Consider the following 56564-nt stretch of genomic DNA (forward strand, 5'->3'; position numbering starts at 1 on the left):
CTCCGAAGTGCGCACCGCCCACTTGCCGCCCGACCCGTAGAATACGCCGTTGGGCTGCATGTGGAAATTGCCCGGTCCTGGGTTGCGGTTGAGCTCCTTCAACCGATTGCCGCCCTCGACGTAATAGCCGACCGGCTTGCCTTCGCCGTCATACATCCCGCCATTTACCGCAAAGGCGACCGGCGCGGCATCGGCCGCGCGCCCGCCAGCAAGGCTGGCGAAACCGCGATAGGGCGATCCGCCGTCCGGGCCGAGGTCCATCACGATGCGGTGCTTCGCCGGATCGGCGATGCAATGGGTGAACTTCGCCTGCTCGAAAGTGACGCTGCGGCAGGCTGAGGCGCGCGTCGGGGCCTCCGGCTCTGGAGTCGCGGTTTCCTCCGCGACGCCGCTGCCGATTTCGGTGCGCATGACAGGCTTGCCCTCCGGCTCGGGCGAGCACGCGGCGAGCAGCGCAAACGTGATGAACGCCAGATATCTCATTGTCCGAACCCCGGCTCGCTGGCGACGCGCACTGCTTCACGCGCCGCGGCCAGTAGCGCGCCCGACTTGGCCTCGCATTCGCGCTGCTCATACGCAGGGTCGCTGTCGGCGACGATACCCGCGCCCGCCTGAACATGCATGATACCGTCCTTGACCACCGCGGTGCGCAGCACGATGCAGCTGTCGACCGATCCGTCGGGCGCGAAATAGCCGACGCCGCCGGCGTAGGCCCCGCGCGTTTCGGGTTCGAGCTCGGCGATGATCTCGCAAGCGCGGATTTTCGGTGCGCCGCTGACGGTTCCTGCGGGGAAGCCCGCGAACAGCGCGTCGAGCGCGTCATGCCCGGGCGCAAGCTGCCCGACGACGTTGCTGACGATATGCATCACATGGCTGTAGCGCTCGATGGTGTAGCTCGCGGTCACCTCGACCGTGCCCTGCCTTGCCACCCGCCCGACGTCGTTGCGGCCGAGGTCGAGCAGCATCAGATGCTCTGCCCGCTCCTTCGGATCGGCGAGCAGGCTCTCCTCCGCCGCGATATCCTCTGCCGGTGTCGCGCCGCGCGGCCGGGTTCCGGCGATCGGGCGGATAGTGACCTCGCCGTCGCGGACCCGCACGAGGATTTCGGGGCTCGATCCGACGACCGCAAAGCCGGGCAGGTCGAGGAAATAGAGGAAGGGCGAGGGGTTCACCCGGCGCAAGGCGCGGTAGAGCTGGAAAGGCGGCAAGGGGAAGGGGCAGGTGAAGCGCTGCGCCAGCACCACCTGGAAGATGTCGCCCGCCTCGATGTAGCCCTTGGCGCGTCCGACCATCGCCGCGTAATCGCCCGGCGCCAGCTGCGGCTCGAGCGCCACCGGCGGCTCCTCCGCCAGTCGCGGCTGCGCGGGAGAGGGCTGTGCCAGCTTGCGCAATGTCTCGTCGATCCGCTCGCCGGCCTGAGACAGGGCTTCTGCCGGATCGCTGTCACCCGGCCACAAGGGCGCGATGGCGAACAGGTTCTCCGTCAGCCCGTCGAACACCAGAATGATGGTCGGGCGGACGAACAGCATATCGGGCAGTTCGAGCGCGCTTTGCGGCGCGCGCGGCAGCTTCTCGACCAGGCCGATCGTCTCGTAGCCGAAGTATCCGACGAGGCAGGCGAGGGCGGGGGGCAGGCCCTCGGGCACGTCGATCCGGCATTCGCCGACCAGCGCGCGCAAGGCATCGAGCGCGCCCTCGGGACAGGAAACGAAAGCGCTGCGGTCCACCTGCCAATCTCTGTCGATCTCCGCTGCTTCGCCCGAGGCGCGAAACACCAGATCGGGGTCGAGCCCGAGTAGACTGTACCGTCCCCGTATCTCGCCGCCTTCGACCGATTCGAGCAGGAAATCGCCGCGACCGGCGACGATGAGCTTCGCCGCCGCGCCGACCGGCGTCTCGGCATCTGCCACGATCCTGCGCCAGACCAGCGACGCCCGGCCTTCGCCGAGATCGGCGAGGGCGGCTTCGGCGTTGACGAGACCGGGTGGGACGGATGATCCTTTGCTGGGCAGCATGGCGGGCGGCGTGCGCCCTTACTGCGCTTCGCCGACGAGTTGCTTGCGCACCGCTTCGATCCCGGCGTCGTTTTTCTCGACCCCCATCTCCTTGCGGATCGCGGCGCGCAACTGTTCGGAATATTCCTGCCCCGTCGCCTGGCTCAGTTCGGCGATCGTGCGCGCGAGGATCGGGTCGTTCGGTTCCACCTTGCCCGGCTCGATATTGTCCAGATCGATCACGAACCAGCCCGCGTTCTGCGGTGCTTCGAGCTTCTTGAAGGTCCCTTCGGCCATGCTGAACATCAGCGCCAGCGCAGGCGGAACGCGCTGGCCCGACTGTGCGAGCTGTTCGCGCGACAAGGTGATAGTGTCGACCCCGGGCAGCGGCTTCGACTCTTCGGCCATGGCCGCCGCAAGAGTCTTGCCCGCCTTGAGGCGGCCGAGAATCCGGTCGGCGGCCTGCTTCGCCAGCTTCCCGCCTTCGGCGATCTTCCAGTCGGCGATGACCCTTGCGCGGATATCGTTCAGCGGGGCCGCTGCCGAAGGGGTGATTTCCGCGACCTCGAAGATCAGGAACGCCTGCCCTGCGGCCAGTTCGACCAGTTGAGGCTCCTGCTCCTCCATATCGAACGCGGTTTGCAGCGCGGGAATGATGACCTGCGGGGCCTGCTCCTGCGGCTTGTCGTAGACGAGACCGCCTGCGGTAAGGGGCGCAGTCACCTCGAGCTTTCCACCAACTGCCTTGGTGATGTCGCTGATCGATGCGCCGTCGCTGATCTGGGCTTCGATATCGGCTGCGAGATCGGTCACCACGGTGCGGCGTTTGGAAACGCGCAGGGTCTCGCGGATTTCCTCGGTTGCCTGCGCGAGCGTCTTGCCGTCCTGCCGGTCGATCGAATCGACCCGCGCGACATGGAAGCCCAGCCCGCTGCGGGCAGGGGCTGCCGCACTTCCGCGCGGCGCTTCGAACACAGCCTTCGCGACGGCGGCTGAAGTCTGCGCGGCAAACTCCGCCTGCGTCAACGGGCCCAGCTTGGCGGTTTGCAGACCTGCCCCGCGCGCTTCCTGCTCGATCGTGCTTCCGCCGTTGACCTTGTTGCGGATCGATGTTGCCGCCTGCTGCGTCGGCACGATGAACTGCGTCACCGTACGGCGTTCGGTTGCCGCGAACTGCTTGCGATTGGCGTTGTAATAGTCGGCGATTTCCTTGTCGGTCGGTTCGCCCCGGGTGCCCAGATTGTCAATCCCGAAGGTGGCGTAGCGCATCGAGCGGCGCTCGGGTCGGACATAGTCGCCGCGATTCTTGTCGTAGAATGTCTTCAGCACTTGCGCAGACGGGTCCGAGCTTGGTGCGAAGGCGGTGCTGGGAATGACCGCTATCGATCCGCTGCGGGTTTCCTTGAGCAGTGCCGCATATTGGTTGGCGAAACTGGGAGGAGCCTTCGCGCCGAATGACGCAGGCAGAAGAAGTTGCCGGGCGAGCAGTCCTTCGCGCAGGTCTTCGCGGACGCTGGCGTCGGACAAGCCCTGGCTTGCCAGCGCCTGGCGATAGGCTTCCTGGTCGAAATTGCCGTCCGATCCGCGGAACGCAGGGATTTGCAGGATTTCGCTGTTGACGAGATTCTCGCCCGCCCGCAGGCCGAAATCTTCGGCGAACCCGGCAATCGAGGAGCGCTCGATGAGGGAGTCGAGTACCTCGTCCAGACCGCCTTGCTCGATATAGGCCGGCATCGACATCGTCGGGTTCTGCTGGCGGATATTGCGCAAGGCATTGTTGGCTGCTGCCACGAGATCCGACGAGCTGATCTTTTCGTCGCCGACTACGGCTACGCGCTCGCCCCCGGCGATGCCGCCAAACGTCCCGGTGCTCGCGACATCGCTAGTCGCGAAGGCGAAGCCGATCAGAATCACGAAACCGAGCGTGACCGGAATGCCAAGCTTGGATTTGAAGAAGTTACGGAAAATCTGCATGAAACCTGTCGATTCGCGATTGGTTGGGGGCGGTGGGATGGCCGCTTTCAAAGGCGCGCTTTATCTCCCCTGCGACTTGGCCGCAACACTTGCCGCTTTGTTTTGACCTCGCCGCCAACTCCGGCTAGCGGTCGCCTCGCCTGGCCCCATATAAGGCGGCTGCATACCTCTCTCAGAATTCGGGAATCCCCTATGGCCGAACGGCCCTATATCGTTGGCAACTGGAAAATGAACGGCACCCGCGCGATGCTCGCGCAGGCGCGTTCGATCGACCGCGCGGCGCAGAATCTCATGAAGGTGGAAGTCGCGCTGGCACCACCGTTTACCCTGATCCACCCCGTGCACCGCGAGGCCGAGCAGATCGGGGTGGGAGCGCAGGATTGTCACCCGCTGCCCGACGGCGCGCACACGGGCGACATCTCGGCGTCGATGGTTGCCGATGCCGGAGCGAAATTCGTTATCCTCGGCCACAGTGAGAGGCGACAGAACCACGGCGAGAGCAATGCCCTGGTGCGCGAGAAGGGCACCGCTGCGATCGATGCCGGTTTGCGCATTATCCTGTGCGTTGGCGAAACCGAGGAAACCCGCGATGACGGTAAGGCCGAGAGTTTCGTGACCCGCCAGTTCAAGGCCTCGCTGCCCGAGACGTTGGCTAGCCCCGAGGAAAGCCTGACCGTCGCCTATGAGCCCGTCTGGGCGATCGGCACCGGACGCACGCCGACAGTCGAGGAAATCGGGGCTATGCACCGCGCGATCCGCGCGACGCTGGTCGAGCTCTATGGCGAGGCGCAGGGAACCGCCGTCCGAATACTCTATGGCGGGTCGGTCAATGCTGAAAATGCCCGCGAATTGCTCGCCGCTGACGAAGTGGGCGGCGCGCTTGTCGGTGGCGCGAGCCTCACGGCCGAGAGCTTCCTCGGTATAGTGCTTGCGGCAGCCGAACGGCTTGATCAGCCCGCCTGATTTTGCCATCGCCCTATGCGCTTGCCGTTGTCGGTCGTGATGACTACATGCGGCGCGCACACAGACAGAGATATCCCATGTTCCTTTTCCTCACCGTCCTTCAGGTTATCGTGGCAGCCGCGCTTGTCGGGGTCATCCTCATGCAGCGCTCGGAGGGGGGCGGCTTGGGCGTCGGTGGCAATCCCAATGGAATGATGAGCGCGCGGGGGGCGGCAGATTTCCTCTCCCGTTCGACCAAATGGCTGGCGGTGGCTTTCGTGGCCCTTTCGATCGCGTTGGCTGCTTTGGCGGCGGGTAGCGATGAGACTCAGGAAATCACCACCACGATCGACCGGACGGTCGCCCCGGCGGCTCCGGCGCCCGCACCAGCTCCCGGTGGCGATCCGCTGGACGGCGCTGTCCGCTAAGCATATTTGTGTGACGCTTGTGGATTGACGCGCTTTGCCGCGCCAATCCGCTTGCGCCGAATCCGATTTGAAGCGTAAGGGCCGACTCCCATGGCGCGGTACATTTTTATCACCGGCGGCGTGGTCTCCTCGCTCGGCAAAGGACTCATGGCGGCATCGCTCGGTGCGTTGCTGCAGGCGCGTGGCTACAAGGTCCGCATTCGCAAGTTCGACCCCTATCTCAATGTCGATCCGGGGACGATGAGCCCCTATCAGCACGGCGAAGTCTATGTCACCGACGACGGGGCGGAGACCGACCTCGACCTCGGTCACTACGAGCGTTTCACCGGTGTCTCGGCGCGGCAGGCGGACAACGTCACCTCGGGGCGCATCTACCAGCAGATCATCGCCAAGGAGCGGCGCGGGGATTACCTTGGCGCGACCGTGCAGGTGATCCCGCATGTTACCGACGCGATCAAGGAATTCGCGCTGGCTGACCAGGGCGACCATGATTTCATCCTGTGCGAGATCGGCGGTACCGTCGGCGATATCGAGTCGCTGCCCTTCATGGAAGCGATCCGCCAGCTCAGGAACGAGCTGGAGCCGAACCAGACTTTGAGCGTCCATGTCACGCTGGTGCCCTATATCGCTGCGGCGGGGGAGCTGAAGACAAAGCCGACCCAGCATTCGGTGCGCGAACTCGCCAGCCTCGGTATCAAGCCCGATGTGCTCCTGTGCCGCGCCGAGCATCCGATCCCTGAGAGCGAGCGGCGGAAGATCGCCAATTTCTGCAACGTCCGCATGGAAGCGGTCATCCCCGCGCTCGACGCTCCGTCGATTTATTCGGTACCCCTGCAGTATCACAACGAAGGCCTCGACAGCGAAGTGCTGCGCGGCTTCGGCATCACCGACGCGCCCGAGCCCGATCTTTCGCGCTGGCTGGACGTGACCGACCGCTATTTCAATCCGGAAGGCGAAGTCACCATCGGCGTGGTCGGCAAATATGTCGGCCTGCAGGATGCGTACAAATCGCTCAATGAGGCGCTGATCCACGGCGGTCTGGCGAACCGGGTCAAGGTCAATATCCGCTGGATCGACGCCGAGGTGTTCGAAGGCGAGGAATCGGATATCGCGGCCAAGCTGGAGCCGCTGCACGGCATCCTGGTCCCCGGCGGATTCGGCGAACGCGGCAGCGAGGGCAAGATTGCCAGCGTCAAATTCGCTCGCGAGCGTGATGTGCCATTCCTCGGCATCTGCCTGGGGATGCAGATGGCCTGCATCGAGGGCGCACGCCTCGCCGGGCTGGAGAAGGCATCTTCGACCGAATTCGGCCCGACCCAGGAACCGGTGGTCGGGATCATCACCGAATGGATGAGTAAGGAAGGCCTCCAGACGCGTGAGGCGGGCGGCGACCTTGGCGGAACGATGCGGCTTGGCGCCTATCCGGCCATGCTCGCCGGAAACAGCCATGTCAGCACGATCTATGGCGGTGCGAGCGAAATTTCAGAACGCCATCGCCATCGCTACGAGGTCAACGCGGCCTACCGCGAGCCGCTCGAACGCACTGGCCTGGTTTTTTCGGGCATGTCACCCGATGGCCTGCTGCCGGAAATCGTCGAGCGGCCCGATCATCCGTGGTTCGTAGGGGTGCAATACCATCCCGAACTCAAGTCCAAGCCGTTCGATCCGCATCCGCTGTTCAGCGGCTTCATCGCTGCCGCGCTTCGGCAGTCCCGGCTGGTATAAAAGCGACAATTTCATAACATACTTTATCTTTCGGCAAAAATGGCGCAGAGCGTCGCCGAGGACGTGCCTGCCATCGACGTAGTTCGATGGCGGAATGCTTTCACGCAATAGGCTTGTTCCGGTCTTGACCGTCTTCTGCGACCCGGACGGTCATCTCCGGACAAGGCGGCGTACAAGCGTCGCGGGGGCGAGCCTTCGGGTTCGCCCCCTTTGCGTTTCAGCAGCTCTAGGAAGCGGCCCGCGCTCCGATTGGGGAGGCGGGCCGGTCCGATTTCAAATTTGGTTGTGTCAGGCAGCGTTGGCTTCGTCGCTCGCCTTGCTGCCTTCGATTACCGACAAACCGGACTGACCGTTGACCGCGATCTTCTTCGGTTTCATCGCTTCCGGCACTTCCCGCACGAGGTCGATCGCCAGGAGGCCGTCTTCCAGCCCGGCATTCTCGACCCGGACGTAGTCTGCCAGCTCGAACCGGCGCTCGAAGCCGCGATTGGCGATGCCGACGTGCAGCATTTCACCGGCGATCTCGCTTTCGTCGCGCTTTTTCCCCTGCACCACGAGCAGGTTCTGCTGAGCGGTGATATCGATATCGGCGGGCTTGAAGCCGGCTACGGCCAGCGTGATGCGGTACTCGTCATCGCCACGGCGCTCGATGTTGAAGGGTGGGTAATTATCACCGGAGTTGGCACGGGCCTGGTTTTCGAGGATATCGAACAGGCGGTCGAAACCAACGGTCGAACGGCGATAGGGGGTAAAATCAAAACGTGACATCGAAACAAATCCTCCATTGAGCAATCTGACTGTCAGGAGCGCCCGGAGACCGGCGCGCTCCACTGATCGGTCGCAAACCCGTTGCGGCGTTTGCTTCCAATAACCAGATAAGGCGCACAAGCGGTAATTCAAGATCTGTCAAGACACTGAAGCTGAAGGATAAAGTATGAGTGCCTCGGAAGTTGTCATCTACACCAAATTCGGCTGCGGGTTTTGTTATCGCGCAAAGCGGCTGCTCGAAAGCAAGGGCGTGGCCTTTGCCGAGCACGACATCACGATGGGCGGCCCGAAGCGAGATGAGATGCTGCAACGCGCGCCCGGTGCGCGCACGGTCCCGCAGATTTTTGTCGGGCAGACACACGTCGGCGGTTCGGACGATCTCCATGCGCTCGAGCGTGAAGGCAAGCTCGACGCGTTGCTCGCCGGGTAGTGCCCAGGGTCGCGATCTTTCAGGCGAATACCGGGATCGATCCGGCCCGCAATGCTGTGGCGCTTCGCAGCGCAATTACCACAGCGGCGGACGGCGGGGCGACGATGTTGTTCACTCCGGAAATGTCGGGCCTGCTCGATCGGGACCGGAAGCGCGCCACGGCGCATGTGGTTGCCGAAGGGGAGAACCCGGTGCTGGCTGCGGCATGCGACGGCGCCGCACAACACGGCCTCTGGATCGCGCTCGGTTCGCTGGCAGTAGCGGGTGACGGTGAGCGTTGGGCCAATCGCAGCTTCGTGATCGATGATGCGGGTGCGATTGTCGCCCGCTACGACAAGATGCATATGTTCGATGTCGACCTGGCCGATGGTGAAAGCTGGCGGGAGTCCAATGCCTACGCGCCCGGATCCGAGGTCGTGACGGTCGAGACCCCGGTGGGCCGATTGGGCCTGACCGTTTGCTACGACATTCGCTTTCCCGCGCTATTCGACGCGCTGGGCCGCGCCCGGTGCGATGTTATCGCCATCCCCGCCGCCTTCACCCGCCCGACCGGGCGCGATCACTGGCATCTGCTCCAGCGGGCGCGGGCGGTCGAAGCGAGCGCGTTCGTCGTCGCGGCAGCGCAGGTGGGGGAGCACGAGGACGGACGTCAGACCTATGGCCACAGCCTTGCGATCGATCCCTGGGGCAAGGTGCTGCTCGATATGGGAGGAGAGGCTCCGGGTGTCGGCTTCGTCGATCTCGACCTCGGGCGCATCGCCGAAGTGCGGCAGCAGGTCCCGAGCCTTGCCAACCGGCGCGAAATGCCCAAGTAGCGCAGCATGATCGTATTCGACCTCCATTGCGACCACGGCCACAGGTTCGAAGGCTGGTTCGGCTCATCTGACGACTTTGCCAGCCAGCAGGATCGCGGACTGGTCGCCTGTCCTGAATGTGGCTCCGCCGCAGTTGGGAAGGCACCAATGGCGCCAGCAGTTCCGCGCAAGGGTAACAGTGTGGAGCAAGCGGTTCGCACTGCGTCGATGACCAGTGGTGAAATCCCGGCGGAAGTCCGCAAGGCCATGAAGGCGCTCGCCGAGGCCCAGATGAAAGCGCTGGCAAAAAGCAAATGGGTCGGTGACGAATTCGCCGAGGAATCGCGCGCGATGCATTATGGTGAAAAGGATCTGGAAGCGATCCACGGCAAGGCGACGCTGAAGGAAGCGAAGGAACTGCTCGACGAGGGCATCGAGGTCGCGCCGTTGCCGTTCCCGATTGCCGAGCCGGACAAACTCAACTGATTGAACCTGCCCGAAGCGCTGCTATGGAGCGCGAGGCGCGCCCGTAGCTCAGCAGGATAGAGCACCAGATTCCTAATTTGGGGGCCACAGGTTCGAATCCTGTCGGGCGCACCATTGCGGTTCATCCCGCAAGGGGTGATCCGCAATGGTGGGGCCATGCAGGTTCGGACCCGGAATCGAGGCGCAGCCGAGATGAACGAGCCCGCAGGGCGAGGACAATCCTGTCGGGCGCTCCAACTCTTAACTCTGGCCGAAGCGCTTCCAGCCGATAAACGTCAGGAGCGTTGCCGCAGCCGAGGTCAATCCAAGCAGGACGCAAATCCCGGCCCAGTGATAATGGTCGTAGACCCAGGTCCCGGCGATGCTGCCAATCCCGCCACCGATGAACATCATGACGACGTAGATCGTGGTCAGCCGGGTTCGCAAGGCCGGCTCGAGGGTCAGGTAGGTCATGCGGCTCGTCACGTCGATCGCCGGTCCGACGAGATTGCCGATGAACATGGGTATCAACAGCAACCATAGCGAGCCGCCGAGGGGATAGAACAGCAGCAGGCCGCCCAGCTGGATGACTGCGAACACCAGACGCGCCTTGCGCGCGCCTATCCGATCCGCCCACCGGCCGAGCCGCGGGGTCGAGGCGATGCTGACCGCAGCAATCGCGGCGAGATAGCCTACCGTATCGACGCCATATCCCATTTCCGGGCTGGTCAGATGCAGCGCCAGGCCAAGCCACAGCGCGATGAATGCACCGAAATTGAGCGCTTGAATCGCTCCCGACAACAGGACCTCTGGGTGCTGCCGCATCAGGGGGAACAGCGACAGGACGAGCCGGTGGTAGGGGGTCGCGGCGGCAGGCTCGGTCCGCCGCTCCTGCATCAGGAACGGCAGGGCAAGCGTGATCGCTGCCATCAGCCCGGTCGCGATCCAGTAAACCACGCGCCAGCCATACATTTCGGTCACGATGCCCGCTCCGACCCGGGCTACGAGAATGCCGAGGATTACGCCAGCCGTCAGCAGCGCGGTAATCTGCCCGAGGCGCTCGGGCGCGACGCGCTTCGATGCGTAGGCAGGCAACAGGTACGGCGCAATGGTGAAGAAGCCGAGGACCGTCGATCCGGCGGTGAAGAGGGCAAAGTCCTGTGCCAGCGCCATGACCAGCAGTGAAAGCGTCTGTCCGGCGACGAAGATGATTGTCAGCCGCTTGTTCGAAAAGCGATCGCCCAGCGGCAGAAGCAGGAAGATACCGATCGCAAGCGCAAGCTGGTTGAGCGCGGGGACTAAACCGATCTCGGCCTGGCTGACGCGGAAATAGCTCGCGACATCGCTGACGATCGGATGGATGTAATAGGCGTTGGCCGTGACCACCGCTGCGACGACGGTAAGCGCGATTTCCTGCGACCGCGTCAGGCGGTGATCGTCATTCAACGAATTTGCCCAAGTCCGCCCATGCCGGCGAGGCTTAGGGGTGCCGGTTCGCAATGACCATCGGCAAGTTGGCAATCGCCTAAACGATTGCTGTGCGGGGACTCAATGAGGCTTCAGCACATAGACCGGGCCGATATCGACCGCCTGTTCCATTTCGCCGAGTTCGAGGACAACTTCACCTGTGCCGGCGGCAACCGCCGCAGGCGCGCGGGTCCTGACACGGATGAGCTGCCAATTCGGTCCGACTTCCATCCGGTTCTCGGCAAAACGGGATTTACCTCCTTCGCCATGCTCGACGCTGATGCCGATCAAGGCCTTTCCGGTCGGGGTTGTAGCGGAAACGGTGCACGCGGCGATGGCGATCTGGAATTCGTCCCCTTCGGCGAGCGCTTCGCCAATCGGAATCCTGACGGTGACGCCTGGGCCGTTGGCGGAACCGGCGGTCGAGACCAGCTTGGTTGCCTTGCCCAGCCAGATCCCCGGCTCGTCCCGCGGTTCGCTCAAGCCTGAAACCGCCGTAATTGTCCACTCCCGCGAACGCGGATCGTTCAGCAACTTGCCCTGGCCCGCTAGTGGCGGAGGGATCAGGTTTTCGACCGTCGGCGCAAGTACGGTGGGGGCGGGGGTGGAAACGGGGGTGCCCTCGATCGTCGAAGCGCCGCTGACGACGATGGCCTGCCCGATCTCGAGGATCTGTTTCGTCCGCCCGAATTGAATTGCGACAATTCCGTCTTTGCGGCGGAGTTTCTGCTCCACCGGCGCGGTCACCTCGTACCAGTCCCATTCGGTTCCGATCTCGAGGGTCTTCTCGCCGAAGCCGGGGTAGGGCGGCGCATCCTGCTGGAACCGGACGCGCACGACGCCTCTGCCATCGGGCGTACTCGCCTCTACGGTTCGGGCCCAGAAACCGATCGTGATCACATCGCCGCGATCGACATCGCGGATGAGCGGGATGTTGGTCCCCGAAGTGTAGATGAATTCGGTCGCCCGGTTGATATGGAACCGACGCGCGGCGCCCCCACCGGGAATGCTCTCATCGACGATCGACTCGGCGTAGAAGTCCGGCCCGTAGCTGTCCCAATCGATCCGTGAGGGATCGCTCACCAGCTCGCCCGGCAGCTGCTCGTCCAGCGCCTTGAGTTCGGGCGAGAGCGACTGGGCCCCAGCTGGTGACGGTACCAGCGCAATAACCGCCAATGCCGACAGCGAGGCGAGCAGCATGTGCCCGATATTCCGGGAAGATTTGTGTTGCACTCGAACTCTCCGCTCCCAACCGAGATTGAGAACGTTAACATTCCGTCCGATGGAAACGCAAGAGTGAAATAGGGTGGGTCTTACACCACGAATTGAGAAGCAGTGTCAGCTGACCCCGTGTTCCTTGCGGGCAATCTCGTGCAGCCAGTCGGCGTGGCGTGGCGCCTTCTTGGTCTGGCTCCATTCGTCGAGCATCATCGGCGCGACACGCTTGAGCTCGGCGTATTGTTCATCGGTGCCGATATCGGTCGCCAACTCGACCCGGTGGCCATTGGGATCGAAGAAGTAGATCGACTTGAAGATGCCGTGATGCGTCGGGCCGAGTACGTCGATACCGAGGCTTTCGACATGGTCCTTGGCCGCAAGCAGTTCTTCTTCCGAGCCGACCTTGAACGCCAGATGCTGCACCCAGGCAGGGGTATTCGCATCACGCCCCATCTCGGGCTGGTTAGGCAGTTCGAAGAAAGCGAGGATATTGCCGTTCCCGGCGTCGAGGAACACATGCATGTAGGGGTCATAGGCGCCGGTGGAGGGCACGTGGTCCTCCGCAAAGGCTGTGGTGTAGTCCATGCCCAGCACCTTGCCGTACCACTCGACGGTCTCTTTCGCGTCCTTGCAGCGATAGGCGGTGTGGTGGATACCGCCCAACTTTACCGGATGCGCAGTCATTCAGCCGGCTCCTCGATCTTGAGCGCGCCGCGCTTGATCTGGTCGCGTTCCATGCTTTCGAACAGCGCCTTGAAGTTGCCTTCGCCGAAGCCCTCGTCGCCCTTGCGCTGGATGAATTCGAAGAACACGGGCCCGACCTGCGCCTCGGCGAAGATCTGGAGCAGGAGGCGCGGCTGGCCGCCTTCTGTCGTGCCATCGAGCAGGATGCCGCGCGCCTTCAACTGGCTTTCAGGTTCGCCATGGCCGGGCAAACGCTCTGACAGCATCTCGTAATAGGTTTCCGGAGGGGCGGTCATGAACTGCACGCCTAGCTGCTTGAGATTGTCCCAGCAGGTGAGCAGGTCGTCGCAAATCAGCGCGATGTGCTGGATGCCTTCACCGTTGAACTGCTTGAGGAATTCCTCGATCTGGCCTTTGCCGCCTTCGCCTTCTTCGTTGAGCGGGATGCGGATCTTGCCGTCGGGCGCGGTGAGCGCCTTGGAGGTGAGCCCGGTGTACTCGCCCTTGATGTCGAAGAAGCGGATTTCGCGGAAGTTGAACAGCGTCTCGTAATAGTCCGCCCAGTACTTCATGCGTCCATTGTAGACGTTGTGGGTCAGGTGATCGATCAGCTTGAAGCCTGCGCCGACCGGGTGCTTCTCGGCACCGGGCAGATACTCGAAATCGATGTCGTAGATCGACAGACCCTGACCGTCGTCACCTTCGTAGCGATCGATCAGGTAGACGATCGCGCCACCGATGCCGCGGATCGCGGGGATGTGCAATTCCATTGGGCCGGTTTGCACCGCCACCGGCTCCGCCCCGCGTGCGAGCAGTTCGGCATAGGCCTTGCGTGCGTCGCGAACGCGGAAAGCCATACCGCAGGCAGACGGCCCATGTTCGCGGGCGAAAAACCACGCGGCGCTCTTGGGTTCATAGTTGAGGATCAGGTTGATCTGCCCCTGCCGCCATAGCTGCACATCTTTCGAGCGGTGATTGGCGACGTGGGTAAAGCCCATTGCCTGGAATACCGGTTCGATCGCGCCCTTCTCCGGGGCGCAGAACTCGACGAACTCGAATCCGTCGAGGCCGATGGGGTTCTCGAAAAGGTCGGGCATGGGCAGGTTTCCTCTCAAACTGGTTTCAGTTGTAACCAATTGCCGGGTCAATTGCAAGCTCGCTTCCCGTTTGACTCGTCGTCGCGCACCGCTAATCGCTCCAGCGGTAACGTCGAGAGGTAAGCATATGCAGGAGCGCGAGGATCTCGCCGAAATTCGCCGGGCGGTTCGCGCGCTATGCGAGGAGTTTCCCGGAGAGTACTGGCGCGAAAAGGATCGGGAGCGTGCCTATCCCGGCGAATTCGTCGATGCGCTGACCCGGGCCGGTTTCCTCGCTGCACTGATCCCCGAGGAATACGGCGGCAGCGGTCTCAAGCTCGATTCTGCAGCGGTGATCATGGAGGAAATCCAGGCGGCCGGCTGCAACGGCGCGGCTGCCCATGCGCAGATGTATGTCATGAACACGCTGCTGCGATACGGCAGCGAGGAGCAGAAGCGGACCTATCTGCCCGGAATCGCCGCAGGCGAATTGCGGTTGCAGGCCTTCGGTGTGTCCGAGCCGACGAGCGGGACCGATACGCTTTCGCTCAAAACCCGCGCCGTGCGCGACGGCGACGAGTACGTGATCAACGGGCAGAAGATCTGGACGAGTCGCGCCGAACATTCGGATTTGATGGCGTTGCTGGCGCGCACGACGCCGCGTGACCAGGTGGCGAGCAAGACCGAAGGCTTGTCGCTGTTTCTCGTCGACATGCGAAAAGCGGTCGGCAACGGCATGACGATCAAGCCAATCCGCACGATGATGAACCACTCCACGACCGAGGTGTTCTTCGACGAGTTGCGCATTCCCGCCAGCGCGCTGATCGGCGAGGAGGGGAAAGGGTTCCGTTACATCCTTTCAGGGATGAATGCCGAGCGTATCCTGATCGCCGCCGAGTGCATCGGCGATGCAAAGTGGTTCATCGAGCGAGCAACCGGTTATGCGAAAGAGCGCAGCGTGTTTGGCGCACCGATCGGGAAAAATCAGGGAATCCAGTTTCCTATCGCGCGTTGTTACGCCCAGATGCGGGCGGCGGAGCTGATGGTCCACCATGCTGCCGAGGTGTATGATCGGGGTGGAAACGCCGGGGCCGAAGCCAATATGGCCAAGATGCTGGCGTCCGAGGCGAGCTGGGCTGCGGCGGACATGTGCGTGCAGACACATGGCGGTTTCGGCTTCGCCGAGGAATACGATGTCGAGCGCAAGTTCCGCGAAGCCAGGCTCTACACTGTCGCGCCCATCTCGACCAACCTGATCCTCAGCTATCTCGCCGAACACGTACTCGGCCTGCCGCGTTCCTACTGAAATTCAGAAATACCGCTTGATCTGCTGATTCAATTATGATTCTAGTGTAATCGTGACGCGTGAGGGACATCGGATAAGACTGCGCAAGGAGCAGCTCGTTCAAGGTGCGGCGCTGTGTCTCCTGCTGTTCCTCGCTGGCCTGGCCATCGCAGGGCCTAGTGGTTTGCTGGCATGGAGCGAGAATTCGCGACTGCTCGATCAGCGTAACGCTCAGGTCGTCGCCCTCATCGTGGAACGCGACCGCCTGCAGAATCTCGTTGACCTGCTCAACCCAGCGAATGCCGATCCCGATCTGGTCGGCGAGCTGCTGCGGCAGAACCAGAATATGGTTCACCCAGACGAAGTTGTGCTGACCCTGCCGGAAAGCGAATAGGCGCTTCCATCCAATCCAATGGTTGTGCGATTTCGTATGCACGGGCCATCGGCCCGTTGCGTGACGCTACGTCTTGGGCCAATAGGCTGTGACGCGCCGCAATCGGCCCAACGACACGAACAGGGAAAATACGCCTTGGCAAAAGAACCACGGACCAGAAAAGCTCCAGCCAAGGCGAAGGCGTCGGTAACGGCCAAGCCGACGGCCGCGCCGGATGATTTCATTCTGCACTCGCTGCAGGAAACCCACGAAAAGTCGCGGAAATACGATGCCAGCACGGAAGAAATGCTGCATTTCTACGAGCAGATGCTGCTCATCCGCCGGTTCGAGGAAAAGGCCGGGCAACTCTACGGTCTCGGCCTGATCGGCGGGTTCTGCCATCTCTACATCGGCCAGGAAGCGGTCGCGGTCGGCCTCCAGTCGGCGCTGACCGAGAAGCTGGACAGCGTCATCACCGGTTATCGCGATCATGGGCATATGCTGGCCTATGGGATCGATCCCAAGGTCATCATGGCTGAGCTCACCGGGCGCCAGGCTGGCATCTCGAAGGGCAAGGGCGGCTCGATGCACATGTTCAGCACCGAGCATAAATTCTACGGCGGCCACGGCATCGTCGGTGCGCAGGTCGCGCTGGGCGGCGGGCTGGCGCTGGCACACCAGTACAACGAAGACGGCGGGATCTGCCTTGCCTATTTCGGTGACGGTGCATCGAACCAGGGCCAGGTGTACGAGACGTTCAACATGGCGGCGCTGTGGAAGCTGCCGATCGTTTTCGTGATCGAGAACAATGGCTACGCCATGGGCACTGCAGTCAAGCGCGGCTCGGCCGAAACCGAATTCCACCGCCGCGGTACGGCCTTCCGCATACCCGGAATGGATGTGAACGGGATGGATGTGCTCGAAGTGCGCAACGCAGCGGAGATCGCTTTCAAGCATGTGCGCGAAGGCAACGGTCCGGTGCTGATGGAACTCAACACCTATCGCTATCGCGGCCACTCGATGTCGGATCCGGCAAAGTATCGTACTCGCGAGGAAGTGCAGGAACAGCGCGACCAGCATGACCCGATCGATGGGCTTAAGAAGGTCCTGCTCGAACACGGCAAGACCGAGGAGGATATCAAGGCAATCGACAAGGATATTCGCAAGATCGTGGCAGAAGCGGCTGATTTCTCGGAAAGTTCGCCCGAGCCCGATCCGGCCGAACTCTACACCGATGTGCTGGTGGAGGAGTATTGAGCCATGGCGATCGAACTAAAGATGCCCGCGCTTTCGCCGACCATGGAAGAGGGCACACTCGCCAAATGGCTCAAGGCCGAGGGTGACGAAATCGCTCCGGGCGACATCATCGCCGAGATCGAGACCGACAAGGCGACGATGGAATTCGAAGCCATCGACGAAGGTGTGCTGACCAAGATTCTTGTCGCCGAGGGGACAGAGAACGTCGCCGTAGGAACGGTCATCGCGATGATCGCAGGCGAAGGCGAGGAAGACGCTGCACCGACACCGGCAGCAGCCCCGGCACCCACTCCCGCGCCGACCCCGGCGCCTGCCGCAGAGAAATCGAAGCCGGAACGCCCGAAGTCCGAACCGAAGGCCGATCCGGCCATCCCCGCCGGCACCAATATGGCCAGCGTGACCGTGCGCGAAGCCCTGCGTGATGCCATGGCCGAGGAGATGCGCCGCGACGAGCGCGTGTTCATCATGGGCGAGGAAGTTGCGCAATACCAGGGCGCCTACAAGGTAACCCAGGGCCTGCTAGACGAATTCGGGCCGAAACGCGTGATCGACACGCCGATCACCGAGTACGGTTTCGCGGGTATTGGCACCGGCGCGGCGATGGGCGGCCTCAGGCCGATCGTCGAGTTCATGACCTTCAACTTCGCCATGCAGGCGATCGATCACATCATCAACTCGGCGGCGAAGACCAACTACATGTCGGGCGGCCAGATGCGCTGCCCGGTGGTGTTTCGCGGCCCCAACGGCGCGGCCAGCCGGGTCGGCGCGCAGCACAGCCAGAACTACGGCCCGTGGTACGCCAGCGTGCCGGGGCTGATCGTGATAGCGCCCTACGATTCATCCGACGCCAAGGGCCTGATGAAGGCTGCGATCCGCTGCGAGGACCCGGTGGTGTTCCTCGAGAACGAGCTGGTTTACGGCAAGAGCTTCGAGCTGCCCGAACTCGACGATCATGTGTTGCCGATCGGCAAGGCGCGGATTGTTCGCGAGGGTTCCGACGTCACCATCGTCAGCTATTCGATCGGCGTCGGTTTTGCACTCGAAGCAGCCGAAACGCTGGCGGGCGAGGGGATCGAGGCGGAAATCATCGATCTGCGCACGCTGCGCCCGCTCGACAAGCAAGCGATCCTCGACAGCCTCGCCAAGACCAACCGCCTGGTCATCGCGGAAGAAGGCTGGCCGGTGTGTTCGATCGCTTCCGAGGTCATCGCGATCTGCATGGAAGACGGCTTCGACCATCTCGATGCCCCCGTCCTGCGGGTATGCAACGAGGACGTACCGTTGCCTTACGCAGCGAACCTGGAGAAGCTGGCGCTGATCGATGCATCGCGAATTGCCGAGGCCGTTCGAAAGGTCTGCTACAAAGGTTGATCGAATTGCGCGAGCGGCCCGGTCAGGGCTCCTCGCCGCTTGATTATCCGCCGCCGCCGAACCAGTTCCAGTTCCATCCACCGGATTTGGAAGCGGGAAGGCTGGGCTTCGTTTTGTATCCGCCGAAGTTGCTGCACGCCGCAACGGGATCCGGGTCGCCCGGATCGGCTTGGTAAATCTGGGTAATGTCGCGGCTGTCGCGGACATTGAACGACGAGAATACCGTGATTTCGCGGTCGGTGATGAAGGCATCGGTCACGACTGGCTGATAAGTGTAGGATATCTCGACGAAGATCACTGCTTCGCCAGGCATGGCGATGACCTGCTCACCGGGCGGTCCCATGCCAAGAAACGACGGGTCGCCTTTCCCGTCTCCCTCTTCACCGTAGCTCGATGTGAAGGCCTTCTTGCCCATGCAGCGCTGCCAGTGGATGTATTGCTGCGTGTCGGAGGGATCGTCGGGATCGACCTCGAGACTGCTCACGATCACCCGGCCGTATTCCATCAGGTCGATCTTGTCGCCGGCTTGCAGGTCGACCCCATAGAGCAAATCGTTGAGGTCGGCCTCGTAGATTTTTCGGTCCACGAGGGTGCTTGTGTCCCCTACACGCGAGGCATTGTCTGCCACATGCATGGCCGCCTGGCTGATCTCCATGTGAACGATGGCATAGTTCGCCATTTCGAGGCCGTAGAGACCTACTGTCAGCATCAAAGGTGCGGCCAGCGCGAACTCGGTCATCGCTACTGCAGCCGTGTCGCGCTTCAAGCGCCGGAGGAAAATGCGCGATACCATCAGCCGCAGTTCCCGAAGCCGCTCTTGTCGATCGTCTGCGAGAAGGGCTGGTTGCGCAGCACCGTGGTCGTCGAAGTGCGGAAATTCGGCGAGATCCCGATGAAGGCCGCCAGCGGGAAGGCGCGCGGATATTCTACCACGACTTCGTAAAGCACAGCATCACGCGCGCTGCCTTGACCGCTCGTTCCGCGGTCCTGGTCCCAAGTCCCGTTGCCGTTGGTATCTTCGTAGGGCTCGCCGTCATTGCAGGTACCGTCGCCATTGACGTCGGTGAAATCCTCGGGCCGCGAAACATCGCTGAATTCCGAATAGGCGGTGCGCTTGAATGTCAGTTTGGCGTCCGGAGCGATATCCTTGACCGCTTCGGTTACCTTGGCATCGAGCACCACCGCCGTTGCGCCTTCGATGGTGGAATTGCGCGCGGATTGCTGGACTGCGCCGGTAAGCTGGGTGTTGGTGTACATATTGTACGACATGTCGAACAGGCCGACGAGCATAAGACACAGCGTTGGCGCGATCAGTGCGAATTCGACCAGCGCCGCACCTTCGTTGTCGCGCCTGAGGTAGGAAAGCAGGCGGGTCATCATTCGGTGATCCGCAAGTCGGCCATCTGCTTTGCGATCGAGATGAAGGCTTCGTTCAATTCGGTCGAATTAGAAGCTTCGAAATAGCGGCCCGTTCCGGCGCAGTCGACCATCGCCTGGTTGACCGTGGTCCCGAAGGCAATGGTCCAAACCGTGATGTTGCGCTTTTTGGCTTCGAGGCATGCCACCTTGAAACGTTGCTCGACATGGCTGGCGAGGGTGCGCGTGTCGTCGCGGCTCCATCGGCGCTGGTCAAGCGCGTCGACGCCGTAAGCACCATAGGCGATGTCGTAAGGCTCGGTCTGTCCGTCGGTCAGGAAGATGATGTGACGCGTGCGGGCCCCGCCGCTGGTTCCGCCGTTTTCCGACGCGAAGAGCCCGGTCGGCGAGATCAGTCGCGCTCCCCAGATCATCCCGATATCGTGATAGGTTGCGCCCATCGGGACGAGCGTATCGAGATAGGCGTTGAGTTCGTCGGTCTTCATCGGCGCCAGCTTCTGCGCCTTCCCCGTAGGGCAATCGGAAAACCACCAATTGCCGGTGTCGGCGTACTCATTATCCGAAACCACCTGCTTGGTCGAAATCGTGCCCGTCCCGTTCATCGCGATTTCGCGGACGTAGATCTTGGCGGGATACATCGGGCGCCACTGCGTATCGGAATCGCCGGGTGTCGGTACGGTGTCGATGTCGAGATCCATCGCCTTGTCCAGATTGACAGCAGCGTAATCGTTGATCTGGTAGGTGCTCCGTTCCTCTACGCAGCCCTTGGTTTCCGCACGCCAGTTCGAGACATCGCTTTGGATCGGCGCATAACGCCAGTTGGCGATCAGCTCGGGCACGGCGGCCACACGCTCGAAATCCTGCACGTAATTGCTCGAGTCGAGATACTGGAGCTCGCAGGTCGTGCCTTTGAGTCGCGTCCGGTAACGTCGGCCGTTTTCGGTGCCGCGCATCGGCTGGATGGTTAGAACCGCAGGAGGAGATGCCTGAATTTCGACGCGCTGCGCGCCATTTTTGGCTTCTGTCCAAACAAGCGTATCGGCCGGTTGCGCGCCGTCACAGGTATACCAGCCACCTGTGTCGCCCGAGCCGGATTCGTGGTAGGTCGCAGCATAGGTGGCGGACACGTTCCAGTCGTTCCAGTCGCCGCGCGTGCCCGAGACTTCGGTCCAGTTGCGTTCGTAGGTGTCGCCCTCGATGCCCACGGAGTATCCAGCCTCAATCCGGCTCTGGTAGGTCCACTCGTCGGTGACCCACTCGTCCTTGAGCAGGTGGCCGACATTCACATTGGTGGCATAGGGCACGAAGCCATAGCGCACTTCCGAGCCCGGCGCGCGCGACGACTCGAGCTCGGCATGGAAGTTGCGGATGACCTGCTTCATCGAGTCGATCCGCGAGAGCGAGTCCCCCGGATTGGTGTGGCGCATTGAGCCCGTGACATCGAGCACCATCATCACATCGACGGCCGAGAAGTTGAGGTTGGCCTCGCACTCGACCGCGACCGGAATTTCCTCGAAGCCGAAGACCCCCATGATCGTGGTCGGGACATCGACCGACGCGGTCCCGGCGATCGAAAAATCGCTGTTGAGTGTCATCCGGAACTGGCGATTGTCGGTGCCGTAGATGCCGCTGCGATAATTGATGTTGAAGAAGCGGTTGCCCATGGTGGCGACATCGCTCGGGACCGATCCCGTCACCACGGCGGTCGTGCCGAGCTTCTTGCGCGCTGCCAGCACGCCGGCGTCGCAGGCCTGCTGGAGGCGACTTTCCGCAAGATAGGCGCGGCCCATGTCCACGCCACCACCAACGATTCCGAGGAGCGGAAGGATCGCCGCCGCGAGCAGGGCAAGCGTATTGCCCGACGCATCGCGCGCCAGTCTGGCCATCGTGCCAGGGGTCCGGAATGTCGGTTCTTGCCCACTCATACTGCCAGCGCATACGCGCAGGAGATGGCCGCATGGCAAACGATTTTGGTTAATATTTCCGATATTTATGAAAGGCTGGCGGTTTAGGAATTGTTTAATCTTCGGCGGTAATCCGGGACGCTCTCAATGGGGCAATTCCGCTTATGGACAACGCACGCCGGACCCGATTCGCTATGCGCATCCTTCGTTTGTTCAAGGATCGCGCAGGGAACGTCTTCCCGCTCGCTGCGGTGGGGCTGATCGTGCTTGCCGGCATGGTCGGCGGCGGGGTCGATATTTCGCGCGCCTACATGGCGCAGAACCGTCTGCAGAGCGCATGCGACGCGGGCGTGCTGGCCGGGCGCAAGGCGGTCGGCAGCGACGGCTATGACGAAGATGCGGAAGAGCAGGCGGACACATTCTTCGACACCAATTTCGACGCCAGCGAGCAGGGCGTGACCGGCCTGGTTTTCGAAACCGATTCCGAGGATGAGGGCAACACGGTCGAGGGCACCGCGTCGGCCACCATGGAAACCGCGGTGATGAAGCTGTTCGGTTTCGAAAGTATGCCGATCGCGGTCGAATGCAGCGCTTCGATGTCGATCGGCAACAGCGATGTGATGATGGTGCTCGACACCACCGGCTCGATGGACTGGGCCGTCAGCAGTTCGGACAGCACAAAGCGTATCGTTGCGCTGCGTTCCGCGATGAAGAGCTTCTTTGACACGCTGGATACTGCCGCGTCAGGTGGTAACGGCCGCATTCGCTATGGCTTTGTGCCTTACAGCTCGGCGGTCAACGTCGGCCAGCTGCTATACGATGAGGACCCGGCGTATCTCGCTGACAGCTGGACCTACCAGTCGCGCGAACCCCAGTATCGCACCGTGACGCACCAGACGCTCTCGGGCTACGAACCGCCCTACTATACGAACGACACCGGCTACAGCAGCATCAGCAACGGAAGCTGGAATTACTACGGCAGCAGCAATTACAGGAACAAGAGCACCTGCGAAAACAACATGCCCTCGGCCACCAACTGGGCCAATCAGGGGAGCAGTTCGACCGACACCACGACCTATATCGACTCACAACAGCGACGCATCACCCGTACAACAGTGACCCAGGGACAACGGCGAACCGACTACGATTGCTCCAAGAGCGGCAGTCGCTGGTACGTGATCTACCGCAACCAGGATCGCGACTATTACCAGCACAGCTACGCGATCGAGGACCCAATCTTCACCACCACTACCTCCACTGTGTTCGACCATTGGTTGTACAAGGCAGTCGCCTACGACACGAGTTCGTTCAAGACATTTGCCGCAGTCAGTACGCCGACCGGCACTGACGGTGCCAATGCCAGCTCGACCTGGGCCGGGTGCATCGAAGAACGCACTACCGTGTCCGATGACACTTTCAGCTTCTCCAAGATCAGCGGGATGTCGCCAGCTGCGGCATTCGACCTCGATATCGATTCGGCACCCGACAGCGCAGCGACGAAATGGGGGCCGATGTGGAGCCAGATCAGTTACTACCGGACGACCAGCAACACCAACTATCTGACCAGCGCCTCGACATCGTTCTACGGTCGCAAGGCAAGTGCGGCATGCCCTGTCGGCGCGCAGCTGTTCGCCGAAATGACCGAGGAAGAGTTCGACGCCTATGCCGATTCGCTCACGCCCACCGGCGGGACCTATCTCGATATCGGCATGATCTGGGGCGCCCGCCTCGCATCGCCAGACGGGATTTTCGCCGACAATGTGAACGATGCTCCGGCGAATGGCGGCTCGGTCGCCCGGCACATCATCTTCATGACCGATGGCGAGATGGACACCGGCTACACTAGCCACACCAGCTACGGGATCGAGTATCATGATCGGCGGATCACCGACGATGGGTATTCCGAGCAGGACGAGCGTCACAGCTCTCGCTTCCTCGCCGTGTGCGAAGCCGCAAAGGCCAAGGGTATCCGCATCTGGGTGATCGCTTTCGGCGCCGCACTCACCTCGGACCTCGAAACCTGCGCGTCGCCGGACAGCTCCTTCACCGCGGCCAACTCGGCATCGCTCAACGAAGCGTTCCAGTCGATCGGCAAGGTTGTCGGCGAGTTGCGGGTCACGCAATGAACGGATGCAATCGCCCCCCACTTTCCCGGTTGTTGCGGGACGACAGCAGCGGCGCAGCGCTCATGGAGTTCGGCCTCGTCGCGCCGATCTTCATGTTCCTGCTGCTGTCGCTGTTCGATCTCGGGCAATGGATGTACGCCCGTTCGATCCTCGACGGGGCGGTGCAGGTTGCGGCGCGTTCCAGCTCGTTGGAAGTTGGCGACACGACTGCCGCTGACGCCCATGTGTCGGAAATGGTCAAGCGCATCACGCCCGATGCGACCGTGGTTGCAAGCCGCGTCAGCTATTTCGACTTCGCAGATGTCGACCGGGCCGAAAAGTGGAACGACGAGGACAACAGCGGCGACTGCAACGACGGCGAAGCCTTTACCGACGAGAACGGCAACGGTGCCTGGGATGCCGATATCGGCGTCAGCGGCAACGGCGGTGCCGGAGATGTTGTCGTGTACACGGTAACAGTGAATTACGAGCCTTCTTTCGCAATGCCGCTGCTCCCGCATATCGGTGAGACACGCAAGCTCGAGTCCACCGCAATGACCAAGAACCAGCCATTTGCCTTGCAAACCGGCTACACTGCGGAGGCCGGCACATGCGACTGAGCTTCCGACCATTCTTGCGCCTATGGCGCTCGACTGATGCCATCGCCTTGACCGAGTTTGCTTTCGTCCTGCCGGTATTGCTGGTGATGGGCCTCTACGGGGCGGAGATCGCCCGGATGGCCATGACGCGCACGCAGATCAGCCAGATTGCTCTCTCGGTGGCGGACAACGCTTCGCGCCTCGGCCAGACCGACAACAGCGGCGTCACGCCGACCATCACTGAAACCGATGTGGATGCCATCCTCGACGGCGCAATCCGTCAGGGCAACACGATCGATCTCGAAGAGAATGGCAGGATCATCCTCTCTAGCCTCGAGTACGACGGCTTCTCCGAACGCCAGTACATCCATTGGCAACGCTGTCGGGGCGACGCCGAAATCGATTCCGAATATGGTGACGATGGTGCCAACAGCGGTCTGACAGGCGATGTCCTGACCGGAATGGGCAGCGGCTCATCGAAGGCCACCGCGAGTCCGGGAACCGCAGTCATGTTCGTTGAAATCGAGTATACCTATAGCGCGTTGTTCGAAAATCCCTTCGGCTCTGGCGACCAGACCCTTCGCTCGGAGGCAGCTTTTCTGATCAGAGACGACCGCAACCTGACACCTGGCCTCACCGGCGGAAGCAGCAACTCGGAGTGTGACTAGGGCTCCGTCTTGACTCGCACGCTGGGCGAAGCCACGCGATTGCGATGGAACTGCAACCCACCGATGCGCTTCCGCTGCCGCAGCGTCTCGCGCTGGCGCACGCTCCTGCAGACCTGAAACCCGCTGCACTCGCGGCCTTTGCGCTCGATACGCGACTGGCCAAGTTCGTCGCCCAGGCCAGCGAGCCCCTCGTCGGGCAGCTCCGGCTGGCGTGGTGGCGGGAGCAGCTGTGCAAGCCGGTCGGTGACAGGGCCTCGGGCGATGTCATCCTCGACAGTCTCTCTGCACATTGGGGGGCAGCGAGCTGCGAGCTGACCGCATTGGTGGACGGCTGGGAACGGATGCTGGACGAACCGCCGTTGCCGGAAACAGCCATCGACGAATTTGTCAGCGGTCGGGCCACGATGTTCAGCGGGCTTGCCGCACTGGCGGGACACGGTGAGGGCGCGGCAGTCGCTCGCGAGAGCGGCCGGCAATGGGCTTTGGCCGATCTGCTGGCGCATGTCTCAGGGAGCGAGCGCGACGCGATTATGGCCGCATCGCCGAACATCGCCCACGGCCGCGATACGAGATTGCCCCGCAACCTGCGTCACCTCGCCATTCTCGGCTCGCTGGGACGCAGGGCCATTGTGCGCGGCGGCGGGCCGCTCATCGCGGGCCGGCGCGACTTGCTACATATCATGCGGCTTGGCATGTTCGGGCGCTAGGCTATTCTGGTGCCCTTGCAGGGGGGGTGTCGCATGAACCGCATTTTGCTTGGAGCTTTTGGTGCACTCGTGCTCGTCGGCGTCGGCCTGTTCTGGTGGCAGGGCAGGGCGGCAGTCGAACAGGGCGCACCGCCGCCCGATCCCGCCGCGCTAGCCGATCCGAACGCGGAGCCGGAAATTCCGGTGGCCGATGCCGCTAACATGCGCGGCCCCGCTCCGCCGGAAGCGTCCGAACTGTCGCGCGAGCAGCGGCGGTTTTTTCGTTACGATCGCAATCGCGACCTGCGCATCACCCGCAACGAGATGCTCGCCACCCGGACCAATGATTTCCGCAAGCTCGACAAGGATGGCAACAACCTGCTGACCTTCGAGGAATGGGCCGTGACCACCGCGACCCGGTTCGATCAGGCAGACGCCAACAAGGATCGTGAGCTGTCACAGGCCGAATTTGCCAAAACCGCCCCCAAACGCAGCGCGCGCAAGCCCGCGTGTCGCTGCTAGGCGAGGGCACGCTCCAGCGATTCCATCCACGTGCCGAAGTCGGCCTTCCCGCGTGAGGTGTAAGCTTCCTTGCGGGACTTCTTCTTCACCTCGTGCATCGGCTCGAACAGGCCGAAATTGATGTTCATCGGCTGGAAGGTCGCGGCCTCCGCATCGCCGGTGATATGCGCCAGCAGCGCGCCCATCGCGGTCGTGCGCGGCGGCGAAGTCCAGCGATCGCCGGCAAGCTCCGCCGCCGTCATCATTCCGGCGAGCAGGCCGACCGCCGAACTTTCGACATACCCCTCGCAGCCGGTGATCTGTCCGGCAAAACGGATATGCCCCGCACCTTTCAGGCGCAGTTGCCGGTCGAGCACGATCGGCGAGTTGATGAAGGTGTTGCGATGCAACCCGCCGAGCCGCGCAAACTCGGCATTCTCGAGGCCGGGAATCGTCCGGAACAGCTCGACCTGCGCGCCGTATTTCATCTTGGTCTGGAAGCCGACCATGTTCCACAAGGTGCCGAGCTTGTTGTCCTGCCGCAACTGCACCACGGCATAGGGCCAGCGGCCTTGCGGATACTCCGGGGTGACATCACGCGGATTGTCCAGCCCGACCGGCTTCATCGGTCCGAAGCGCAGTGTCTCGACCCCGCGCGCAGCCATCACCTCGATCGGCATGCAGCCATCGAAATAAGGGGTGTCGGCTTCCCATTCGCGAAACTCGGTCTTCTCGGCATCGAGCAGACCTTGGTGGAAAGCAAGGTATTGCTCCTTCGTCATCGGGCAGTTGATGTAGTCGCCATCCTCGTTGGATGCCTCGGTCCGCTTGTTCCAGCGCGACTGGATCCAGCAGATGTCCATGTCGATGCTGTCACGGTGAACGATCGGGGCAATCGCGTCGAAAAAGGCGAGCCGATCCTGTCCGGTAGCCCCGACGATGCTTTCGGCGAGCGATTGCGCGGTCAACGGCCCGGTAGCGACGATGGTCAGACCGGCTTCGGGAAGCGTATTCACTTTCTCGCGCACGACAGAAATCGTCGGGTGCTGTTCGAGCGCCTTCTGGACCTCCGCGGAGAACACGTCCCGGTCGACCGCCATCGCTGATCCGGCAGGGACGCGGGCAACTTCGCCTGCCCGCATTACCAAGGAATCGAGCCGCCGCATCTCATGATGCAGCAGGCCAACGGCGTTCTTTTCGTCGTCGTCGGAGCGGAAACTGTTCGAACAGACCAGCTCGGCCAGACCATCCGTCTGATGGGCGGGTGTGGTTTCACCGGTCCCCCGCATTTCGGACAGGCGCACGCGGTGGCCGCGCTGCGCCAACTGCCACGCAGCTTCGCAACCCGCGAGGCCGCCGCCAATGATGTGAACGTCGTAATCCATGGCTTGCCCATAGTGCCCGGGCCGCATTCGGCAACACCCTGTCGTCTTGGCCGTAAAAAGCCGCTACCGCTGCAACAGCAACTACAATTCCGGTCCGGAGCTTTCCTCACACCATGACCCAGCACGCATTGGAACGGGCCTATGCTGCGCGGCAAGAGGGCGACGATGCAGGCGCTGAGGCTCTTTGCAGGACAATGTTGCAGGGCGATCCCAAGAACTTTGCCGCGCAGAGCCTGCTGGCGGTATGCTTGGCCGAACGGGGTGAGATCGCCGATGCCCGGCCACTCGCCGAGCAAGCGGTGGCCGACGAACCTGACAACTGGCGTTTCCTGCTCAACCTGTCGGTTATCCGTGAAATCGACGGGGATTCTGGCGCGGCCCTCGATTGCGCCAGAAGTGCGACCGGTCTGGCTCCTGAGCGGTTCGAGGCGTGGGGGCGTCTTGGTGACCTTGCCGGGATGCAAGGAAAGTTCGAGGAGGCGATCCTTGCGCTCGAGCGGGCATCGGATCTCAAAGAAGACCATCCGGCCCTTGCATTGCGTCTGGCGGGCGCCGCGTTCGAAACCGGGAAGCTCGATATTTGCCAAAAGGCTATCGACCGGTTCGAGCGGATCGTACCGGGGCATCCCGATGCCCTGCGCCTGAAAACCCACCTGTTGCGAATGCGCGGCGACCGCGCGGCGTATGGTGAAGCAGCGTCACAGTGGCTCGCTGCCGAGCCAAACGATCCTGCTGCGCGTGTTGCGCTGGCGCACGCATTGGCACAGCGGGAGGACTATGACGGCGCAGTCGAAACCTATCGCCCGCTGGTCGAAGCCCATCCAGACGATGCGGCCCATGCCGCCGCGCTGGCGCAGTATATGCTTTGGGCCCGTGAATTCGAAACGGCGGAGCGACTGTTCCTGCGCGCACTAGAGCTCGACCCGAAGCACGGCGACGCTGCCGCGGGGCTGGCGCGCCTGCACATCTATCGAGGGGAGATGGATAGCGCGGAGCGCTTGGCCCGCCAGGCAATCGGCGCCGATCCGGGCAATGTAGAAGGCTATGCACAGCTCGCGCTTGCGACCAACTCGGCGCTGACAGATTCGGAACTGCAAAGGTTGCGCGCCTTGGCCGATGACCCCCGGCTCGAGCCTGGGCATAGGGTAGTTGCGGGGTTCACGGCAGGCGAGGTCCATCACCGGCGCAAGGAATTTGGCGAAGCATTCGACGCATGGATAAAGGCCAACGAGTTGAAGCGAGCCAGTCCCGGCGATGTTTCTGGAATTCACTATGATCGAGAGCAGGCCGAGCAATGGACCGACCGGCTGCGCGCGACGTTCCGCGAGGTTCCGGACCAGCGGACCTCTGCGATAACCGGCCAGCCGACACCACTGTTCGTCGTCGGCATGCCACGCTCGGGGACGACCTTGCTCGATGTCGCACTGGCGGCACACCGCGATATCGCTTCCGGCGGCGAGCTCCCGGCGATGCCCGGCATCCTTGAACGGTTCATGGAATGGGCGAGGGCGGAAAACTGGCTCGGCGGGCCAATACCGGAGGCGATTGCCGAGGCAATGCGCGCAGCCTATCTCTCGCAGTATGCACGCTACGGGATCGCGGAAGCGAAATTCGTCGTCGACAAGCAGCCGCTGAACTTCCAGTCGGTCGGCCTGATCCGGCACCTCTTTCCCGCTGCCCCGATTATTCACATTCGTCGCAACCCGCTGGAAACCGGCTTTTCGATCTTCCGGAAGAATTTCACCCGATCATGGACGTTTTCGACCTCGCTGGCGGATATCGGCCATTTCTACGGCCAGTATATGCGCGTCACCGATCACTGGCGCGATATCGACGGCGACGCGTGGACCGAAGTCCGGTTCGAGACGCTTGCTGCCGGGTTTGAATCGCAAATGCGCCGTATTGTCGAGCATATCGGGCTCGAATGGGATCCAGCGTGCCTCGACTACCACAAACGGTCTGCGATCGTGACGACATTGAGTTCAACCCAGATCCGCAAGCCGCCGTCGACCGATCACATCGATTCCACTTCGCCCTATGCAGTGCAGCTCCAACCGCTAAGGCTCGCGCTCGAACGAGCGGGAGTCCGGGTTTCCTGATCGGAGCAGCAAGGAGTGCCATGTTCGCCTTGAACTGACCTGCCTTCAGGTCCTAGCGGATGCGCGAGGGGAAATTTCCATGTCCAGACATGCATTGGCCGAACATCGCCCGTGGCTGCTCGCGAGCCTCGCCGCATCGCTGGCCTATTATGTGGTCACTCGGGGTTGGATGCCGGGCGCGCCGATGCCCGAGCTCTATCTTGCCATCCTCAAGGGGGCCGGGGTCGGGATCCTCGCGGTCTTCGCCTGGGTGCGACATCCTGAGACCGATGCGAAGATTATCGCGCTGGTCATGGCACTTGGCGCGCTGGGTGATGCCCTGCTGGACCTTTTCTTCCAGGTCGGGGCCGGCTTCTTCCTGTTGGGTCATCTGGTCGCATGTGTATTTTATGTCAGACACCGGAGGAGTTCCTATCGGTTCAGTCAGGTCGGCGCAGCCTTCGCGATACTCGTCATGACGCCTACGGTTTCATGGCTACTGACCAGAGACCCACTGGTCCTGCTATATTCGGTTGGTCTCGGCGCGATGGCGGCGACGGCTTGGGCGAGCCGCTTTTCGCGTTACCGGGTCGGTCTGGGCGCGGTGCTTTTCGTCATTTCGGACTGGCTGATTTTTGCCCGGTTGGGGATTGCCGACGCAGGGCTGATCGCCGATTGGCTCGTTTGGCCAATTTACTATTCGGGGCAGTTCCTGATCGCCACCGGGGTCATCCAGACCTTGCGCAGCGACATGGCGGACCGCTAGCCGTCCCAAGCCGCGATGGTGGTGCGATGCAGTTCGCGGCGGTGGCCTTCGTAGCCGCCGCTCGCGCGATGCAGGACCGAGCGATTGTCCCACAGCACCAGCATGCCGGGTTCCCATTTGTGCCGATAGACGAATTCGTTGCGGACCTGCCACTGGGCCAGTTCCGAAAGCAGTGCGAAAGCTTGCGGCTGATCCATGCCTTCGATGCCGATGACGTATCCCAGCGTCGAGAAAATCGCCTCCTCGCCGGTTTCGGGATGACGCCGCACGAGCGGGTGGCGCTCGACCTTGCGCGCGCTTTCGTCGGGGCGGATCGCCATCGATCGGCCCGTGTCCTTCTCGCCATAGGTGCCATCTGGCGCATAAGCGAGTTGGGCCGAATGGAGCGCCGTCAACGCCCGCAATTCGGACTTTCGGACGTCTGGCAGAGCGGCAAAGGCTGCGATCTGGTCCGCGAAAAACGTATCGCCCCCAACCGGCGGGATTTCGACGGCCAGCAGGCAGGTCCCGGCGGGTGGTTGCGGCAGAAAGCTCCAGTCGCTGTGCCAGTTCTCGGCAAACAACGGGGTCGTTTCGTCCGCCTCGCGCAGGATTGCTGCGATGTGTTCGCGCCCCTCGATCGGTGCGAAGAACGGGTCCTCGCCAAAGCCGCCCATGCGAAGGGCGAACCGTTCCAGGTCATCATCGTCCATAGACTGGTCGACGAAAGCGAGAACGCGATGCTGCAACCATGCCGTCCGAATCGCAGTGACCGTATCCTCGTCCAGTTCGCTTGCCAGGTCGATGCCGCTGATACGCGCACCGCACGCCTGAAGGCTTGGTTCGACCTGCAGCGTCACGCAGGAGGCTCCTCGCCGATGCTGTCATCACGGTCGAGCGTGGTGTCGGGGGTCGTGACCTGTTCCTTGCGCGCCTCGATTTCCCCGGCGATCGCTTCCTCCGCCTCGTTCTCCGGCTCTTCCTGCTCGTCGATCAGCGCGGCCCCGACGATATGCTCGCCTGCGGCAACGTTGAAGATGCGCACGCCGGAGGAATTGCGACCGATGATGCGGAAGCCGCCCGGGTCCTCGCCTTCCAGCAAGTGCCGCATCTGTATCGGCAGACGGATCAGCTTGGCCTGATCGGTCACCAGCATCAGCTGCGAACCGTGCCGGACCGGAAAGCTCGCTACGACCGGACCGTTGCGCCCCGGGTTGCTTTCGGGCGTGCCGATATTGGTCAGGCCCTGGCCACTGCGACCGATGGTGCGGTATTCGTAGGAGGACGATATCTTGCCATAGCCATTGGCGGTAATGGTGAGAACGAACTCCTCGCCCTCTGCCATGCGCTCCACTGTTTCTGCATCGAGCGCCTGTTCGGCGTCGTTATCCTTCCACGGTGCGGCGCGCAGATAGGCGTCACGCTGTTCGGTCGTCCATTGGCCCGCGTCGAGCACGGCCATGGAAACGACCTTCTGACCTTCCTTGAGCTTCATCCCACGAACGCCGATGCCTGTTCGGCTCTTGGTCTCGCGCGCGTCGGTGGCGGAGAAGCGGATCGCCTTGCCACTGTCGGAAGCCAGGAAGATATCCTGCGCTTCAGTCAGCAGCTCAACCCCGATCAGTCGGTCGCCCGATCCTTCGACGAACCCCATCGCATACTTGCCCGCGGTCGGCACGTTGGCGAAGGCATCCATCGAGTTGCGCCGGACCATGCCCTGCTCGGTCGCAAACACGATGTTGAGCTTGCCCCACTCGCTTTCGTCCTCGGGCAGGGGGAGGACGTTGGTGACTCGCTCGTCTTCGCCCAAAGGTAGGAGGTTCACCATTGGCCGGCCCTTCGTCTGCGGCCCGCCTTCGGGCAGCCTCCAGACCTTCAGACGGTAGACCCGCCCGGTGTTGGTGAAGAACAGCACCGGATTATGGGTCGAAGTGACGAACATCTCGACCACGGCGTCCTCGTCCTTGGTCGCCATGCCGCTACGCCCCTTGCCGCCGCGCGCCTGCGCGCGGAAAGCTTGCAAGGGGGTGCGCTTGATGTAGCCGCCGTGAGTAACCGTAACGACCATCTCTTCGCGTTCTATCAGGTCCTCGTCCTCGAGGCCGTCCCATGCGGGCGCGATTTCCGACAGGCGCGGGGTTGCGTAGAGCTGGCGGATCTCGGTCAGCTCGTCACGCATCACGCCATAAAGCTTTATCCGGTCGGCGAGGATCGAGAGATATTCCTCGATCGCCAGAGACAGCTCCTTGAGCTCGTCGCCGATCTCGTCGCGACCGAGCGCGGTAAGGCGATGCAGCCGCAGTTCGAGGATCGCCTTCACCTGCCGCTCCGAAAGCTTGTAGGTACCGCTTTCCTGGTCGGCGGAGGGTTCGATGGACTCGACCAGCTTGATGTACTGCGCGATGTCGCCGATCGGCCATTCCTTGGTGAGCAACTTGGCGCGTGCTTCCCCCGGGTTCGACGAGCTGCGGATCATCGCCACGACTTCGTCGAGGTTCGACACCGCGACTACCAGCCCGAGCAGGATATGCGCCCGCTCGCGCGCCTTGTTCAGTTCGAACTTCGTCCGCCGGGTAATCACTTGCTCGCGGAACGCGATGAACGCCTGGATGAAATCGCGCAGCGTCAGGACTTCGGGACGCCCGCCACGGATCGCCAGCATATTGGCCGGAAAACTCGACTGAGCGGGGGTGTAGCGCCAGATCTGGTTGAGCACCACGTCGGCCGAGGCATCGCGCTTGAGATCGACCACCACACGAACACCTTCGCGGCTCGATTCGTCGCGAATGTCCGAGATGCCTTCGATCCGCTTGTCCTTCGCCGCCTCGGCGATCTTCTCGACCAGTCCGCTCTTGCCGACCTGATAGGGGATCGAAGTGAGCACGATGCATTCGCGATCGCCGCGGGTCTTCTCGATCTCGTGGCGGCAGCGCATCAGGATCGAACCGCGCCCGGTGGTATAAGCCGCGCGCGCGCCGGATTGGCCGAGGATGAGCGGGGAGGTCGGGAAGTCCGGCCCGGGAATGATCTCGAACAGCTCTTCCGAAGTGATCCCCGGATTCTCGATAAAGGCGAAGCAACCGTCGATCACTTCGCCCAGGTTGTGCGGCGGGATGTTGGTCGCCATGCCGACCGCGATGCCGCCGGCCCCGTTGACCAGCAGGTTGGGAAAGCGGGCCGGGAGGACGGTCGGCTCGCGCCGCGAACCGTCGTAGTTGTCGGTGAAATCGACCGTATCCTTGTCGAGATCGTCGAGCAGGCTGTTGGCGACCTTGGCAAGCCGCGCTTCGGTGTACCGCATGCTCGCCGGCGGATCGGGGTCCATCGAACCGAAATTGCCCTGACCATCGACAAGCGGCACCCGCAGCGACCAGTCCTGCGTCATGCGTGCGAGCGCGTCGTAGATCGCGCTGTCGCCATGCGGGTGGTAATTGCCCATCACGTCGCCGACGATCTTGGCGCTCTTGCGATAGGGCCGTCCGGCGACGAACCCGCCTTCCTGGCTGGCAAAAAGTATCCGCCGGTGGACCGGCTTGAGGCCATCTCGCACATCGGGCAACGCGCGGCTGACGATCACGCTCATCGCGTAATCGAGGTAACTCGTCTTCATCTCGTCGACGATGTCGACGCGAGCATAGTCACCGGTAGGAACCGGAGGATCGAGGATTTCGTTATCGTCGCTCAAAGGGGGTCTTTTCAGCTACTTCCGCAGTGCGGACAAATCAGAATGCCAATGTAGGGGAAGGGGGGGCAAACCGCCAGTTTTCAGACCGGCATGAAGGCTCGAGAAAGGGTGTTTTCCACATATGTCTGCCCCAAAGCTTAAGCCGCGCCGGATCCGGCATTCAAAACAGGTTCAGCCAGCGAAACCTAAGAGGGTTTGCAATCCGGAACGCGAAGCGGCACTAGCGCGCGTGTGAGCCGTATTCCGCCCCTCGAAGGCACGAACACCTAACAATGGGAGACACCCAAATGTTTTCACTCGCCCGCATCCCTGCACGTCGTGCAGGTTCGAACATGGCGCTCGCCATCGCACTCGCCACCGGCGCCGTGGTCGGTCTCGCAGCGACCGCGCCTGCCGCTTATGCGCAAAAGCAGCCCAAATCGAACAACAGCAAGGGCTTCATCGCAGTTTACGGTCCGATCCTCGAACTGAGCAAGGCAGAGAGTCCCGACGAGGGCGCTCTTCGAGCCGGGGTCGATCAGGTGGTTGGCGCGATCGAGAATGCGGACGACCGCTATGCTGCCGGTGCCTTCGCCAACAATGTCGGCGTCGATCTTGGTGACTATGGCCTGCAGCGGAAGGGGATTACCCTGATGCTCGAAAGCGGCAAGGTTGCTCCCGATCAGGTCGCGAAGTTCCATCACACGGTCGGCCAACTCGCCTACAATGATGACGATTACGCGGCGGCGCGCGACGCATTTCAGAAGGCGCTTGAGGCCGGCTATAGCCGCAAGGACCTGTTCCCGCTCCTGGCGGACACCTATTTCCAACAAGAAGACTATGCGACCGGCCTTGCAATGTACAAGACCGAGATGGAAACCTTGACCGCCACCGGTGAGAAGCCGCCGCGGGAGTGGATCACGCGGGCGCTCGCGACCTCCTACAACAACGATCAGGCGATCCCGGCGATCGAATTCGCCACCATACTGGCGCGCGAATACCCGGCAGTGGAATCCTGGCGCGATGCGATCAACATCCAGCGAAACCTGGTGCTGATGGAAGGGCCTGAGCTGCTCGACCTGATGCGGCTTGCGGATACCGTCGGTACAATGGATTCGGATCGCGACTATCTCGAATATGCCGATGCTGCGGATGTCCTGCGCGCGCCCGGCGAAGTGAAGCGTGTCCTGGAAAAAGGGATCGCTGCCGGCAAAGTCAGCGCCGACGAACTGGTCGTAAAGGAGACTCTGACTTCGGCAAACTCGCGGGTCGAGGACGACAAGAAGGATCTGGTCGACCTCGAGAAAGATGCCATGGTTCCTTCCGCTACGGCATCGTTGACCACCGAAGCGGGCGACGCATTCCTTTCCTACCAGATGTACGACAAGGCGGAGGCGGCATATCAGCTCGCGCTCGGGAAGCCCGGTGTCGACGAGGCGAAGGCGAACCTGCGCCTCGGCATTGCGCAGTTGATGCTGGGCAAGAGCGAAGAGGCAAAAGCGTCGTTTGCCAAGGTCAAGGGGCAGAGGCGCCCTGTGGCAGGTCTGTGGTCGGTCTATGCCGATCAGAAGGCTTCCGCCACGATGTGATCTCTTGACGAGATCGCAGTCGAATGAGGGGCGCGGAGGGAACTCCGCGCCCTTTTCGTTTCAGCGCAACCGCTTGACGTAGAGGTGGCCGTTGTCGCGCCGTTCGACCTGGTACTGGTCCAGCGCCTCGAACAGGTCCGACAGTCGCTTGTATCCATAATTGCGCGCATCGAAGCTCGACCTGTTGCTGGCAATGTTGCCGACTTCGCTCAGCGAAGCGAAACCGCCCTGGTCGCGCTTGGCGGCTTTCCAGGCCGATCCTAGCAGTTCGACCAGATCGTCTTCGACGGGCGCAACGGCGGATGTTGCTTGTGCCCTTTGCGCCGGTTGCTCATCCGCCGCTCCGGCAATCAGCGCATCGATATCGATGAAACGGGTGCAGACGGACTGGAACGCTGCGGGGGTCTTGGCCTTGCTGCCGAAGCCGTAAACGATCAACCCATCCTGCCGCAGCCGCGTGACCAAAGGGGTAAAGTCGCTGTCGGAACTCATGATCCCGAAACCGTCCACCTTGCCCTGATACAGCAAATCGATCGCATCGATCGTCATCGCCATGTCGGTGGCGTTCTTGCCTGCGGTGAGGTCGAATTGCTGCTGAGGACGGATGCCGAACTTGTGTGTGATCTTGTCCCAGTTCTGCAGATTTCCTTTGGCGAAATTGCCATAGGCGCGCTTGATATTGACTTGGCCGAGCTCCGCCATGACGGTCAGGACCGGATCTATCCCTTTTGGCGAGGTGTTATCCGCATCGATCAGAAGCGCGATATTCTTGTTCTGGTTGTCCATTCGGTGAGCATGGGGGACCGACCGAAACCCCGCAAGCGCTTATCCCGCAGGATGGAATTCGCCGTTCGCTTCATCGAGCAAGTGAAGCACCCCGTCGGCAATCGCGAAGTAGGTGCCACGCAATGCCAGCGTTCCCCGTTTCTCCTTTTCGATAACGCAGGGAAACGTCCGCAGATTGGCGAGGCTTTGTTTAACTGCAGCCAGTTCCATGGCGCGCTCGGCCTCCCGCCCGGTGGTCCCCAGTTCCCTTACAATCGGCTCGCGAGCTTCATCGAGGAGCCCGATCCAGTCGGCCACGAAGCCGCCCTGTCCCGGCTCGTTGCCGTGAAGGTCCTGTGTAAGCGCCGCCTGGCAGCCGCCACACATGCCGTGACCCATCACCATGACCTCCTTAACGCGAAGGAACTGCACCGCAAATTCAAGCGCCGCCGAGACTCCGTGGTAACCCGGCGAAGTTTCGAAAGGCGGCACCATTGCGGCGACGTTGCGGACCACGAAAATCTCGCCCGGGTCGACATCGAAGATTTGCGCCGGATCGACCCGGCTGTCGGAACAGGCGATCACCATGACCTGAGGCGACTGCCCATCGCTGAGCGTTGCCCAGCGCTCGCGGTTGATGCTCCAGGCACCCGAGCGAAACCGGCGATATCCCTCGACAAGGCTGGCGAGGGGTGATTCGGGATTGCTATTCATGCCTTGTCGATGCCTGTGGGCATTGCCTCTGGCAAGTGGCGCGCCTAAGTGGCCTGCATGAACGACCTGTCGACAGCTCCCAGTGTGGATGGCGAACGTCCCGTACGTCAGCGCAAGCCCGACTGGATCAGGGTCAAGGCGCCCGTCAGCAAGGGCTATCACGAAACGCGCAAATTGATGCGCGATCTCAAGCTGAATACGGTGTGCGAAGAAGCGGCTTGTCCGAACATCGGCGAGTGCTGGGAAAAGAAGCACGCCACAGTGATGATCCTCGGCGATGTCTGCACCCGGGCCTGCGCGTTCTGCAACGTCAAGACCGGCATGCCGCGCATGGTCGATCCGATGGAGCCGGAGAATGTTGCGATTGCGGCGGGCCAGATGGTCCTCGAGCATATCGTCATCACCAGTGTCGACCGCGATGACCTGCCGGATGGCGGGGCAGGGCAGTTCGTCAAGGTTATCAAGGCGCTTCGGCGCGAAACGCCGGGTACGACGATCGAAATCTTGACGCCGGATTTCCGCGGCAAGATGCGAGCTGCGGTCGAGGCGATTTGCGAAGCCGGGCCGGACGTTTACAATCACAATCTCGAAACCGTGCCGCGGCTCTATCCGACGATCCGCCCCGGTGCCCGCTATTACGCATCGCTCCGACTGCTCGAAGAGGTGAAGTCGCACGATCCGCTGATCTTCACCAAATCGGGCATCATGCTGGGGCTGGGCGAAGAGCGGCTCGAGGTGCATCAGGTGATGGACGACATGCGCTGCGCGGATGTCGACTTCATCACCATGGGCCAGTATTTGCAGCCCACCCCCCGGCACGCGAAGGTGGCGGATTTCGTCACCCCGAAGAGTTTCGCTGCTTATGGTTCGATCGCGCGCGCGAAGGGCTTCCTTCAGGTCGCATCGAGCCCGCTGACCCGCAGCAGCTATCACGCTGGCGACGATTTCGCCCAGATGAAATCTGCACGCGAAGCGAAGCTGGCGAAACCCGAACGGGCCTGATGCCGCTGATCCACGAACATCGCCAGCTACCCTACTCGGCTGAGCAGATTTTCGACCTTGTCGCCGATGTTGCGCGTTATCCGGAGTTCTTGCCGTGGGTCGTGGCGACACGGGTTCGGGAAGACAGCGAATCCGAGATGCTCGCCGACATGGTGGTCGGGTTCAAATCGCTGCGCGAGAAGTTCACCTCGCGGGTCGCGAAGGAGCGGCCGAACAGGATCGTCGTGCACTATGTCGATGGCCCAATGCGCAACCTCGATAACAGCTGGTCCATCACGCCACTTGGCGATCGGAGTTGCGAAGTCGATTTCCGGGTCGAGTTTACCTTCAAGAGCCGCGTGTTCGAGGCACTGGCCGGACAGTATGTCGACCGCGCGTTTCGCAAGCTGATGGGGGCTTTCGAGGAGCGGGCAGCCGAGCTTTACGGCAGCAGCAGTTCGAGCGCGACCAGCGCGGCCTGACGACGAATTTCGGCGCGTCCGAGATCGCCGAAGCGCTGCATGTCACCTTCCTGCTTGCAGTCTTCACCCTTGATCGCCCGCGCGAAAACGACCGTGCCGACCGGCTTCAGATCCGTTCCGCCCGATGGACCCGCGACCCCGCTAACGGCGACCGCGACGTCGGCCTTGCTGTGCGCCAGCGCTCCCTGCGCCATGGCCCAGGCGCAGGCGATCGACACCGCTCCGAAAGTCTCGATGATGTCGGTTGCGACACCTAGAGTTTCGACTTTCGCCTCGTTCGAATAGGTCACGAAACCCCGTTCTAGCACGGCGGACGAACCGGGAATCTCGGTAAGAGCGGCGGCGACCAGCCCGCCGGTACAGCTTTCGGCCAGGGTGACCGTGCGCCCGATTTTTGCATTCGCTTCTACGACGCGCCGCGCCAAGGCGATCACGTCAGCAGGCAGGTTGCCGTCGCTCACTCGCCATCCGTCGGGCAAATGGCGATATCTTTAGACTTCGTCATCGAGGCGAGAAATGCGATCAACTCGGCCGTTCCTGTCGCCGGCAGCGGTTCCAGCAATTGCAGTCCCCGCTCGATGCGCGAACAATCCCTGGGCTTAATCTCCGCGCCGATCTTCTCGATCACGATCGCGTCGACGAAGGGGCGCAATGCGTCCTCGGGCAGGGATTGCATCAATTGCCCGAAACTCGGGTCTTCGCTGCCCGCGAACTGGCCCAGCAGGCGCAAAGCGCCGGGCCAAGCGCCATCCTGGTGCGCGGCGAATTTTGCCTTAAGCTCATCGCCCTGCAACGCGAGATAGCCGTCTGTCTGGAGCGTGGCGCTGCAACGCCCCTCAACAGCTTGCACGATCAGCGGCATCGCATAGACAATGCCGGCGGACAGGTCTGCCTGCGGCACGCATGCCTGGCCATAAGCCGCGTAGGGCTGCGAAAGCGCAATCAATCCAAGCGCGGCCCCGGCCGCCCTGCAAATTCGTCCGGACATAGTCTAGGCATCTCCCGATAGCATGGTCGCAACGGCTTGAGCCGCAATCCCTTCATCCCGGCCGGTAAAACCCAGCCGTTCGGTCGTGGTCGCCTTGACGCTAACCTGTGACGGCGAAATTTCCAATATCTGTGCAATCCGCTCGACCATCGCCTCCCGATGCGGGCCGATCTTCGGCGCTTCGCAAATGATCGTTATATCCACGTTGCCGACGCGATATCCAGCGGTCTTCGCCAATTGCCGGGCATGCGTCAGGAACTGGTCGGATGCTGCGCCCCTCCATCTCGGATCGACTGGGGAGAAGTGCTGCCCGATGTCGCCGGCACCCACAGCACCGAGAATGGCATCGGTCAGCGCATGCAATGCGACGTCGGCATCGCTGTGGCCCACAAGTCCACTGCTGTGATCGATCCGTATTCCGCCAAGCCACAGCTCTTCGCCTGCGCCAAGACGATGGACATCGAAACCGGTGCCGATCCGGACGGATGGCACTGTCACGGAAAAATCCTCTGCGAATGTCAGCTTGCGCAGCGCTTCGTCGCCCTCGACAAGGCGCACTTCGTGTCCCGCTGCCTGCGCGACTTGCGCATCGTCGCCAGCTTCGCGCGTGATATCCCACGCGCGGTGGGCGGCAAGAATTTCGCCGAAGCGGAAGGCTTGCGGTGTCTGGACCCGGCGCAATTCTTCCCGCCGCGCCGTTCCAGCCATCAGTCCATCGCGCGCGACCGCGATGCTGTCGACCACCGGCAAAACCGGGATAGCGCCCGTCTCCCCATCGAGCGCCTCCAGCAATCGCTGGATCACTGCCGGGCGAAGCCCGGGTCGCGCCGCATCGTGAATCAGGACCCTGCCGGTTGGACAGCTCTCAAGTGCCTCGAGCCCCGCTAGCACGGACTCGCGTCGACTCTCGCCGCCTTTGACCAGCGCAGCCATGGGAAAGGGCTGGGCAATCGCCTGGGCCATCTCGTCAGCGGGATCCGGAACCACCACGATGATCCGCGCCGCGCCGCTCTCGCCAAATGCGGATAGCGAATGGGCAAGTACCGGCTTGCCTCGCCAGATCGCAAACTGCTTGGGCATCGGTTGTCCTGCACGCAGTCCCTGCCCTCCGGCGACAATGATCGCGTCAAACGGACTTCGAGTAGAGGAGGGGGGCGCACCATCGAGCATCGGGACGGGCGCTAGCGCCTTGCGCTGGTAGTCGCAATCCGATAAGCGCTGCCCAAATTTTAGGCACAGCCACCAATGACCGATCTCCCCAAACCTCCGCCAGTAAATCCGATCGATATCGGTCCGGTCCGCATCGCGACACCGGTCGTCCTCGCACCGATGACCGGCGTTACCGACAAGCCGTTTCGTACCCTTGTCCGGCGCTATGGATCGGGTCTCAACGTGACCGAAATGATCGCCAGCGAGGCCGCTATCCGCGAAACGCGTCAGAGCGTCCAGAAAGCCGAGTGGGACGCGATCGAGGAACCGGTTTCGATGCAGCTTGTGGGCTGCGACCCTGAGAGCATGGCCGAGGCCGCGAAACTGCAGCAGGGTAACGGGGCGGCGATCATCGATATCAACTTCGGTTGCCCGGTGCGCAAGGTTGTCGGGCAGCTCGCGGGTTCGGCGCTGATGCGCGAGGTGCCACTGGCGACGAAACTGATGGAAGCGACCGTCAATGCGGTGAACGTGCCGGTTACGGTCAAGATGCGCATGGGCTGGGATCATGACAGCCTCAATGCCCCGGAGCTCGCCCGGATTGCCGAGGATCTCGGGGTCAAGATGATTACGGTTCACGGCCGCACGCGCAACCAGATGTATAAGGGCCATGCCGACTGGACTTTCATCCGCAGGGTCAAAAAAGCCGTTTCGATCCCGGTCATCGTCAATGGCGATATCTGTACGATCGACGATGCGGCGAAAGCGCTGGATCATTCGGGTGCGGACGGATTGATGATCGGCCGGGGCGCCTATGGCAGGCCGTGGCTGCTGGGGCAGGTAATGCACTGGTGGCGGACGGGCGAGACCCTCCAGACTCCTGGCTTCCGCGAACAATATTCCGTCCTCGTCGAACATTACCGCGCCATGCTCGATCATTATGGCAAGCAGGTCGGCACGAAGATCGCGCGCAAACATCTGGGTTGGTACACCAAGGGCATGCATGGTTCGGCCGAGTTCCGCAATTTCGTCAATTTCATCGACGACCCGGATCAGGTGCTCGGTGAAATCGAGCGGTTTTATGAGCCATTCGTACACCGCAGGGCGGCATGACCTTGTCCGCCAAAGCGCCCGATCCCCGAGCGCAAATCTCGGGTCTTGTTTTCGCGCTTATCGTGCTCGACCCTCATTTCGTAGTGGTCGAGGCCAATCCCGCGGCGGAGGATCTGCTGGGGCAGAGTGCAAAGCGGCTCGTCGGAATGGTTTTATCGGACTTGCTCGACCTGCGCGGCAGCGGGGTCGAAAATCGTCTCGATCGAGAGAATGCCCAGCTTATCGCGCGGGGAGTGATGATCGGTATCGCCGGGCATGAGCGAAGGGTGAACCTCACGGTCAGCCCGCTGTCGACCCATCTCGGGTGGCGCGTGCTGACGTTGACCGACGCCGGGCAAGAAGACATGGCAGCGAACAGCGGGCCGGACGTATCGCTGAAGGCCCCTTCGATCCTCGCCCATGAAATCAAGAATCCGCTCGCGGCCATTCGCGGCGCAGGACAATTGCTTGCCCGCAAGCTCGAGCAAGGCGATCGGGCGCTGACCGACGTCATTTCCGAAGAGGTTGACAGAATCGCCCGCTTGATCGACCGGATGCAGGAACTGGGAAGCAATACCCAGGAACCGGTCGGTCCGGTCAACCTTCACGAGTCGATACGGAAGGCCATAGCGACATCACGCGCCCGGCCGGGTACAATGGTCGAATTCGTTGAGGAGTTCGATCCGTCCCTGCCGCCGGTGCTTGCCAACCGCGACTTGCTTGAGCAGGTTCTGATCAACCTCATCGTGAATGCCATTGACGCTTGCAGCGATCGCGACGAGCCGAGGATTTCCATCCGGACGCGGTTCGTTAGCGGCCTTGCCGCCAACGTGCTCCGATTCGGCACGGCGGTTCGCCTGCCCATCGAGGTCTCGGTGGCGGACAATGGTCCCGGCCTCGATCCCTCGCTGGCAGAGCACATCTTCGAGCCCTTCGTTACCAGCAAGAGGAACGGGCAGGGCCTCGGTTTACCGCTGGTGAAAAAGATGGTCGGTGACATGGGGGGAAGGGTGAGCCATCGGCGCGACCCGAAGGCGGGCCTTACTATATTCAAGATCCATCTTGCGCTTTCGGACCGGCCGCCGGAGACTGCGAATGGCTAAAGCAATCCTGCTCGTCGAGGACGACCAGGCCATCGCCAAGGTGGTCAGTACTGCGCTTGAGGCCGAAGGATTCGAGGTCACGAGGTGTGCAAGCATAGCAGACCGTGATCGGGAGCTGGGTGCCGGATCGTTCTCGGCCATGCTGACTGACGTGATGCTCGACGACGGTGACGGCATTCAAAGCCTGCCCCGCGTCCAAAAGGCATGGCCCGAGATGCCGGTAATTGTACTGTCGGCGCAAAATACGCTCGACACTGCGGTGCGCGCGACCGAGACGGGCGCGTTCGAATATTTTCCCAAGCCGTTCGACCTCGACGAGCTTATCCAGGCGGTTCACCAGGCTGTCGGCGCGACTACGAAGGCCGAGCCTGAAGATAGCGATGCTGGCGACGGGCTCCCGTTGGTAGGTCGCAGCCCGGCGATGCAAGTCGTCTATCGCATGATTACCCGGGTCCTGCGCAACGACCTCACCGTGCTCGTGCTCGGCGAATCGGGCACCGGCAAGGAGTTGGTGGCGGAAGCGATCCACCAGTTGGGGCACCGGAAATCCGGCCCCTTCGTGCCCGTCAATGCGGCGGCAATTCCGGGCGACCTGATCGAGAGCGAGCTGTTCGGGCACGAGCGAGGTGCCTTTACCGGCGCGGTGTCGCAAGCCATCGGCAAGTTCGAACAGGCGAATGGCGGCACCCTGTTTCTCGACGAGATCGGTGACATGCCTCTCGATGCGCAGACCCGTCTCCTCCGGGCGCTCCAGTCTGGGCGGATCCGGCGCGTCGGCGGAAGGCAAGAAATTGCCATCGATGTGCGGATCATTGCCGCGACCAATCGGGACCTCAATCCAATGATTGCGGCGGGTTCGTTCCGTGAGGATCTGTTCTATCGGCTGAATGTCGTACCGATCCAGATGCCGCCACTGCGCGAGCGGAGCGAAGATATAGCCGCCTTGGCACGGCACTTCCTGAAGCTTGCCGCTGCCGAAGGCCTGCCGGCACGCCAATTGTCGGATGAGGCGATTGCCGTTCTGTCGCGGCAGCAGTGGCGCGGCAACGTCCGCGAGCTGCGCAATGCGGTCTATCGTTTGGCGTTGCTTGCGCGCGATGATGTGATCGATGAATCGGCGGTTGCCGATATCATCGAACAGCCCCTCACCGAGGTGCCGCTGGTCGGCGGCGGCAGTTTCGGTGCGGCGCTTTCCAACTGGCTAGCGGATACCAGCCCGTGCAGGGGCACGGTCTATCACCGGGCGCTCCATGCCTTCGAGCGGCCCTTGTTCGAATGGGCGCTGGAGGAGACCGGGGGAAACCAGCTGCGCGCTGCTGCTTTGCTGGGGATCAACCGCAACACCTTGAGAAAGAAGCTGGACGACCTTTCGATCGAGCCCGAGGAATACTCCTCGAGACGCTAAATTCTGGCTGCTGCGAGGCGAGCTTGTCGCACCCCAAAGCGATTTGGGCTTGCAAAAATACAACACTGGCGTTGTATGTGGGCAACGATGGCCGAGGGCGCAGCTTCCTTTACTCGCAAGAGTCCCCGCTGGTGGCGACAATTCAACATCGCCGCACGGCGAGCGAATGTGTTCCTCTGGCTGGAGATTTTCGCGGCGATGGCGGTCGCGACGATGATCTTTGCAACCTGGTATGTGTTCACCAACGCACCACCGGGAGGGCAGCTCCTTCCGTCCGCACAGGTCGCGACCTTGCTCATCGCGACGCTCATTCCATCGCTCGCGCTGATCGTGCTGTTCGGACGTCGGATGGCCCTGCGTCGGGCAGCCGGGAGCACGGCGCGGCTTCACGTCAGGTTGGTGTTTTTCTTTTCGATGGTAGCGGCCGTGCCGACCCTGCTGGTGGCCGGTTTTGCAGCATTCCTGTTCCAGTCGGGGGTCGATTTCTGGTTCTCTGACAACTCGCGCGGGCTGATGCGCAATGCGAACGACATGGCGCGCGAGTATTATGTCGACAACCAGGTGCAGGTCTCTGACGAATCCGTGGCGATGGCGGGCGATCTCCGCTATTATTTCCAGAACAGCCAGCAGACTTCCTTCACCGATCGCGCTTTCGTCGAATTCGTCAGCTATCAGATGAGTGGACGCAAGATCAACGAATCGGCGATCCTGCAGGAAGTGGACGATGGTTCGCTGCGCACAATGGCCACTTACGACATCTCTGAGGCGAGCGAGCCCGGGGTGTTCGGATCGAAGGTGATCGCCCGGTTGAAAGCTGGCGAGCGAACGGTCGTCGAAGCGAATGATGCGCGCATCGAGTCTCTCGTGCCGATCGACAAGAGCGCCGGAATTTATCTCTACAACGTGCGCAATCTGGAAGTACGCGGCTTCGAATCCTGGCAGCGGGCGAAATCTATCGCTGCCGCGTATGAAGTCCTGACCAGCCGCGCGCGAGCGCTGCAACTCCGCTTCAATCTGGCATTGTATTTCGTGGCGCTGGCGCTTGTCGGGCTGGCAGTCTGGTTCGCCTTGCGGTTCGCCGATCGGCAGGTTCAGCCGCTGACCGACCTGGTGGTCGCCGCAGGCAAGGTCGGAGCCGGGAATTTTGCCTTGCGCATCGAGGGCCGCACCGGACCCGACGAGATCGGCCTGCTCAACCGCGCATTCAATCGCATGACTGCCCAGATCGAGAAGCAGACGGATGCATTGGTCGGTGCGAATGCACAGCTCGATCAGCGGCGCGCCTTCATGGAGGCGCTGCTCGAGTCAGTTACGGCAGGCATTATTTCGCTCGACAAGGATGGTCTCGTCCAATTGATGAACTCGTCGGCACAGCACCTTCTGCTTGGCTCCCACAGGGTCGCTCCGGTTCACGAGAAGATCGCAGAGGTTGCACCGCAAATCGCGGCCCTGCTCGAGGCGGGAATGCCAAGTGGCGTCGTGTCGCACACCAAGGACGGAGAACTCCTGACGCTGGCGGTCAAGATTACCGAAACAGCCGACGGGAAGGTGATCACTTTCGAAGACATCACCCGACAGTTGCTGGACCAGCGGCAGGCCGCATGGTCCGATGTCGCACGCCGCATCGCGCATGAGATCAAGAACCCTCTGACACCGATTCAGCTGGCAACCGAACGGCTCAAGCGGCGCTATCGCAAGCTGATCGAGGTTGATGGCGAACTGTTCGACGATCTGACCGACACGATTGTGCGGCAGGTCGGTGACCTGCGCAAGATGGTTGATGAATTCTCATCCTTCGCCCGCTTGCCGAAGCCGGTGTTCCGGATGGAAGACGGTCTCGACCTGGTTCGACAAGCCCTGTTTCTGCAGGAGGTCGCACATCCCCAGATCGACTTCGGGCTGACTAGTGAAATCGATGGTGACGCGATGCTAAATTGCGATCGCCATCAGGTCGGTCAGGCGTTGACCAACGTTCTGAAAAATGCGGTCGAGGCGGTCGAAGCCAAGGCGGCGGGTTCCGAACCAGACTATCGTGGGCGTGTCACTGTGCAGTTGTACGCTGAACACGATTTCCTTCGCGTGGTGATCGAGGACAATGGCGTCGGCCTGCCGCAGGACCGCGAACGCATCGCAGAACCCTATGTTACCACCCGTGAAAAGGGGACGGGACTCGGCCTCGCGATCGTTAACAAGATCGTCGAGGAGCACGGAGGGGAAATGGCCTTCGCCAACGCGGTTGAGGGTGGCACTAGAGTATCGCTGCGCTTCGCACGTGATCCGTCCGCCGGACTCCAGGAAAACAGGAAGTGACTATGGAAATCGGAGCGCGCGCATGGCCCTAGATATTCTGGTGGTAGACGACGAGCGCGATATTCGCGAACTCGTATCGGGAGTTTTGTCCGACGAGGGCTACGACTGCCGAACTGCCGGCGACAGCTCTTCCGCGCTTGCCGCGATCGACGAACGGCGGCCGAGCCTGGTCCTGCTGGATGTCTGGCTGCACGGGAGTCCGATGGACGGGCTCGAAGTGCTCGATGCGATCAAGCAGCGCGAGCCGGAATTGCCGGTCATCATCTTCTCGGGCCACGGGAATATCGACACAGCGGTCTCCGCCGTGAGCCGAGGCGCGATGGATTTCATCGAGAAGCCATTTGAGGCCTCGCGTCTGTTGCTTCTGGTCGAACGCGCCACCGAGACCGAGCGCCTGCGGCGTGAAAACACCCGGCTGCGTCAGGGATTTTCGAGCGGCGAAGAGTTCACAGGCAACTCTACTGCGATCAACCAGGTCCGGGCGACGCTCAAGCGGGTGGCAGGAACGGGTAGCAGGGTGCTCATCAGCGGTCCTGCGGGCGCCGGCAAGGAAGTAGCCGCACGCCTGCTGCACAGTTGGAGTACACGGGCTGACAACGCCTTCGTCATCGTCAATTCGGCACGCATCACGCCGGAACGCTTCGAGCAGGAATTGTTCGGTGAAGAAGCCAAGGGCAAGCTGGTGCGACAGGGGCTCCTCGAGGTTGCAGATGGTGGAACGTTATATCTGGACGAGATCGCGGATATGCCGCTCTCGACCCAGGCAAGAATCCTGCGCGTCCTGACCGAGCAGAGCTTCGTGCGCGTAGGCGGAAGCCGCCAGATCCGTGTGGATGTTCGTGTGGTTTCTTCGACTGCGCGCGATCTCGAGAAGGAAATGGAAGAGAAGCGGTTCCGCGAGGATCTGTTCTACCGGCTCAACGTGGTGCCTGTTTCGGTGCCGTCGCTGGCAGAGCGCCGGGACGATATTCCGGCGCTGGCCGAACATTTCTTCACCCGCTATTCCGCCGAGCAAGGCATCCCGGCTCCGGAAATCTGCGAAGAAGCCATGGCCGCGCTTCAGGCCTATGATTGGCCGGGCAATGTCCGCCAGCTACGCAATGTGGTCGAGCGAACGATCATCCTTACCCCCCGTGACGAAATCGGGACGATCGAGGCGAGCATGCTGCCGAGCGAGGTTACAGGGGGCAGGCTGGGTGGTGGCGGGGGAATTTCTGCCTTGATGGGCGTCCCGCTGCGCGAAGCCCGCGAGAGCTTCGAGCGGGAGTATCTCAGTATCCAGATCCGCCGTTTCTCGGGCAACATCTCCAAAACTGCCGGTTTTATCGGGATGGAACGCTCCGCGCTTCACCGGAAGCTCAAACTCCTGGGGATGGGCGAACGGAGAGAGAGCGAGGACGACTAAGCGCGGCAATCTTGTGACAAACCGAAATTGCGGTTGTAAATTCCAACAGCAGCCCCATAATTTCTGGTGACTCGGCGCAACTCTCTCTCGGATGCGCCAGATTGCGGAGTCCCAACGGGCGACCGCCAATAATGGAGCAAAAAGCAATGTCCGAAGGACGTACGCTGTCGGCGCGGCCGGTGGCCAAAAAACCGGAAAAGACCAAAGAAGCCCCGAAGACCGGCAACTTGCAGGATGCATTTCTCAATGCGCTCCGCAAGGATAAGGCACCCGTGACGATGTTTCTGGTCAAGGGTGTCAAGCTGCAGGGGATCATCACCTGGTTCGATAACTTCTCGATCCTGCTCCGCCGCGATGGGCAATCGCAGCTGGTCTACAAGCATGCGATCAGCACGATCATGCCGAGTTCACCAATGGATTCCGGTCTTTTTCCCAGCCAGGACGCCAATCGGAAGCAGCGCCTGCTGCAGGATGTGTTTCTCGGGAGCGTCCGCGATTCCGATGCCCAGGTGACGATGTTTCTCGTCAACGGCGTAATGTTGCAGGGCGGGATCGCCGCCTATGATCTCTTCTGCATGCTGCTTGAGCGCGAAGGCTATGTGCAGCTGGTCTACAAGCATGCCGTATCGACGATCCAGCCGGTGACGCCGATCGACCTTTCGGGCGATTGGGAAGGCGAAGACGACTGACCTTCGATGATCACCTGATGGGCGAGGTCTCGCGCGGTGCGCGGGCCCTTGTCGTGTGTCCCGATATTCGCAAGCAGACTTACGCGCTCGACGCCGAGGAACGGCTTGAGGAGGCGAGAGGGCTCGCTCTTGCTATCGGGATCGAGATTACCCACAGCCTGATCGTTCCGGTCCGCGCTGTCCGCCCCAACACGCTGTTCGGTTCGGGGCAAGTCGCCAATCTCGGCACGTTGTGCGAGCAGAACGAAGCGGAACTGGTCATCGTTGATGGAGCCCTTTCGGCGATCCAGCAGCGCAATCTCGAGGAAGAGCTCAAGCGCAAGGTGATCGATCGGACCGGGCTGATCCTCGAAATCTTCGGTGAACGGGCAGCGACAGCGGAAGGGCGCTTGCAGGTCGAGCTCGCCCACCTCGAATACCAGCAGAGCCGGTTGGTGCGCAGCTGGACCCACCTCGAACGGCAGCGCGGCGGCTTCGGGTTCCTTGGCGGACCGGGCGAAACCCAGATCGAAGCCGACCGACGCATGATCCGGCAACGAATGGGCAAGCTCCGCCGCGAGCTCGAGCAGGTACGCAAGACCCGTTCGCTTCACCGCCAGAGGCGAGGCAGGGCACCATGGCCAGTCATCGCGCTCGTTGGCTACACCAACGCTGGAAAGTCGACGCTGTTCAACCGCTTGACCGGGGCGGACGTGATGGCGGAAGACCTTCTCTTCGCCACGCTCGATCCGACCATGCGCGCCGTTCGGTTGCCAGGGGTCGAAAAGGCGATCCTCTCCGACACGGTCGGGTTTATCTCCGATCTGCCGACGCAGCTGGTAGCAGCTTTCCGCGCGACTTTGGAAGAAGTGACCGGCGCGGATATCATCATCCATGTCCGTGATATCGCCAATCCGTCAGCCCAGGCGCAAAAGCAACAGGTGCTTGCCGTTCTTGCCGACCTTGGCGTGATCGACCCAGTCGACGGGTCGAGCAAGATTGCGATCGTCGAAGCCTGGAACAAAGTCGACCTGCTCGACGAGGATGACTTTCAGGCGGTACGGAATCTCGCATCATCAAATGACGAGTGGGTGCCCATTTCGGCTTGGACTGGGACGGGTGTTGACAGCCTGCTGGAGCGGATTGATGAAATTCTAACCGAGGGGGCAACCGTTCACGAACTTGTGGTCCCGGCGGGCGAGGGCCATCGCATCGCCTGGCTTCATTCGCATGGGCGGGTGCTGTCGGAAACGGAGGAAGCGGGGGAAGGGCCACCGGCGACCCGGATGCGCGTCAGTCTCACTCCCAAGCAATTGGGTCAGTATCGATCGCTCTGAGCAGCGATCAGAGCGGCATCATGGCTTGCCCCCTGCCGTTCTTCCGCTTTTACCCGTTGCCAGTAGGCCTCCTGCTCGTCGAGTGAGAGTTGGAAGAAGTTTCGCCCGTCTCCCGTCGCGAGAAGCTCCATGCGGCGAAATCTCCGTTCGAACTTCGCGTTGGAAGCACGCAAGGCCTGTTCCGGATCCACTCCATAACGGCGCACAAGGTTGACGATCACGAACAGGATATCGCCTGCCTCGAGCAAGCGGTCCTCGTCGGTGTCGGCCGATTCGAGCTCCATCAGTTCTTCTTGCAGCTTCTCGATCGGCCCCGCGATATCGGGCCATTCGAAGCCCACTCGCGCAGCCCGTTTTTGCAGCTTGTCCGACCTTTGCAGGGCCGGAAGCGCCAGCGCGACCCCGTCCATAGCGCTCGTGGCTCCTGATGCCTCGCGTTCAGCTGCTTTGAGATCCTCCCACCGTTGTTCGTTCATGGTGCCGGATTGTTCGCCGAAGATGTGCGGGTGGCGCGCTTCCATCTTGTCCGAAATGGTGTTGGCCACGTCGTCGAATGTGAAGTGCCCTTGCTCCTCCGCAATACGCGCATGGAAGACGACCTGGAACAGCAAGTCGCCGAGTTCGCTGCGCAGGTCTTCATGGTCTTGCCGAGAAATGGCATCGGCGACTTCGTACGCTTCCTCGATAGTATATGGCGCGATCGTGTTGAAATTTTGCGCCAGATCCCATTCGCACCCTTGTTCCGGGTCACGTAGGGTGGCCATGATCTGGAGGAGGCGGGCTATGCTGTCGGACATCTCGGAATGATAATATATATTATGTTAAATAATATGCGCCATGATCCGGTCAGGCCATCCCAAGCATGCGGAAAAGCAAGGTCGCAACTACGAAGAAGGATGCCCAAATCAGAGCAAATGTGATGCTACGCTTCCAGCTAAGCCGGTATGCCGCAAGCGCACTGCCAACCAGGATCAGCGCACCGAACGACCAGATAATCATCAGGATCGCATTATCCGTCACGCTTCGATCTCCAATCCGTCGTAGCCTACGACTACGTTCGCCGGAACCTCATCGGACAATGTGGCGTAATCCAAGCTCTTGTCGAGATGGCTGAGGACGGTCAGCCGTGCCGAAGTTTGCCTGGCTAGATCAAGTGCCATCGCCAGGTGCGCGTGCGTCGGATGCGGTTCACGCCGCAGACAATCAGTAACGAGGATGTCAACATCCTCGAACAGTTCGACCATCTCGGCGCTAATGGCACTGAAGTCCGTCGCATAACCAATTGCTTTGCCGTCAGTTTCAAACCGGAAACCGGTCGTCTCGGTCGGTCCGTGCGGCATCTGGCACCACTCGACACCGAAACCTGCGCACATCCGCATCCTGTCCAGCGTATCGAGACTTACGATGGTAGGATAGCCGAATTGACCCGCAAATACGTAGTCGAAACGTTGTCTGAGCCGCCTCACGGTTTCCGTCGAACCGTAGCCCGGGATCGCAGCTTTGCGCGAAAAGCGAAGCGCCCGCAGATCGTCGATTCCGTGACAATGGTCAGCGTGGTCATGCGTCCAAAAAACGCCGTCTATCCTATCGATATCGTTCGACAAAAGCTGCTGACGAAGGTCGGTCGAAGTGTCGACCAGCAAGCGTTGCCCGGCATTGCTTTCAACCATGATCGATACGCGCGTGCGCCGGTTTCGGGGTTCGTCTGGATCGCATGCGCCCCAGTCGTTCCCGACCCGCGGTACACCGGTCGATGTGCCCGAACCGAGCATGACCAGTTTCATGCCGCTGCCTTGGCGAACAGCCGGAAGAAATTTCCAGTTGTCTGTTCCGCCAATCGCTCAAAAGGTTCGCCGCGCAGTCCTGCAACGAATTCGGCTGTGTTGCGCACGAAGGCGGGTTCGCATGATTTTCCGCGATGCGGGACAGGTGCAAGAAACGGGCTGTCCGTTTCGACGAGCAGGCGTTCTGCCGGAACTTCCGCCGCCACTGTCTGAAGCTCGGAAGCATTCTTGAAAGTGACGATTCCAGACAGCGAGATCGTCAGCCCGAGGTCGAGTACCTTGCGACCGAAGCCCGCTGAGGCGGTGAAACAATGGATCAACGCAGGGAAGGCACCCTTCCCGATTTCTTCCTCCAGAATCTGGAGAGTATCCGCTTCCGCATCGCGGGTATGAATGATGACCGGCAAGCCGGTTTCCCGTGCGACGTCGATATGCATCCGGAACAGGTTGCGCTGCACCTGCCGGTCCGACCGGTCGTAGTAGTAATCAAGGCCGGTCTCCCCGATAGCGATGACCCGGTCGTTTCCGGTGGCTCTCAGCAGGTTCTCGCGGCCCAGGTCCTCGTGCGCGTCCGCCTCGTGCGGGTGAATGCCGACACTGGCCCAGACATCGCCCTCACGCTCGGCAGTGGCGACCACCTGGCCCCATTCGCTCTCGCGGGTCGAGATGTTGAGGAAGCCACCCACCCCGGCGGCGCGCGCCCGTGCGAGTACGGCTAGCTGATCCTCGACCAGCCCTTTGTACTCGAGGTGACAATGGCTATCGATCAGCATCAGCACGCAGCATCTTCGGGCATTTCGAGGCGCGGAAACAGAGGCTGCGGGCTTTCAATTCTGAAGCCACTTTCTGCCAGCGGAGAATACCAGTGCGATCCGATCGCTTCGTAGGACCGTAATTCGGGCGCGATGCCCATTGTATCGAGCAGCCGGGCGCTGCTTGCCGGAATGACCGGTTCGATCGCAACCGCCAGTTGGGCAATGCAGATATAGAGTGTGGCGAGCACGGTCTCCATCCGCTCCGGATCGGTCTTGCGCAGCGCCCAAGGGGCTTGCGTGTCGATATAGGCGTTGCAGGCGAAGCACGCTTGCAACCACGCTTCAACGCCCTGCTGCAGCGCAAGTGTCTCGAACGCAGCGGGCATGTCTGTTCGCACTGCCTTCGCTACCGCATCGAGCAGTTCGATGTCCGCAGCCTCGTGCGCATGGATGGCCGGCAGATTGCCGTCGAGGTTCTTCGCGATGAAGCCGAGCGTGCGCTGCGCGAGGTTGCCGAAAGCGTTGCCCAATTCGCCGTTCGCGCGCTGCACGATCGCCTCGGCCGAATAGCTGCCGTCCTGCCCGAAGGCGATCTCGCGCATGAAGAAATAGCGCAGCGGATCGACCCCGAACCGTTCGGCCAGCTCCATCGGATCGACCACATTGCCTGCGCTCTTGCTCATCTTTTCCCCGCCCCGCGCAAGGAGAAAGCCGTGAGCATAAATCTGCTTCGGCAAGGCCAGCCCGGCGCTCATCAGGAATGCGGGCCAATACACCGCGTGGAAGCGCACGATATCCTTGCCGATCATGTGGATGTCGGCCGGCCAGTAGCGCTGGAACATCTCCCCCTGATCGTCGGGAAAGCCCACGCCGGTCATGTAGGTCGTGAGCGCATCGACCCAGACATACATCACGTGCCCCGCGCTGTCGGGCACCGGCACGCCCCAGTCGAAGCTGGTGCGGCTGACCGAGAGATCCTTCAGCCCGCCTTCTACGAAACGCAGAACTTCGTTGCGTCGGCTTTCGGGGCGAATGAAGTCGGGGTGCTGCTCGTAATGCGCGAGCAGGCGGTCCTGGTATTTCGACAGGCGGAAGAACCAGGTTTCCTCGACCGTCCATTCGACCGGGGTTCCCTGCGGCGAAAGCTTCGCCCCGTCCTCGCACGCAGTCAGTTCGCCTTCGTCGTAAAAGGCCTCGTCACGGATCGAATACCAGCCTTCGTAGCGGTCGAGATAGAGGTCGCCGGCCGCCTCCATCCGCTTCCACAATTCGGTGCTCGCAGCATGGTGGCGTGACTCGGTCGTGCGGACAAACTCGCTGTAACCGATGTTCAGTACGGCGCACATCTCACGAAAATAGCCCGACATTTCGGTTGCCAGATCGATCGTGTCCCTGCCCGCCTTGCGCGCCGTCTGATCCATTTTGAGACCATGCTCGTCGGTCCCGGTAATCAGGCGGACATCGCGGCCGCGCGCCCGATGGAACCGCGCAACGACGTCAGTCGCGATCCCTTCGTAGGCATGGCCGATATGCGGTCGACCGTTGGGATAATTAATCGCGGTGGTGATGTAGAAAGGTTCAGACATTGGCCCGCTCGCTAGCGGGCGCGGCAGAGGCTAGCAAGCTGCCGATTTGCGTCACGAGCAATCCGGCATCGAAATTGTAGGTCGGTGCTTGGCGCGCAAGTCGGACCATCTCTTCATGTGCCGCGATGATTGCCCCTTGCGTCGGCCGGTCTGCCTGTTCGAGGCGTGCTGCCAGAACCGAGCGGCCGAGTTCGAATATCCCTTGGAGTGCATCCCGGTCGGGCCGCGCGCCGACAATTTCCGCCAATCTGCCACGCAGGGTGAAATCACGATCACCCTCAGCGACGAGTTGCTGCATCAGACCATACAGTCTGCCGAGGTCGTGCTCGACGAAATCGAGCGCGCCCCCCGGGGATCCCTTTGCTGCTGCCACTGCCGCCGCAACGGCAGCACCCTGTGCGTCGGGTGCGTGTCGCTTTACCGCCAGTTCTACCTGTTCGTCGGTCAACGCGTAAAACCGCAAAAGCCGGCATCGGGACCGGATCGTCGGCAGCAAACGCGCAGGCCGATGCGATACGAGGAGGAAGAAAGTGCCCACCGGCGGCTCCTCGAGGCTCTTGAGCAGCGCATTGGCCGCATTACGCTCGAGATCATCGGCCGGGTCGATGATGACCACGCGCTTGTCGCCCATGGTCGGTCGGGTGGTAAGCCGCCGCTGCATCAGGCGGATCTGGCCGACCCTGATGCTGCGGGCGAGTTCGAACGGCTTGCCCTCGGCTTGCTTCTTCTCTTCCTTTTCGTCTTTCGGGCCGTGCGACAGAACAATCACATCAGGGTGATGGCTTTGATCCGGCACAGGGCCCGAACCTACCATCCTGTATGCTGCCTCAAGCGCGAAATGCATCTTGCCCAAGCCCTTCTTCCCGGCCAGCAACCAGGCGTGGTGCATTCGCGGCCCGTCCGCAGCTGCGTGCCACTGCCGCCATGGCTCGTCATGCCCGATCATGCTCATGCTCGCAGATCCGGCGTCGAGGAGATGGCCGAGACGATCCGGGAATGGACTTGCTCCGGCGCGGCATCGCCATCGATCAATACGAAACGCTCGGGCTCCGTCGCAGCGATTGCTTCGAATGTCTCACCCACGCTCCGGTGATAAGCCGCGTCACGGCCGCCGATCGCATCGCTGGATTCCCCGTCACGCCGGGCGAGGCGCAAGGCGACCTTTTGCGCCGGAACGACGATCAGGAATGTCAGGTCCGGCCTCAGATCCTCGCTGCCGATGGCATGGAGTTTCTGGACGGCATCGTCTCCCAATTTGCCCGCCCCACCCTGGTATGCCCGGCTCGAATCGATGAACCGGTCGCAGACAACCCATTTGCCCGCGAGCATTGCCGGGCGAATGAGCTTCTCGACATGGTCGGAGCGCGCGGCGGCGAACAGCAGGGCTTCGGCCCGACTGCCCCAACCGTCACCCGGAGGATCGAGGAGTAGCGACCGGATTGCCTCAGCACCGGGCGTGCCGCCGGGCTCACGGGTCAAGACGACGTCCCGGCCCTGTGAGCGCAACCAGTCGGCCAGCAAGCGGGACTGGGTGGATTTTCCCGTTCCTTCGCCGCCTTCCAGGGCGATGAACTTGCCGCGCCTCATGTGAACCAACTTCTCATTCCATTGCCGATCCGCCGAAAGAATCCGGCCTGATCGACCTGTTGTGCCGGTAGGAGCGGGAAATTCACGGGTTCCATACCTTCGATCTTTACTTCTAGCATGGCTGCTGCGACGTCCGGCGAGATCGGTGCGCGAACCGGACCCGCATATCGCACGGTCAGCACGATCTGCGGCCTCTCCCCCTTCGGCACGGCAACCCGGATATCACGCGAGGCCTTGAGCGCCACCCGATCGATCGTTCCGTCCTGGATCGACAGGGTCCCGATGGTCGCATTTTTGCGGAACACAGTGATCCGGTCGAAATCGGCAAAGCCCCGCTCGATTAGCTCACGCGAGACTATGCCCCGGTCCTCGTAATCCTCGACCCCGGCGAGGATCATGATCAGTCTGGTCCCGTCGCGTTCGGCGCTGCCGAGGAATGTATGCCCTGCCTCATTCGTAAAGCCGGTTTTGATGCCGTCGGCGCCGCGCACGCGGCGCGTAATCGGATCGTGATTGGCCTGCGCGACACCGTTGAACGCGAGGCCATCGCGACCGAAATAGCGCTTGTACTTTTCGGGGTGTCGCCGGATCAGGGCGCGGGCCAGCACCTCCAGATCACGCGCCGATGTGAAAGTCTTGCCGTCGTCAGGCCAGCCGTTAGGCGTGGTGAAATGGCTGTCGCGCATCCCGAGCTTGCGCGCCTCGTCGTTCATCATCGCGGTCCAGCCATCAACCGAACCACCCGCAGCCTCTGCCAGCGCGATTGCTGCATCGTTGGCCGAAATCGCGGCAATCCCGGCAAGCAATTCGTCGAGCGACACTGGCTGACCCGGACGGATGAACATGGTCGAACCCTTGCGATCCCACTCGGCCTGCGTGACATCACGCATGGTGACGAGCT

At 61.9% G+C, this 56564-nt stretch carries 54 protein-coding genes and 1 tRNA gene (2 of these 55 cut by a window edge); 28 read left to right on the forward strand and 27 right to left on the reverse strand.

Translation table 11 applies throughout. From position 1 onward, the window contains the following. The 3 genes in view from NSO95_RS07365 to NSO95_RS07375 are tightly spaced (at most 18 nt apart) and all read right to left on the reverse strand, a layout consistent with a single transcriptional unit that may run on beyond the window. Nucleotides 1–483, reverse strand: partial view of a phosphodiester glycosidase family protein gene (locus NSO95_RS07365; protein ID WP_257595542.1) — the 5' portion only. Its footprint begins 339 nt before the window's first position; the window shows 483 of its 822 coding nt (coding positions 1–483); its start codon is at nucleotides 481–483; its stop codon lies beyond the left edge, outside the window. Next, the gene (gene trpE / locus NSO95_RS07370) at nucleotides 480–2015 is read right to left on the reverse strand and encodes an anthranilate synthase component I (RefSeq protein WP_257595543.1); all 1536 of its coding nucleotides are present in this window, start codon (nucleotides 2013–2015) and stop codon (nucleotides 480–482) included. Before trpE ends, NSO95_RS07365 begins: the two co-directional genes overlap by 4 nt. An 18-nt stretch (nucleotides 2016–2033) precedes the next feature. Continuing rightward, nucleotides 2034–3968 carry a peptidylprolyl isomerase gene (locus tag NSO95_RS07375; RefSeq protein WP_257595544.1) on the reverse strand — a complete coding sequence of 645 codons (1935 nt, stop codon included), beginning with the start codon at nucleotides 3966–3968 and terminating at the stop codon, nucleotides 2034–2036. 192 nt (nucleotides 3969–4160) lie between these two features. On the opposite strand from NSO95_RS07375, the gene tpiA reads away from it, so the two are divergent. The 3 genes from tpiA to pyrG all read left to right on the forward strand — a co-directional run bounded on the left by tpiA (nucleotide 4161) and on the right by pyrG (nucleotide 7063). After that, nucleotides 4161–4931, forward strand: coding sequence for a triose-phosphate isomerase (tpiA, locus tag NSO95_RS07380; RefSeq protein ID WP_257595545.1), 771 nt, complete (start codon nucleotides 4161–4163; stop codon nucleotides 4929–4931). Nucleotides 4932–5008: 77 nt separating this feature from the next. Next, a complete protein-coding gene (gene secG, locus NSO95_RS07385; protein ID WP_257595546.1) occupies nucleotides 5009–5338 on the forward strand; it encodes a preprotein translocase subunit SecG in 330 nt (109 codons plus the stop codon). A gap of 90 nt (nucleotides 5339–5428) precedes the next feature. Then, the gene (pyrG, locus tag NSO95_RS07390; RefSeq protein ID WP_257595547.1) at nucleotides 5429–7063 is read left to right on the forward strand and encodes a CTP synthase; all 1635 of its coding nucleotides are present in this window, start codon (nucleotides 5429–5431) and stop codon (nucleotides 7061–7063) included. A gap of 288 nt (nucleotides 7064–7351) precedes the next feature. Here pyrG and NSO95_RS07395 read toward each other — a convergent pair whose 3' ends face one another. Then, on the reverse strand, nucleotides 7352–7831 hold the full coding sequence (locus NSO95_RS07395) for an Hsp20 family protein (RefSeq protein WP_257595548.1): 480 nt from the start codon (nucleotides 7829–7831) through the stop codon (nucleotides 7352–7354). Nucleotides 7832–7997: 166 nt separating this feature from the next. Between NSO95_RS07395 and grxC the strand changes: the two genes are divergently transcribed. The 4 genes from grxC to NSO95_RS07415 all read left to right on the forward strand — a co-directional run bounded on the left by grxC (nucleotide 7998) and on the right by NSO95_RS07415 (nucleotide 9655). Next, nucleotides 7998–8261 (forward strand): glutaredoxin 3, encoded by a 264-nt coding sequence (gene grxC / locus NSO95_RS07400; protein ID WP_257595549.1) that lies wholly within the window; start codon nucleotides 7998–8000, stop codon nucleotides 8259–8261. Then, complete coding sequence (locus tag NSO95_RS07405) at nucleotides 8261–9076, forward strand: carbon-nitrogen hydrolase family protein (RefSeq protein WP_257595550.1); 816 nt, start codon at nucleotides 8261–8263, stop codon at nucleotides 9074–9076. The genes grxC and NSO95_RS07405 overlap by 1 nt, the downstream gene beginning before the upstream one ends. A gap of 6 nt (nucleotides 9077–9082) precedes the next feature. Next, nucleotides 9083–9541, forward strand: a complete 459-nt coding sequence (locus NSO95_RS07410) for a DUF1178 family protein (protein WP_257595551.1) — start codon at nucleotides 9083–9085, stop codon at nucleotides 9539–9541. Between the two features lie 37 nt (nucleotides 9542–9578). Next, nucleotides 9579–9655: transfer RNA gene (locus tag NSO95_RS07415), tRNA-Arg, on the forward strand. Nucleotides 9656–9781: 126 nt separating this feature from the next. On the opposite strand, the gene NSO95_RS07420 is transcribed toward NSO95_RS07415, so the two are convergent. The 4 genes from NSO95_RS07420 to hppD form a co-directional block, all read right to left on the reverse strand. Continuing rightward, nucleotides 9782–10966, reverse strand: a complete 1185-nt coding sequence (locus NSO95_RS07420) for an MFS transporter (protein ID WP_257595552.1) — start codon at nucleotides 10964–10966, stop codon at nucleotides 9782–9784. 102 nt (nucleotides 10967–11068) lie between these two features. Beyond that, nucleotides 11069–12187 carry a hypothetical protein gene (locus tag NSO95_RS07425; protein ID WP_257595553.1) on the reverse strand — a complete coding sequence of 373 codons (1119 nt, stop codon included), beginning with the start codon at nucleotides 12185–12187 and terminating at the stop codon, nucleotides 11069–11071. A gap of 138 nt (nucleotides 12188–12325) precedes the next feature. Continuing rightward, the gene (locus NSO95_RS07430; RefSeq protein WP_257595554.1) at nucleotides 12326–12889 is read right to left on the reverse strand and encodes a VOC family protein; all 564 of its coding nucleotides are present in this window, start codon (nucleotides 12887–12889) and stop codon (nucleotides 12326–12328) included. Beyond that, a complete protein-coding gene (gene hppD / locus NSO95_RS07435; protein ID WP_257595555.1) occupies nucleotides 12886–13986 on the reverse strand; it encodes a 4-hydroxyphenylpyruvate dioxygenase in 1101 nt (366 codons plus the stop codon). Before hppD ends, NSO95_RS07430 begins: the two co-directional genes overlap by 4 nt. Nucleotides 13987–14113: 127 nt before the next feature. Here hppD and NSO95_RS07440 point away from each other — a divergent pair, with 127 nt between their 5' ends. The 4 genes from NSO95_RS07440 to NSO95_RS07455 all read left to right on the forward strand — a co-directional run bounded on the left by NSO95_RS07440 (nucleotide 14114) and on the right by NSO95_RS07455 (nucleotide 18251). Then, the gene (locus NSO95_RS07440; protein ID WP_257595556.1) at nucleotides 14114–15271 is read left to right on the forward strand and encodes an acyl-CoA dehydrogenase family protein; all 1158 of its coding nucleotides are present in this window, start codon (nucleotides 14114–14116) and stop codon (nucleotides 15269–15271) included. 52 nt (nucleotides 15272–15323) lie between these two features. Further along, nucleotides 15324–15644, forward strand: a complete 321-nt coding sequence (locus tag NSO95_RS07445; RefSeq protein WP_257595557.1) for an FtsB family cell division protein — start codon at nucleotides 15324–15326, stop codon at nucleotides 15642–15644. Nucleotides 15645–15779: 135 nt separating this feature from the next. Beyond that, nucleotides 15780–16880, forward strand: a complete 1101-nt coding sequence (gene pdhA, locus NSO95_RS07450) for a pyruvate dehydrogenase (acetyl-transferring) E1 component subunit alpha (protein WP_257595558.1) — start codon at nucleotides 15780–15782, stop codon at nucleotides 16878–16880. A gap of 3 nt (nucleotides 16881–16883) precedes the next feature. Beyond that, nucleotides 16884–18251, forward strand: coding sequence for a pyruvate dehydrogenase complex E1 component subunit beta (locus tag NSO95_RS07455; protein ID WP_257595559.1), 1368 nt, complete (start codon nucleotides 16884–16886; stop codon nucleotides 18249–18251). A gap of 43 nt (nucleotides 18252–18294) precedes the next feature. Here NSO95_RS07455 and NSO95_RS07460 read toward each other — a convergent pair whose 3' ends face one another. From NSO95_RS07460 to NSO95_RS07470, 3 genes are read right to left on the reverse strand one after another with little or no spacing between them, the layout of a single operon-like run. Continuing rightward, nucleotides 18295–19044: a TadE/TadG family type IV pilus assembly protein gene (locus tag NSO95_RS07460; RefSeq protein ID WP_257595560.1), complete on the reverse strand. Its 750-nt coding sequence runs from the start codon at nucleotides 19042–19044 to the stop codon at nucleotides 18295–18297. After that, nucleotides 19044–19628, reverse strand: a complete 585-nt coding sequence (locus tag NSO95_RS07465) for a TadE/TadG family type IV pilus assembly protein (RefSeq protein ID WP_257595561.1) — start codon at nucleotides 19626–19628, stop codon at nucleotides 19044–19046. Before NSO95_RS07465 ends, NSO95_RS07460 begins: the two co-directional genes overlap by 1 nt. Further along, nucleotides 19628–21553 (reverse strand): VWA domain-containing protein, encoded by a 1926-nt coding sequence (locus NSO95_RS07470; protein ID WP_257595562.1) that lies wholly within the window; start codon nucleotides 21551–21553, stop codon nucleotides 19628–19630. Before NSO95_RS07470 ends, NSO95_RS07465 begins: the two co-directional genes overlap by 1 nt. 173 nt (nucleotides 21554–21726) lie before the next feature. On the opposite strand from NSO95_RS07470, the gene NSO95_RS07475 reads away from it, so the two are divergent. Genes NSO95_RS07475 through NSO95_RS07495 form a run of 5 tightly spaced genes read left to right on the forward strand, consistent with a single transcriptional unit; the run spans nucleotide 21727 to nucleotide 26112 of the window. Next, on the forward strand, nucleotides 21727–23658 hold the full coding sequence (locus tag NSO95_RS07475) for a TadE/TadG family type IV pilus assembly protein (RefSeq protein ID WP_257595563.1): 1932 nt from the start codon (nucleotides 21727–21729) through the stop codon (nucleotides 23656–23658). A gap of 32 nt (nucleotides 23659–23690) precedes the next feature. Further along, nucleotides 23691–24257, forward strand: a complete 567-nt coding sequence (locus NSO95_RS07480) for a TadE/TadG family type IV pilus assembly protein (RefSeq protein ID WP_257595564.1) — start codon at nucleotides 23691–23693, stop codon at nucleotides 24255–24257. A 47-nt stretch (nucleotides 24258–24304) separates the two neighbouring features. Further along, nucleotides 24305–24904, forward strand: a complete 600-nt coding sequence (locus NSO95_RS07485) for a TadE/TadG family type IV pilus assembly protein (protein WP_257595565.1) — start codon at nucleotides 24305–24307, stop codon at nucleotides 24902–24904. Nucleotides 24905–24948: 44 nt separating this feature from the next. Next, the gene (locus NSO95_RS07490) at nucleotides 24949–25611 is read left to right on the forward strand and encodes a hypothetical protein (protein ID WP_257595566.1); all 663 of its coding nucleotides are present in this window, start codon (nucleotides 24949–24951) and stop codon (nucleotides 25609–25611) included. 33 nt (nucleotides 25612–25644) lie between these two features. Beyond that, nucleotides 25645–26112: an EF-hand domain-containing protein gene (locus NSO95_RS07495; protein ID WP_257595567.1), complete on the forward strand. Its 468-nt coding sequence runs from the start codon at nucleotides 25645–25647 to the stop codon at nucleotides 26110–26112. On the opposite strand, the gene trmFO is transcribed toward NSO95_RS07495, so the two are convergent. After that, a complete protein-coding gene (gene trmFO, locus NSO95_RS07500) occupies nucleotides 26109–27476 on the reverse strand; it encodes a methylenetetrahydrofolate--tRNA-(uracil(54)-C(5))-methyltransferase (FADH(2)-oxidizing) TrmFO (protein WP_257595568.1) in 1368 nt (455 codons plus the stop codon). The two genes, NSO95_RS07495 and trmFO, sit on opposite strands and share 4 nt — an antisense overlap. Nucleotides 27477–27589: 113 nt before the next feature. Here trmFO and NSO95_RS07505 point away from each other — a divergent pair, with 113 nt between their 5' ends. Together NSO95_RS07505 and NSO95_RS07510 are read left to right on the forward strand one after the other, a co-directional pair. Then, nucleotides 27590–29575 (forward strand): tetratricopeptide repeat-containing sulfotransferase family protein, encoded by a 1986-nt coding sequence (locus NSO95_RS07505; RefSeq protein WP_257595569.1) that lies wholly within the window; start codon nucleotides 27590–27592, stop codon nucleotides 29573–29575. 79 nt (nucleotides 29576–29654) lie between these two features. After that, nucleotides 29655–30320, forward strand: coding sequence for a lysoplasmalogenase family protein (locus NSO95_RS07510; RefSeq protein WP_257595570.1), 666 nt, complete (start codon nucleotides 29655–29657; stop codon nucleotides 30318–30320). Here NSO95_RS07510 and NSO95_RS07515 read toward each other — a convergent pair. Both NSO95_RS07515 and gyrA read right to left on the reverse strand, forming a co-directional pair. Continuing rightward, a complete protein-coding gene (locus NSO95_RS07515) occupies nucleotides 30317–31159 on the reverse strand; it encodes a TauD/TfdA dioxygenase family protein (protein WP_257595571.1) in 843 nt (280 codons plus the stop codon). The two genes, NSO95_RS07510 and NSO95_RS07515, sit on opposite strands and share 4 nt — an antisense overlap. Next, the gene (gene gyrA, locus NSO95_RS07520; protein ID WP_257595572.1) at nucleotides 31156–33984 is read right to left on the reverse strand and encodes a DNA gyrase subunit A; all 2829 of its coding nucleotides are present in this window, start codon (nucleotides 33982–33984) and stop codon (nucleotides 31156–31158) included. The genes NSO95_RS07515 and gyrA overlap by 4 nt, the downstream gene beginning before the upstream one ends. Before the next feature lie 287 nt (nucleotides 33985–34271). Here gyrA and NSO95_RS07525 point away from each other — a divergent pair, with 287 nt between their 5' ends. Then, nucleotides 34272–35552, forward strand: a complete 1281-nt coding sequence (locus NSO95_RS07525) for a hypothetical protein (protein ID WP_257595573.1) — start codon at nucleotides 34272–34274, stop codon at nucleotides 35550–35552. A gap of 60 nt (nucleotides 35553–35612) precedes the next feature. Here NSO95_RS07525 and NSO95_RS07530 read toward each other — a convergent pair whose 3' ends face one another. Next, nucleotides 35613–36338 (reverse strand): NYN domain-containing protein, encoded by a 726-nt coding sequence (locus NSO95_RS07530; RefSeq protein WP_257595574.1) that lies wholly within the window; start codon nucleotides 36336–36338, stop codon nucleotides 35613–35615. Between the two features lie 39 nt (nucleotides 36339–36377). Further along, on the reverse strand, nucleotides 36378–37031 hold the full coding sequence (locus NSO95_RS07535; protein WP_257595575.1) for a carbonic anhydrase: 654 nt from the start codon (nucleotides 37029–37031) through the stop codon (nucleotides 36378–36380). Nucleotides 37032–37088: 57 nt separating this feature from the next. On the opposite strand from NSO95_RS07535, the gene lipA reads away from it, so the two are divergent. Together lipA and NSO95_RS07545 are read left to right on the forward strand one after the other, a co-directional pair. Then, nucleotides 37089–38033 carry a lipoyl synthase gene (lipA, locus tag NSO95_RS07540; RefSeq protein WP_257595576.1) on the forward strand — a complete coding sequence of 315 codons (945 nt, stop codon included), beginning with the start codon at nucleotides 37089–37091 and terminating at the stop codon, nucleotides 38031–38033. Continuing rightward, nucleotides 38033–38494 (forward strand): type II toxin-antitoxin system RatA family toxin, encoded by a 462-nt coding sequence (locus NSO95_RS07545; protein WP_257595577.1) that lies wholly within the window; start codon nucleotides 38033–38035, stop codon nucleotides 38492–38494. Before lipA ends, NSO95_RS07545 begins: the two co-directional genes overlap by 1 nt. On the opposite strand, the gene NSO95_RS07550 is transcribed toward NSO95_RS07545, so the two are convergent. The 3 genes from NSO95_RS07550 to NSO95_RS07560 are packed head-to-tail and all read right to left on the reverse strand — an operon-like array spanning nucleotide 38455 to nucleotide 40652. Beyond that, complete coding sequence (locus NSO95_RS07550) at nucleotides 38455–38955, reverse strand: CinA family protein (RefSeq protein ID WP_257595578.1); 501 nt, start codon at nucleotides 38953–38955, stop codon at nucleotides 38455–38457. The genes NSO95_RS07545 and NSO95_RS07550 overlap by 40 nt on opposite strands. Continuing rightward, on the reverse strand, nucleotides 38952–39482 hold the full coding sequence (locus NSO95_RS07555; RefSeq protein WP_257595579.1) for a hypothetical protein: 531 nt from the start codon (nucleotides 39480–39482) through the stop codon (nucleotides 38952–38954). The genes NSO95_RS07550 and NSO95_RS07555 overlap by 4 nt, the downstream gene beginning before the upstream one ends. A 3-nt stretch (nucleotides 39483–39485) precedes the next feature. Then, nucleotides 39486–40652: a bifunctional 2-C-methyl-D-erythritol 4-phosphate cytidylyltransferase/2-C-methyl-D-erythritol 2,4-cyclodiphosphate synthase gene (locus NSO95_RS07560; RefSeq protein ID WP_257595580.1), complete on the reverse strand. Its 1167-nt coding sequence runs from the start codon at nucleotides 40650–40652 to the stop codon at nucleotides 39486–39488. Between the two features lie 75 nt (nucleotides 40653–40727). On the opposite strand from NSO95_RS07560, the gene dusB reads away from it, so the two are divergent. The 7 genes from dusB (at nucleotide 40728) to hflX (ending at nucleotide 49951) form a co-directional block, all read left to right on the forward strand. Beyond that, nucleotides 40728–41744: a tRNA dihydrouridine synthase DusB gene (gene dusB, locus NSO95_RS07565; protein WP_257595581.1), complete on the forward strand. Its 1017-nt coding sequence runs from the start codon at nucleotides 40728–40730 to the stop codon at nucleotides 41742–41744. Then, entirely contained in the window at nucleotides 41741–42826 is a 1086-nt protein-coding gene (locus NSO95_RS07570) for a two-component system sensor histidine kinase NtrB (RefSeq protein ID WP_257595582.1), read from the forward strand. Before dusB ends, NSO95_RS07570 begins: the two co-directional genes overlap by 4 nt. Beyond that, the gene (locus NSO95_RS07575; protein WP_257595583.1) at nucleotides 42819–44231 is read left to right on the forward strand and encodes a sigma-54-dependent transcriptional regulator; all 1413 of its coding nucleotides are present in this window, start codon (nucleotides 42819–42821) and stop codon (nucleotides 44229–44231) included. Before NSO95_RS07570 ends, NSO95_RS07575 begins: the two co-directional genes overlap by 8 nt. A gap of 87 nt (nucleotides 44232–44318) precedes the next feature. Beyond that, nucleotides 44319–46541, forward strand: a complete 2223-nt coding sequence (locus tag NSO95_RS07580) for a sensor histidine kinase (RefSeq protein ID WP_257595584.1) — start codon at nucleotides 44319–44321, stop codon at nucleotides 46539–46541. Between the two features lie 22 nt (nucleotides 46542–46563). Next, nucleotides 46564–47946, forward strand: coding sequence for a nitrogen assimilation response regulator NtrX (gene ntrX, locus NSO95_RS07585; protein WP_257595585.1), 1383 nt, complete (start codon nucleotides 46564–46566; stop codon nucleotides 47944–47946). Between the two features lie 146 nt (nucleotides 47947–48092). Further along, the gene (gene hfq / locus NSO95_RS07590; protein WP_257595586.1) at nucleotides 48093–48635 is read left to right on the forward strand and encodes an RNA chaperone Hfq; all 543 of its coding nucleotides are present in this window, start codon (nucleotides 48093–48095) and stop codon (nucleotides 48633–48635) included. A gap of 17 nt (nucleotides 48636–48652) precedes the next feature. Then, entirely contained in the window at nucleotides 48653–49951 is a 1299-nt protein-coding gene (gene hflX / locus NSO95_RS07595) for a GTPase HflX (RefSeq protein WP_257595587.1), read from the forward strand. Here the strand turns inward: hflX and mazG are convergent. The 8 genes in view from mazG to NSO95_RS07635 are tightly spaced (at most 49 nt apart) and all read right to left on the reverse strand, a layout consistent with a single transcriptional unit that may run on beyond the window. After that, on the reverse strand, nucleotides 49933–50748 hold the full coding sequence (gene mazG / locus NSO95_RS07600) for a nucleoside triphosphate pyrophosphohydrolase (RefSeq protein WP_257595588.1): 816 nt from the start codon (nucleotides 50746–50748) through the stop codon (nucleotides 49933–49935). The two genes, hflX and mazG, sit on opposite strands and share 19 nt — an antisense overlap. 49 nt (nucleotides 50749–50797) lie before the next feature. Then, on the reverse strand, nucleotides 50798–50971 hold the full coding sequence (locus NSO95_RS07605; protein WP_257595589.1) for a hypothetical protein: 174 nt from the start codon (nucleotides 50969–50971) through the stop codon (nucleotides 50798–50800). Then, the gene (locus NSO95_RS07610; protein ID WP_257595590.1) at nucleotides 50968–51735 is read right to left on the reverse strand and encodes an MBL fold metallo-hydrolase; all 768 of its coding nucleotides are present in this window, start codon (nucleotides 51733–51735) and stop codon (nucleotides 50968–50970) included. The genes NSO95_RS07605 and NSO95_RS07610 overlap by 4 nt, the downstream gene beginning before the upstream one ends. Beyond that, nucleotides 51732–52508, reverse strand: a complete 777-nt coding sequence (locus tag NSO95_RS07615; protein WP_257595591.1) for a TatD family hydrolase — start codon at nucleotides 52506–52508, stop codon at nucleotides 51732–51734. Before NSO95_RS07615 ends, NSO95_RS07610 begins: the two co-directional genes overlap by 4 nt. Further along, a complete protein-coding gene (gene metG, locus NSO95_RS07620) occupies nucleotides 52508–54076 on the reverse strand; it encodes a methionine--tRNA ligase (RefSeq protein ID WP_257595592.1) in 1569 nt (522 codons plus the stop codon). The genes NSO95_RS07615 and metG overlap by 1 nt, the downstream gene beginning before the upstream one ends. Then, nucleotides 54069–55028 (reverse strand): DNA polymerase III delta subunit-related protein, encoded by a 960-nt coding sequence (locus NSO95_RS07625; RefSeq protein ID WP_257595593.1) that lies wholly within the window; start codon nucleotides 55026–55028, stop codon nucleotides 54069–54071. Before NSO95_RS07625 ends, metG begins: the two co-directional genes overlap by 8 nt. Continuing rightward, nucleotides 55025–55663, reverse strand: a complete 639-nt coding sequence (gene tmk, locus NSO95_RS07630; RefSeq protein WP_257595594.1) for a dTMP kinase — start codon at nucleotides 55661–55663, stop codon at nucleotides 55025–55027. Before tmk ends, NSO95_RS07625 begins: the two co-directional genes overlap by 4 nt. Beyond that, nucleotides 55660–56564, reverse strand: partial view of a D-alanyl-D-alanine carboxypeptidase family protein gene (locus NSO95_RS07635; protein ID WP_366519004.1) — the 3' portion only. Its footprint extends 289 nt past the window's final position; the window shows 905 of its 1194 coding nt (coding positions 290–1194); its start codon lies beyond the right edge, outside the window; the stop codon is at nucleotides 55660–55662. The genes tmk and NSO95_RS07635 overlap by 4 nt, the downstream gene beginning before the upstream one ends.

Source organism: Parerythrobacter lacustris, from assembly GCF_024626475.1.
In the GTDB taxonomy this organism is placed as follows: domain Bacteria; phylum Pseudomonadota; class Alphaproteobacteria; order Sphingomonadales; family Sphingomonadaceae; genus Parerythrobacter_A; species Parerythrobacter_A lacustris.

Coding starts and splice junctions, on each gene's coding strand:
- trmFO (WP_257595568.1), bottom strand. CDS start 27,476: ATGGATTACGACGTTCACATCATTGGCGGCGGCCTCGCGGGTTGCGAA.
- NSO95_RS07430 (WP_257595554.1), bottom strand. CDS start 12,889: ATGACTGCGCATCCGGTAAAGTTGGGCGGTATCCACCACACCGCCTAT.
- NSO95_RS07580 (WP_257595584.1), top strand. CDS start 44,319: ATGGCCGAGGGCGCAGCTTCCTTTACTCGCAAGAGTCCCCGCTGGTGG.
- NSO95_RS07510 (WP_257595570.1), top strand. CDS start 29,655: ATGTCCAGACATGCATTGGCCGAACATCGCCCGTGGCTGCTCGCGAGC.
- pyrG (WP_257595547.1), top strand. CDS start 5,429: ATGGCGCGGTACATTTTTATCACCGGCGGCGTGGTCTCCTCGCTCGGC.
- NSO95_RS07455 (WP_257595559.1), top strand. CDS start 16,884: ATGGCGATCGAACTAAAGATGCCCGCGCTTTCGCCGACCATGGAAGAG.
- NSO95_RS07465 (WP_257595561.1), bottom strand. CDS start 19,628: ATGACCCGCCTGCTTTCCTACCTCAGGCGCGACAACGAAGGTGCGGCG.
- tpiA (WP_257595545.1), top strand. CDS start 4,161: ATGGCCGAACGGCCCTATATCGTTGGCAACTGGAAAATGAACGGCACC.
- tmk (WP_257595594.1), bottom strand. CDS start 55,663: ATGAGGCGCGGCAAGTTCATCGCCCTGGAAGGCGGCGAAGGAACGGGA.
- NSO95_RS07470 (WP_257595562.1), bottom strand. CDS start 21,553: ATGAGTGGGCAAGAACCGACATTCCGGACCCCTGGCACGATGGCCAGA.
- NSO95_RS07425 (WP_257595553.1), bottom strand. CDS start 12,187: ATGCTGCTCGCCTCGCTGTCGGCATTGGCGGTTATTGCGCTGGTACCG.
- NSO95_RS07410 (WP_257595551.1), top strand. CDS start 9,083: ATGATCGTATTCGACCTCCATTGCGACCACGGCCACAGGTTCGAAGGC.
- NSO95_RS07560 (WP_257595580.1), bottom strand. CDS start 40,652: ATGCTCGATGGTGCGCCCCCCTCCTCTACTCGAAGTCCGTTTGACGCG.
- hflX (WP_257595587.1), top strand. CDS start 48,653: ATGGGCGAGGTCTCGCGCGGTGCGCGGGCCCTTGTCGTGTGTCCCGAT.
- lipA (WP_257595576.1), top strand. CDS start 37,089: ATGAACGACCTGTCGACAGCTCCCAGTGTGGATGGCGAACGTCCCGTA.
- NSO95_RS07490 (WP_257595566.1), top strand. CDS start 24,949: ATGGAACTGCAACCCACCGATGCGCTTCCGCTGCCGCAGCGTCTCGCG.
- hfq (WP_257595586.1), top strand. CDS start 48,093: ATGTCCGAAGGACGTACGCTGTCGGCGCGGCCGGTGGCCAAAAAACCG.
- mazG (WP_257595588.1), bottom strand. CDS start 50,748: ATGTCCGACAGCATAGCCCGCCTCCTCCAGATCATGGCCACCCTACGT.
- NSO95_RS07475 (WP_257595563.1), top strand. CDS start 21,727: ATGCGCATCCTTCGTTTGTTCAAGGATCGCGCAGGGAACGTCTTCCCG.
- NSO95_RS07555 (WP_257595579.1), bottom strand. CDS start 39,482: ATGTCCGGACGAATTTGCAGGGCGGCCGGGGCCGCGCTTGGATTGATT.
- secG (WP_257595546.1), top strand. CDS start 5,009: ATGTTCCTTTTCCTCACCGTCCTTCAGGTTATCGTGGCAGCCGCGCTT.
- NSO95_RS07530 (WP_257595574.1), bottom strand. CDS start 36,338: ATGGACAACCAGAACAAGAATATCGCGCTTCTGATCGATGCGGATAAC.
- NSO95_RS07495 (WP_257595567.1), top strand. CDS start 25,645: ATGAACCGCATTTTGCTTGGAGCTTTTGGTGCACTCGTGCTCGTCGGC.
- hppD (WP_257595555.1), bottom strand. CDS start 13,986: ATGCCCGACCTTTTCGAGAACCCCATCGGCCTCGACGGATTCGAGTTC.
- NSO95_RS07395 (WP_257595548.1), bottom strand. CDS start 7,831: ATGTCACGTTTTGATTTTACCCCCTATCGCCGTTCGACCGTTGGTTTC.
- NSO95_RS07375 (WP_257595544.1), bottom strand. CDS start 3,968: ATGCAGATTTTCCGTAACTTCTTCAAATCCAAGCTTGGCATTCCGGTC.
- grxC (WP_257595549.1), top strand. CDS start 7,998: ATGAGTGCCTCGGAAGTTGTCATCTACACCAAATTCGGCTGCGGGTTT.
- NSO95_RS07525 (WP_257595573.1), top strand. CDS start 34,272: ATGTTTTCACTCGCCCGCATCCCTGCACGTCGTGCAGGTTCGAACATG.
- NSO95_RS07440 (WP_257595556.1), top strand. CDS start 14,114: ATGCAGGAGCGCGAGGATCTCGCCGAAATTCGCCGGGCGGTTCGCGCG.
- dusB (WP_257595581.1), top strand. CDS start 40,728: ATGACCGATCTCCCCAAACCTCCGCCAGTAAATCCGATCGATATCGGT.
- NSO95_RS07610 (WP_257595590.1), bottom strand. CDS start 51,735: ATGAAACTGGTCATGCTCGGTTCGGGCACATCGACCGGTGTACCGCGG.
- NSO95_RS07460 (WP_257595560.1), bottom strand. CDS start 19,044: ATGGTATCGCGCATTTTCCTCCGGCGCTTGAAGCGCGACACGGCTGCA.
- ntrX (WP_257595585.1), top strand. CDS start 46,564: ATGGCCCTAGATATTCTGGTGGTAGACGACGAGCGCGATATTCGCGAA.
- NSO95_RS07625 (WP_257595593.1), bottom strand. CDS start 55,028: ATGAGCATGATCGGGCATGACGAGCCATGGCGGCAGTGGCACGCAGCT.
- NSO95_RS07575 (WP_257595583.1), top strand. CDS start 42,819: ATGGCTAAAGCAATCCTGCTCGTCGAGGACGACCAGGCCATCGCCAAG.
- NSO95_RS07615 (WP_257595591.1), bottom strand. CDS start 52,508: ATGCTGATCGATAGCCATTGTCACCTCGAGTACAAAGGGCTGGTCGAG.
- NSO95_RS07545 (WP_257595577.1), top strand. CDS start 38,033: ATGCCGCTGATCCACGAACATCGCCAGCTACCCTACTCGGCTGAGCAG.
- NSO95_RS07535 (WP_257595575.1), bottom strand. CDS start 37,031: ATGAATAGCAATCCCGAATCACCCCTCGCCAGCCTTGTCGAGGGATAT.
- metG (WP_257595592.1), bottom strand. CDS start 54,076: ATGTCTGAACCTTTCTACATCACCACCGCGATTAATTATCCCAACGGT.
- trpE (WP_257595543.1), bottom strand. CDS start 2,015: ATGCTGCCCAGCAAAGGATCATCCGTCCCACCCGGTCTCGTCAACGCC.
- NSO95_RS07570 (WP_257595582.1), top strand. CDS start 41,741: ATGACCTTGTCCGCCAAAGCGCCCGATCCCCGAGCGCAAATCTCGGGT.
- NSO95_RS07505 (WP_257595569.1), top strand. CDS start 27,590: ATGACCCAGCACGCATTGGAACGGGCCTATGCTGCGCGGCAAGAGGGC.